This is a genomic window from Pseudomonas sp. N-1-13 (assembly GCF_057787095.1).
This window is the reverse complement of record NZ_JBYNRI010000001.1, coordinates 4,020,672-4,076,314: the sequence shown is the minus strand read 5'-3', so window position 1 is coordinate 4,076,314 and position 55,643 is coordinate 4,020,672. Positions and strand designations below refer to the sequence as shown.

Here is a 55,643-nt window from a genome sequence, read left to right as displayed (position 1 = left end):
TCAACTCCGGCATGTTCTCGAAGTTCATCCCATAGATTCCGGCTACCGCCGTGGGGAACGCCAGGATCGCCGCCCACGCCGCGAACTTGCGCTGCACCACGCTCTGGCGCGACGCTTCGAGCAGCACGCCGACTTCAATGGTCTGGCTGGCGATGTCCGCCAAAGTCGCCAGGTCTTCCATCTGCCGCGTGACATGAATCTGCACATCGCGGAAGTACGGGCTCATGTTTTTGTCGATGAAGGGAAAGTCCAGTCTTTGCAGTTCTTCGCTGATTTCCACCATCGGTGCTGCATAACGGCGCAGGCGTAATACGTCACGGCGCAAGCTGTGCAAGTTCTGAATATCCCGCTCGTTCAGGGAGCTGCACAGTACGTTGCGCTCCAGCTCATCGATCTCGGCGTGAATGGCTTCACCCACCGGCTGGTAATTTTCAATGACGAAATCCAGGATGGCATAGAGAACGAAATCTTCCCCGTGCTCCAGCAGAATAGGCCGCGCCTCACAGCGTTGTCGCACGTGGGCGTAGGACGCCGAGTGGCCATTGCGGGCGGTGATGATGTAGCCGTTGCCGGCGAAGATATGAGTCTCGATGAACTGCAGCTTGCCGTCCTTGCGCACCGGCGAATACGTGACGATAAACAGTGCATCGCCAAAGGTCTCCAACTTGGGGCGACTGTGCTTCTCCATCGCGTCTTCAATCGCCAATTCATGCAGGTTGAATTGACGTTGCAGGTTGGTCAGTTCCTGGGCACTGGGCTCTTCCAGTCCGATCCATACAAAGTGGCCCGGTTTGGCTGCCCAGGCGCTGCCTTCGTCGAGGGTGATGTTGGTGACTTTCTTACCGGCGCTGTAAACCGCAGCAGCAACGACTCTACCCATGATGGTGGTTCACTTCTTCTTGGAAAATGGCAGTGGCAGGCAATCTGTAGCTTAGTGTGCCCTGCTGCTTGAGAGTCAGCAAAATCCACCGAGTTCGCCGGTAGAGTCAAATGCCCTACAGGTGGAATCAGAATCGTGCGGGTTTTTGTGGTGAGGGGATAAACCCCCTCGCCACAGAGTTATGTGCCCGGCTGGCTATTGTTTAACAGGCTCGTTAAACAGCCTGCACCTGCCGGTCCATCACCGCGATGCACTCGCGCATTTGCTCACGGCACTGGGCGATGAGCTGGGGCATGTCATCCAGGCTCAACCCCGCCGTGGGAATGGCCGGTAGCGAGCGTATGAGGATGTCGCCGCCTCGCCAGCGATTGAGGCGCATGTGCTTGATGTAGCTGCTGACGCACACCGGAACAATCGGCACCCCGGCGGCGATCGCCATCTGGAACGCGCCTTTCTTGAAGGGCAGCAGATCCTCGCCAAGATTGCGCGTGCCTTCCGGGAATACCCAGATCGATGTGTCCTCGTGCTGCAACGTGTGAGTGGTGGTCAACATCGACTGGCGCGCCTTGATCGCGTTACCCCGGTCAATCAGCACATTGCCCGCCAGCCAGAACAATTGCCCGAACAACGGCACCCACTTCAGGCTCTTCTTACCGATGCACACGGTGCGGTAGGGCACCACGTTACCGAACACGAACAGGTCATAGTTGGACTGGTGGTTGGCAATGATCACGCAGCTCTGGGACTTGTTTACCAGGGTGTCGACCTCGGCCTTCACCCGCAGACGCAAAATGCACATGGCGGGCCACGCATACAATCTGGCGCATAAACGGCTGTTGTCTGGATTGAACGGCCGACACAACCCCAGGATCACCCCGAGCACACCCGCCAGCACAAAATGCACACCCATCAACAACATACGCAATAAAAACAGCATCTACAGGCCCCGTCGGGACAAAAGGTGGCGCAGTGTACGGATGTGCACTGTTTTCGGCAATTGCCGCTATAGAGGTAGGAGATGGGCGATGTTTGAGCGCATGTTTCCGATTAACGTGTCAGAAGCAGGCTAGAGCGGTTGTCGGTTTTTAAACGGAGCATGTAAGAAAAAGCCCGACACAGCGGTCGGGCTTTTCGTTTTGCGCTGAGGCAAGTTAACCCATGTGCTCCTGATCCAGCAGGATTGCACTGTCCAGCGTCTCCAGTAGGGCCTTGCGCACTTTCAGCTTGGTGTTCTTGTGGGCGGTCATGTTGATTTTCTTCAACTGACGCGCGGCCTCCAGCGCCGCACCCTGCAGCTCATCGGTCGACACCACCTTGTCGAGGAAGCCGGCGTCCACCGCGCTCTGCGGGTTGAACATCTCTCCATTGATCACCGAGCGATGAAACGCGGATTTGCGCAGGCGATCGCGGGCCAGCTCGATACCGGCGTGGTGCATGGTCATGCCGATCTGCACTTCGTTCAGGCCAATGCTGAACGGTCCATCGACACCGATGCGATAATCCGCCGACAGCAGCAGGAACGCTCCCTTGGCCACCGCATGCCCTGGGCACGCGACAACGACGGGGAAGGGGTGCGACAACAGGCGACGGGCCAGGGTCGAGCCGGCCGTGACCAGACTCACCGCTTCCTTGGGACCGGCGGTCATCACCTTCAAATCATAACCACCGGACAGAATCCCCGGTTGCCCGGTAATGATCACCACCGCCCGATCCGTCACAGCCTGATCCAGCGCAGTGTTGAACGCGGCAATCACATCCGGCGAGATGGCATTGACCTTGCCGTTGTTCAAGGTCAGGGTCGCGATACCGTCTTCGAGATGGTAGGCAATCAGGTCGCTCATGGCGCTATTCCTTGTAAGAGAAGTGACGCAGACGTTACCCACCGCCGCAGGCCAGGTAAAGCGCTGTGACTGACTCACCGGTCAGCCCCCAGCCCCGACAAACCGCCTGACCGCCCCATCGCCCGCGCCTTGCTCCATGGAACACTGCACACACAAACCCGAAGATTGGCCGGTTTGCCATGCCCGGACGCGTTTGAAATGCCCGACCACCTTAACCGCATGAAAATTCTGAAAAAAACCTTTGCCATCGGAAAAGCTTTCGACTACATTAGCGCGCCTCGACAGACTGAACAGTTTGCCGAGACACGGTGAAGTGTCCGAGTGGCTTAAGGAGCACGCCTGGAAAGTGTGTATACAGGAAACTGTATCGAGAGTTCGAATCTCTCCTTCACCGCCACATTCTGCAAACACAAACCCCTGATTTTCCTAGAGAAAGTCGGGGGTTTGTGGTTTTTGGCGTCTGGAAAAAGGCGATATGGGACCGGCGGGCGACTACCCGCGTGCTGGCGGCAACCCCGCATAGGAGCCAGGCTCAGGTGCCCACGCCGTTCCACCAAACAGCATCGGGCAATCTCACAGCAGTATCGAGCAAAAGCTTCCGAGCCCATGCCGTTAAGGTTCCTCTTGAAGAGGTTCCTATCAACGTATTGTTGTGAGAGAAAGATCATGACCCCATGGATGAGTTTGGCTGTGCGCCTTCAGGCTGTCGCGCTGTGTTTGGTGCTTTCAACGAACACGGTTTCAGCGTCGCAAGCCGCTGACCAAAACATCAATACCGACCTGGTGCGCCAAGCATTTACCCACTGGCAACAAGGCCAAGGCACGGTTTTCGATCTGCTGGCGCCCGACGCAACGTGGACCGTATCTGGATCAAGCCCGGTTTCTGGTGTGTATAACAGCAAGACGGATTTAATCGAACGAGCCGTACGACCGATCACCGCTCGGCTGGCAACGCCCATTTCCCCTACCGTGCAAAGCATTGTGGCTGAGGGCGATGTCGTAGTGGTTCTCTGGAAGGGAGAGGCCATGGCCCTTGACCGCAAGCCCTACAACAACACTTACCTGTGGCACATGACACTCAAGGATGGCCAGATCACAGAGGTAACAGCCTTTCTGGACACCTACGTGTTGAATGACCTTATGCGTCGGGTTGATCCTGTTCGGTAATAGCCCGCAAAAAGACGGCTCGTTGAATAAACGAGCCGTTTTTTTATGCCGGTGTTATCAAGGCAAGGGGCTGGCTATCAAAGATGATCCGCATCAATCACAGCCTTGGCAAACGCTTGCGGATCTTCCTGCGGCAAGTTGTGGCCGATGCCGCCGTTGATCAACCGGAATTCGTATTTGCCGGTGAAGCGCTTGGCGTAATCCTCGGGAGCTGGGTGCGGCGCGCCGTTGGCATCGCCTTCAAGGGTGATGGTCGGCACGCTGATGGGAGGCGCCGTCGCCAGTTTCTGTTCCAGGGCGTCGTATCGGGTCTCGCCCTGGACCAAACCGAGACGCCAACGGTAGTTGAATACGGTGATCTCGACGTGGTCGGGGTTTTCCAGCGCCTTGGCGCTGCGGTCGAAGGTGGCGTCATCGAATGCCCATTTGGGCGACGCCAGTTGCCAGATCAACTTGGCGAAGTCGTGGGTATTTTTCTCGTACCCGGCGCGGCCACGGTCGGTGGCGAAATAAAACTGATACCACCACTGCAACTCGGCCTTGGGTGGCAGCGGGTTCTGACCGGCGGCCTGGTTGCCGATCAGATAGCCGCTGACCGCGACCAGCGCCTTGACGCGCTCCGGCCACAGGGCCGCGACGATGTCCGCCGAACGTGCGCCCCAATCGTAGCCACCGAGCACGGCTTGCTTGATTTTCAGCGCATCCATGAAGTCGATCACGTCACTGGCCAGCGCGGCTGGTTGACCGTTGCGAAGCGTTTTTTCGGACAGGAAATGCGTATCGCCGTAGCCCCGGGCATACGGCATCAGCACGCGGTATCCCTTCGCTGCCAGCAAGGGCGCGACTTCGTCATAGCTATGAATGTCGTACGGCCAGCCGTGCAACAGAATCACCACCGGCCCATCGGCGGGGCCGGTTTCGGCATACGCCACGTCCAGCAGACCGGCCTTGATATGCTTCAGCGCACCGAACGGGGAGGGCGTTGTATGCGTGACGCCGGACTTGTTCGCGGTTGGCTGCGCGGCGCTGGTGGATTGCCCGTGGGCTACCCCGAGCGCGCCGAACAGACTGAGAGCGAGGATGGATGAGCCGAGCAGGCGGCGATGGGTTTTACCGGTTTTGCTGTGCTGCAGTGCCGTTTTCATGGTGATGCCTCCATTGCGAGCCATGGGTCAGGGGCTCTGGTTGATGCCCTTGAAACCTTGGGTGCATTTGAACGGGGCAACGTATCCGGGCTGTGTCGAATGGGAGGTAAAAGTGCAAGGTTATGTAGCGATGTATCCTCGGGATACACGAGGATACATCGCAGTAAGATTGTCGGTGGCTAACGATTTTGGCCAGCTGCAGGACCATTCTGTCGCAGATAATAATTGTCGAACTCGCCGCTTTCGATGAGTTGGAAACCGTGGCGGATGTAGAAGCGATTCGACGCGCTTTCTTTGAGAGCGCCCACTCGTAATGGCAGCGCAGCGGCATCCGCCTCTTTGAATATTTGGCTGAGAACAGCAGAGCCTATTCCTGATCCCTGCGCGTCCGGGCGCACGTACAAGTGGTCAAGCAAGAGTTCATTGCCGTGACGTTTGATGACTACGAACCCCACCCTCTGTCCTGTTACCACGATGTGGCGTGTGCAGTCTGGTTTAAAACCGCCTAGAAATCGCTCGCGTGCGCGCACGGGATCAAATCGCCCGACACGCTCAAGACTTTCGCGCATGGCTTCGATTCTGACGGCTACCAGATCGTCCAGATCGCTGTTTTGAGCGGGGACCAAGGTGACAAGCGAATGGGGTGTGAGGGGCATTATTTCGTGCTCTATCATTTTGCCGAAAGACGTTGATCAGTGTGAGATTGTTGCCTGCCGAGTGCGGCATCCTGGGCGCGCGAGGGGCCGGATAAAAACCGGGATCAGGCATATCCCGGTGGAAGCCGGGTCGCCACATGGTTCCAGCATCTGGCGATCTCCACGGCAATACTGCCGCTGGGTTTTCGGACCTCGAGTTGATCATTTATCGTGAGCTGCTCCAGCAGCCACTCATCCGTCCATCCCGCCCATTCGCCTGCGACGGACCTGAGGTTGGCTTCCAGGACCGGGAACACTTCATTCCATAGGATGCTGTGGATTACCTTAGGCGAATAGCCGGTTTCAAGGATCACGCGAGCGATGTAGTCGTAGGTTAATTCGTCGATCTCGGTGTCGAGAAACAGTGATGAAAGGGCTTGCCAGATTTTCAGGCGATTGGGGTCAGCGCCTTTCATGCTTTGACTCTTTTTGTTGATGGCAAGGCTGGGCGTGTTCGTTTGAGTAATCGGCAATAGCATCCGTGGTTCAGCCTTCGGCCTGGACGTCTTGAAACTATCTTTCTGTCGTGGTTTCTGTCCATTGTCATGCGTCTATGATCACTGATCACCCGGAGCGAGAACTTGAAATGGATGCCTACATTCGCCTCGCAACAGTCGAGGACGCGCAAGCAATAAGCAACGTTGTGATCAGCGCTCTGCGTCAGTCCAATACGAAAGATTATCCGGCCGATGTAATCGCCCGGGTAGAGCAGAACTTTTCTCCACTGGCGATTGAGCGATTGATGGCGCGGCGTCGGATGTATGTGGCATCTGTCGATCAGCGTGTCGTCGCGACTGCCAGCCTCGATGGAGATGTGATCAGAAGTGTTTTTGTAGCGCCGCGGTATCAAAGAGCAGGCCTTGGCAGACGGCTAATGTCGGTCATTTGTTCAGCCGCTCTCGACATGGGTCTGGTCACTTTGCATGTGCCATCCTCCATCACGGCAGAGAGCTTTTACACAGAGCTGGGATTTCAGAAGGTACGTGACGAATTTGACGGTGCTGAACGCACGATCATCATGCGTAAATCCATGATGGAAACCACCCCCACGATTCAGACCCGCCGTCTTATCCTCACGCCTTTACAACTGGCCGATGCACCGGCTATCCAACAGCTGTTTCCTCATTGGGAAGTGGTGCGTTATCTCGACAGTCGCGTGCCATGGCCCTATCCGGAAGACGGCGCGCTGACGTACGTTCGCGACCATGCGCTTCCCGCCATTGCGGCCGGGCGCGAGTGGCATTGGATGATCCGCACTTGCGAAGATCCGGCACATTGCATCGGCAGCATCAGCCTGTACGATCAACCGGGCAACAACCGAGGCTTTTGGCTGGCGCCTCAATGGCAGGGAAAGGGCTACATGCGCGAGGCCTGTGAGGTTATCAACGCCTATTGGTTTGAAATCCTGGGGCGTCCCGTCATGCAAGTTCCCAAGGCGGTGGGCAATCATGCTTCGCGTAAAGTTTCGGAACACGAAGGCATGCGCATGATTGCAACGCGGCAGGGTGATTTTGTCTGTGGGTCGTTGCTAAAGGAAGTTTGGGAAATGACGCGTGGAGATTGGCTTGAGAAAAAGGCTGCGCTGGCGTCGCGTTGAGCAGAACTCCAATGGGCCAGGTCGCCTTTGAACGTGAGTCACTTCATTCCTCAGGATCTATTTATGCCCTTGAACTTTCACAAAATGCACGCCAATGGCGATGATTTTGTTGTCGTGGACGCGCGAAACTCAGCCAACCCCATAACCAGTGCCCTGGCCCGGCGGATGGGTGATCGCAACCGAGGCATCGGTTTCAATCAACTCGCGGTGATGCTCGATTGTGAGGATGCAGGCGCACGCCTGATGTTCTGGAATGCAGATGGCTCCACGCTGGACGTTTGCGGCAGCGCGACGCGGGGCGCTGCGGATCGGCTGATGCGCGAATCGAATGTGACTTCGATAACGCTGCGCACGAACCGCGGTCTGCTCACGTGCGAACGAATTTCAACCGGTGCAATTTCCGTCAACATGGGGCAGCCGCTTTTCGGCTGGTCGGACATTCCCCTGGCTGGGGACCTGGACAGCGCTGTTCTGCCACTGGCGGATAGCCCGATAGCGTGCAGCATGGGCAACCCACACTGCACTTACTTTGTGGACGATCTGGCCGACGTTGATATCGCGACAGTCGGACCGGCAATTGAAACCAGCGCGCTGTTCCCGCTCAAGACCAACGTGCATTTCGTTCAGGTCATCAATCGAAAGCACATTCGTTTGCGCATATGGGAACGGGGCGGTGGCATCGCACTGGGCTCAGGTTCCTGCTCTTGCGGCGCCGCTGTGAACGGGATTCGTCGTGGCTTGCTGGATCATTGTGTTGAGGTTGAATGTGATGGTGGAAGCGTGACGGTTCAATGGGATGGCCGGGGACCGGTGTTTCTCATCGGACCGGTAGAGGCAACGTTTTCGGGAACTATCCCCGATAGTTTTCAGCAAATCTCCACCTGATAGCGAAAAGTGTCGGCTGCGCCGCGCGACAGTCGGTATTCCAGGGGTTGACGGTCGTAGCCCAGGGCCACCCGTTCAACTACCACCACTGGGCTGCCGGCGGTGACTCCCAGCGTGGCGGCCAGTGGCTCATCGGCCGAGGTGACGGTGAGGGTTTCCCGGGCTGATGCGACGCGCATGCCGCAGCGTTCTTCGTAGAAGGGGTAGAGCAGGGTGCCGAAGTCGTTCAGGTCGGTGTCGAGCAGGGCGCCGAATTGAGCGGCCGGTAGCCAGATCTGCTCGTGGAACAGCGGCCGGCCGTTGATGAGGCGCAGACGCTCCAGGCGGATGGTGGCGTCGTGCTCGGTCAGATTCAGCGCCTGGCGCACGTGGGCGTCCGGGGTTTCCTGGGTGCGACTCAGGATGCGGCTTTGCGGCACTTGCGATTGACCGCTGGCATCGACCTGTCGAAAGAAACGAAACAGTGAACCGTCGAAGTTGGGCCGGCGCACGAACGTGCCACGGCCCTGGACGCGCAGCAGTAACCCTTCCCCGACCAGCGTTTCCACCGCTTTGCGTACCGTGCCTACCGCAACGCCGTAGTGGCGGGTCAGTTCTGCTTCGGTGGGAATGGCTTCACCGGGCAGCCATTCGCCTGCGGCGATTTTCGCCAGCATCTCTTCACGCAGTCGTTGATAGAGCGGCAGTCGCTCGTCATGTCCAAGGTGTGTAAGGGCCATACCGTCAATCCAAATCCAAGCAATGCGCCACTTTACCTCACTGGGCGCGTTGACAGGGATGGTTGTTTATAGATATGGTCATCCAGTCATCTATATGAATTTCAGGTCTGTAATCACCTTACATGCCTGGCGGGCTCCCACAAAAAATCAACAAAGGCAGCTTCCTGATGTCCCTGTCGTTCGAAGGCATAGATACTCACGCCCACATATTCCGACATGACTTGCCCATGGCGAGTGATCGTCGCTACAGCCCTGATTACGACGCCTTGGCCGAGCACTATCTGGGGCATCTGGATCGCTGCAGCCTTGCCCAGGGCGTGCTCATCCAGCCGAGCTTCCTGGGAACCGACAACCGTTTCATGGTCGAGGCCCTGCAACGTTATCCGCAACGTTTGCGAGGCATCGCGGTGGTCGAACCGGACATCGAGGATGCACAGCTCCAAGCTTTGGCCAAGGCTGGCGTGGTAGGCATTCGCTTGAATCTGATCGGCAAGGCGCCGCAGGACTACATCGATGCACGCTGGCAGACGTTTTACCAGCGACTGGCCCGACTTGGCTGGCAGGTTGAAATCCAGTGCGGCTTCGACGCCTTGGTCCTGGTTGTACCGTTCGTTCTGGCGAGCGGCGTCACGGTGGTCGTGGATCACTTCGGTCTTCCGTCCAACGGTATCGACCCGAGTAACCTCGCCCATCAGGGCTTTCTGACCTTGCTCGGCGAGGACCGGCTGTGGGTCAAGTTGTCTGCCGCCTATCGCAGTCAGTCAGACCTGCCCCGCGCGGCTTGCGTGTTGGCGCAATTGCGCCAGGCATGTGGCGGTATCGATCGTTTTGTCTGGGGCAGCGATTGGCCCCATACCCAGTTCGAGTCGCGCACCGGCTATGACGCGCAATTGGCCTTTGTGCATGCCTTGTTTCCCGACCCGGTGGAGCGCCGGCAGGTGTTGGTGGATAACCCCACAACCCTGTTCGGCTTTGCTGCGTCGACGCGTTGAACTCCCCATAACAAAATAATACGGAACACACATCATGATGAGCCTGTACGTCGTCGCCGCGATCGTTCTTGCTGTCGCGCTGGGATACACCACCAAAATCAACATCGGCCTGTTCGCCATCGCCTTTGCCTATCTACTGGGCTGTTTCGGCATGGGCTTGAGTCCTTCCGAAATCATCGCCATGTGGCCGCTGAAGATTTTCTTCATCATCTTCTCGGTCTGCCTGTTCTACAGCTTCGCCATCGTCAACGGCACGCTGGAGAAACTGGCCGAACACTTGCTCTATCTCTGTCGTAACGTGCCGCACCTGTTGCCTTATGCGGTGTTCCTGACCGCTTGCCTGATTGCTGGGCTCGGCGCGGGTTACTACACGGTGCTGGCTTTCATGGCCCCGCTGACGCTGCTGCTGTGCCAGCGCACGGGCATGAGCCTGATACTCGGTGGCATGGCGGTGAACTACGGGGCCCTGGGCGGTGCCAATTTTGTGTCCAGCCAGAGCGGTATCATTTTCCGAGGTCTGATGACCGGCCTGGGTGTTCCCGAAAGTGAAGCTTTCATCAATGGCCTGGCCATCTTTGCCAGCACCATGGTCATTCCGCTGGTGGTCATCACCGCGTTCGTATTCTTCGCCGGCCACGGCCGTGCGCTGAAGAGCGCGGCGGTCGCGATCGAGACGCCGAGCCCGCTCAACCGTGAGCAGAAAATCACCTTGTGGCTGACCTTGCTGATGATGCTGATCGTGTTGGCCGGTCCCATCGCGCACATCCTGTTCCCAGGCAATGCGACGGTGACGTTCGTCAACTCGAAGGTGGACATCGGCCTGATCGCCAGCGTGTTCTCGGTGATTGCGCTGATGCTCAAGCTGGGCGACGAGCGCAAAGCCATCGCCTCGCTGCCCTGGGGCACGCTGATCATGATTTGTGGCGTGGGCATGCTGATCTCGGTGGCGATCAAGGCCGGCGCTATCGACGCTTTGGCATCGTGGATTGGCGGCAATATCCCACCGGTGCTGGTAGCCCTGGTGTTCGGTGTCGTCGCTGCGCTGATGTCGATTTTTGCCAGCACCTTGGGAGTGGTTACACCCGCGCTGTTCCCCATGGTGCCGCCGCTGGCCGCCGCCATGTCGATCGACCCCATGGTGCTGTTCATCAGCATCGTGGTTGGCGCCCAAGCCACCTCTATCTCGCCGTTCTCCTCCGGCGGCAGCCTGATCCTGAGCTCCTGCGCCGATGAGCAGAGCCGAACCCGGCTGTTTCCCCAATTGCTGCTGCGTGCCGCGCCCATCGGCTTCGTCGCGGCGATGCTGTTTAACCTTGCGCTGACTTTTATCTGAAGAGTTCGCTTTGGTAGGTCTGGGAAGTTGATCGTTCTCACGCTCTGCGTGGGAATGCATCCCGTGACGCTCTGCGTCATCTTCCAGAAGCGGAACGCGGAGCGTCCCTGGCGACATTCCCACGCAGGAGCGTGGGAACGATCGAGGTGCAATTCACTCAAGACCTGCCTGAACCACTGTGGCGAGGGAGCTTGCTCCCGCTGGCTGCGCAGCAGCCCCACTTTCACCGCCATTGCTGATGCGACTGGCGCTTAAGATCGAAGACTCAGCTCTCAGGGGTTATGACTGAATCCGGAGCGGGTTCGGCAGCCAGCTTCAATCGGTCAGCCTTGCTGATGTATTTGGATTTCTTCGGCGGGGCCAGTTTGGCACTCGCCTTTTTTGCGTGAGCTTTCAGTAACTGATTTATTTTTTTACGACGATTCATACTTTTCTACTCGGTTTGCAAAGTCTTGGATGATGGTGAAAGTTTGGGTGTGAAACCAAGCATTGATTTTGCGCTTCACAGCCGGCCTTACTGCCCAGAAACCTACCCCCAACCCTCAAGCCGCATGGTCGCACGTACCAGGCGTTGCTCTTCCTGTTCGATTTCCTTGAGGTTGTCGCGGATGCTGTGGATGTGTTCGCGCGCAGCGCGCTGAGCTTGTTCTGGCAGGCGCTCGATGACGGCGTGATAGAGCCGGGTGTGCTGGCGGTCGATCTGGCGTTTTTGCATCGGGCGATGGTAGAGGTTGTTGACCGAGGCGAACACCGTACTGAGCATCAAATCGGTCAACGACTGCAGGGTGTGCAGCAACACCGGGTTGTGCGAGGCCTCGCAGATCGCCAGGTGGAAGGCGTGGTCGAGGCGGGCATGTTCGCGCGGCTCGGCAGGTACGGGTTGGCTGTGGGCGGCGAGCATTTCTTCGTAGCGCCGGGTGAGCAGGACAAAGTCTGCATCGGTGCCGCGCAAGGCGGCCAGGCGTGCTGATTCGGCTTCCAGCAGTGCGCGCACTTCCAGAAGATCAAACAGGGTGCGCGGCTGCGAATTGAACAGGTGCATCAGTGGGCTGGCATCGCGGTTCCCATTCAGCGTGGCCACCCGTGAGTCACGGCCTTGGGCGGTCTCGATAATGCCGCGCCCGCGTAGCACTTTCAGCCCTTCACGCAGGGCCGAGCGGGATATTCCCAGTTTTTCGCACAGGCGGCGCTCCGAGGGCAGCGCCTGGCCCACCTTGAGCACGCCATCGACGATCAATCGTTCGATCCGCTCGGCGACCACATCACTGACCTGGCGGCGAACGGCGGATGTTTCTTCGAGCATGTCAGGGGCCTCGGCTAACTGGTAGTACCAGTTTTATATGGTCATTTACGCTGCGCCCAATATAGCCACTAACCCCTTTATACGTAAGGCCCTTGGCAAATACGGGTTAGAGGCGGGCTTGAATAAACTGGTCATACCAGTTCATCCGGTGATAGACGACCACCCTGCAAGGCTCTACATATAGCGCATAACAAGCAGCCCGGCTCGCTACCGGCGCGGCACAAAAGAACAATAAAGCGAGAAAGCCTGCCATGAGTATTTTGTACGACGAGCGCGTTGATGGGGCGCTGCCTGAAGTGGACAAGTCAGCGCTGCTGGCGGAACTGCGCCAGCAGCTTCCTGACCTGGAAGTGCTGCACACCCAGGAAGACCTCAAACCCTACGAGTGCGACGGGCTCTCTGCCTACACCACCACGCCGATGCTGGTGGTATTGCCTGAGCGCATCGAACAAGTCGAACGCCTTCTCAAACTATGTTATCAACGCCGTGTGCCCGTGGTGGCACGCGGGGCAGGGACGGGCTTGTCCGGTGGTGCGCTGCCATTGGTCCAGGGGATTTTGCTGGTGATGGCGCGCTTCAAGCACATCCTTGAAGTCAATCCAGAAGGGCGCTTCGCTCGCGTTCAGCCGGGCGTTCGCAACCTGGCCATCTCCCAGGCGGCCGCCCCTTACGACCTGTATTACGCACCGGACCCATCCTCGCAGATCGCCTGTTCGATTGGCGGTAACGTCGCCGAGAACGCCGGAGGCGTGCACTGCCTCAAATATGGCCTGACCGTGCACAACCTGCTCAAGGTGGAAATCCTCACGGTTGAAGGCGAGCGCATGACCTTGGGCAGCGAGGCCCTGGATTCGCCCGGCTTCGACCTGCTCGCCTTGTTCACCGGCTCCGAAGGCATGCTGGGGATCATCACTGAAGTCACGGTCAAGCTGCTGCCCAAGCCGCAGGTGGCCAAGGTGTTGCTGGCCAGCTTTGATTCGGTGGAGAAAGCCGGGCGCGCGGTGGGTGAAATCATTGCGGCCGGCATCATCCCCGGCGGCCTGGAGATGATGGACAACCTGGCCATTCGCGCCGCCGAGGACTTTATACACGCCGGTTATCCGGTGGACGCCGAGGCCATCCTGCTGTGCGAACTGGACGGTGTGGAGGCCGACGTGCACGACGACTGCGAGCGTGTCCGCGCGGTGCTGGGCGAGGCCGGCGCCACCGAAGTGCGCATGGCTCGCGATGAGGTTGAACGGGTCAAGTTTTGGGCCGGGCGCAAGAACGCCTTCCCGGCCGTCGGGCGTATCTCGCCGGACTATTACTGCATGGACGGCACCATTCCACGTCGCGAACTGCCCGGGGTGCTCAAGGGCATCAGTGAGCTGTCCGAGGCGTTCGGCCTGCGTGTGGCCAACGTGTTCCATGCCGGTGATGGCAATATGCACCCATTGATTCTGTTTGATGCCAACCAACCCGGCGAGCTGGAGCGGGCAGAGTCCCTGGGCGGCAAGATTCTCGAACTCTGCGTCAAGGTGGGCGGCAGCATTACCGGCGAACATGGTGTGGGGCGCGAGAAGATCAATCAGATGTGCGTTCAGTTCAACAGTGACGAACTGACCCTGTTTCACGCGGTGAAAGCAGCCTTCGACCCGCGCGGCCTGCTCAACCCCGGCAAGAACATTCCGACCCTGCACCGCTGCGCCGAATTCGGCGCCATGCACGTGCACCACGGCCAACTGCCCTTTCCTGAACTGGAGCGCTTCTGATGGTGATGCAGCACGACTGCGACGCCAGCGAGGCGTTGCTGGAACAAGTCAATCACGCCCTCAACAGTGCTACGGCGTTGCGCATTCAGGGGGGGAACAGCAAGGCGTTTCTCGGTCGCAAGGTCGACGGCGAAGTGCTCGATACCCGTGCCCACCGCGGCATCGTCAGCTACGACCCGACCGAGTTGGTGATCACCGCCCGCGCCGGCACGCCGCTGGTTGAGCTGGAGGCGGCGCTGGACGCGGCCGGGCAGATGCTCACCTGCGAGCCTGCGCAATTTGGCGGCGCAGCGACCCTCGGCGGGATGGTTGCGGCAGGTCTGTCGGGCCCGCGCCGGCCTTGGTCCGGCGCGGTTCGTGACCTGGTCCTGGGCACCCGCTTGATCACCGGAACGGGCAAGCACCTGCGCTTTGGCGGCGAGGTGATGAAGAACGTCGCCGGCTACGACCTGTCGCGGCTGCTGGCCGGGAGCTTTGGCTGCCTGGGAGTGATTACCGAGGTGTCGCTCAAAGTGCTGCCCAAGCCGCGCCAGTGCCTGAGTCTGCGGCTGGAGATGGACGCCGCGCTGGCCTTGCGCAAACTGGCCGAGTGGGGTCAGCAACCCATTTCGCTGAGCGCCGCCAGCCATGATGGTCAGGCTTTGCACCTGCGCCTGGAAGGTGGTGAAGGCTCGGTCGCAGCGGCCCGTGAACGTCTCGGCGGTGAGCTGCTTGAGAGCTCGTACTGGGTTGACCTGCGCGAGCAGCGCCTGGATTTCTTCGCGGACCCGCGCCCGCTCTGGCGATTGTCGGTGCCGACCAACACCGGCGTGTTGGCGCTGCCCGGTGAGCAACTGATCGACTGGGGAGGCGCCCAGCGCTGGCTCAAGTCCGATGCCGATGTCGCGCTGATCCGCCAGATCGCCGCCCAAGCCGGTGGCCACGCCACCTGTTTCACCGCCGGCCACTGCGACAGTCCATTCCATCCGCTGGCCACCCCGTTGCTGCGCTACCACCGACAGCTCAAAACCCAGCTTGACCCCCAGGGCATTTTCAACCCTGGCCGAATGTATCGCGAGGTGTAGTTGTGCAGACCCATCTGAGTGAACAGGCCAAGCACCTGCCGCGCGCCGAGGAAGCCGAACGCGTCCTGCGCAGCTGTGTGCATTGCGGCTTTTGCAACGCCACCTGCCCGACCTACCAGCTTATCGGTGATGAGCTGGACGGCCCGCGCGGGCGTATTTACCTGATCAAGCAAGTGCTGGAAGGCAACGAAGTCACGGCCAAGACCCAACTGCACCTGGATCGCTGTCTGAGCTGTCGCAACTGCGAGACCACCTGCCCGTCGGGCGTGCAGTACCACAATCTGCTGGATATCGGCCGCGCGGTAGTCGATGCCGCTGTGCCACGCCCGCTGGCTCAGCGCGTATTGCGTCAAAGCCTGCGTGCCGTGGTGCCTCATGCGCGGCTGTTCAAAGGGCTGATTGAGGTCGGCCAGGTTTTCCGTCCGCTGTTGCCGGCCAGCCTCAAGGCCAAATTGCCGCGTACTGCCAGTGCCGCCAAACCCCGTCCCGAGCCACGCCATGCACGCCGTGTGCTGATGCTTGAGGGCTGTGTGCAGCCTGGTCTGGCACCTAACACCAATGCCGCCACGGCGCGGGTGCTCGATCGCCTCGGCATCAGCGTCACGCCGATCAATGAAGCCGGTTGCTGCGGCGCAGTGGACTACCACCTCGACGCCCAAGAGCAAGGCTTGCAGCGTGCGCGGCGCAACATCGATGCCTGGTGGCCCGCCATCGAGAAGGGCGCCGAGGCCATTGTGCAGACCGCCAGCGGCTGCGGCGCCTTCGTCAAGGATTACGGCCATCTGTTGGCGCAGGATCCGGCCTACGCCGAGAAAGCCAGGCGCGTCAGTACGCTGGCCAAAGACCTGGTTGAAGTGCTCAGCGTCGAACCTCTGGAGCAACTGGGTGTGCATGCCGACAAGCGCGTGGCTTTCCACTGCCCCTGCACTCTGCAGCATGCGCAGAAGCTGGGGGGCGCCGTGGAAAGCGTGCTCGCTCGCCTCGGGTTCGGTTTGACGGCTGTGCCCGACAGTCACCTGTGTTGCGGCTCCGCCGGGACCTATTCGTTAACCCAGCCGCAGCTGTCCAGGCAGTTGCGCGACAACAAACTCAATGCCCTGGAAAGCGGTAAGCCGCAGGCGATTGTCACCGCCAACATCGGCTGCCAGACCCACCTCGACGGCGCCGGTCGCACCCCTGTGCGGCATTGGATCGAACTGGTCGAAGAAGCCCTGAATTAACCGGAGAACAGCATGCTTAGCAAAGCCGTATTGAGCCAGACCGAAGTCAGCAAAATCCTCGCCGCTGCCCGCAGTGAAGCGGAGAAAAACCACTGGGCCGTGAGCATCAGCGTGGTCGACGACGGCGGGCATCCGCTGGCCCTGGAGCGCCTGGATGGCTGCTCACCGATCGCCGCCTACATCGCCGCCGAGAAGGCCCGCAGCGCCGCCATCGGGCGTCGTGAAACCAAAGGTTATGAAGACATGGTCAATGGCGGGCGTAGCGCGTTCCTGTCCGCGCCGCTGCTGACTTCGCTGGAAGGTGGCGTGCCGGTGATTGTCGACGGCCAGGTGATTGGCGCGGTGGGCGTTTCCGGGGTCAAGGCCGATCAGGACGCCCAAGTGGCCAAAGCCGGTATCGCCGCACTGGGTTGATTACAAGGGCTAGGCGCTTGTTCAGTGAGCCGCGCTGACATCTGACGCCGGCCACCTACTGTTTTTTGGAGAGTGAAAATGACTGATCGCGTGAACTGCCAGCGCCTGCAAGTGGCCGTCAACCTGCAACGTTTCGTCGACGAGCAAGTGCTGCCCGGCACCGGGATTGAACGCGAGGCGTTCTGGGCCGGCTTCGACGTCCTGGTGCATGACCTGGCGCCGCACAATCGTGCGCTGCTGGCCGAGCGCGATGCGCTGCAGGCGAAGCTGGACAGCTGGCACCGCGCGCACCCAGGCCCGATCAGCGACATGCCGGCGTATCGCGATTTTCTCGAGTCCATCGGCTACCTGTTGCCGCAGCCTGACACGGTGCGGGTCAGCACCGCCAACGTTGACAGCGAGATCACCCACCAGGCCGGTCCACAGCTGGTGGTGCCGATGATGAATGCCCGCTACGCGTTGAACGCCGCCAATGCGCGCTGGGGTTCTTTGTACGATGCGTTGTACGGCACCGATGCCATCGCTGAAGACGGTGGTGCTCAAAAGGGCCCGGGCTACAACCAGGTGCGTGGTGACAAAGTCATCGCCTTCGCCCGCGCGTTTCTCGATCAGGCCGCGCCTTTACGCATGGGCTCGCATGCCTACTCGGTCAATTACCGAGTCAGTGAGGGGCAACTGCAGGTGACCCTGGCTGACGGCACCCAGACCGGTTTGGCCCAGGCCGACAAGTTCGTCGGTTATCAGGGCCAGGCCAGCGCGCCGACAGCGGTGCTGCTGAAAAACAACGGCCTGCACGTGGAAATCCAGATCGATGCCGGCAGCCCGATCGGCGCCAGCGATGGCGCAGGGGTCAAGGATCTGCTGGTGGAGTCCGCGCTGTCGACCATTCTCGACTGCGAAGACTCCGTCGCGGCGGTCGATGCGGCCGATAAAGTGCTGATCTACCGCAACTGGCTCGGCCTGATGAAAGGCGACCTCAGCGAAGCGCTGGAAAAGGGCGGCAAGTCTATCGTGCGCCGTCTCAACCCGGACCGCGAGTACACCGCTGCCGCTGGCGGTGCGTTGAAGCTGCACGGCCGTTCGTTGCTGTTTGTGCGCAACGTCGGGCACCTGATGAGCAACCCGGCGATCCTCGACGGCGAAGGCCACGAGATCCCCGAAGGCATCCTCGACGGCGTGATGACCAGCTTGATCGCCCTGCATGACCTCCAGCGCCACGGTAACTCGCGTACAGGCAGTATCTATATCGTCAAGCCGAAGATGCACGGCCCGGCTGAAGTGGCCTTTGCCGATCAGTTGTTCACGCGCATCGAAGACCTGCTGCACTTGCCCCGGCACACCCTGAAGATGGGGATCATGGACGAAGAGCGCCGCACCAGTATCAACCTCAAGGCGTGTATCGCCAGCGCGGCGGCGCGGGTGGCCTTCATCAACACCGGCTTCCTCGACCGCACCGGTGATGAGATGCACACCGCCATGGAGGCCGGCGCGATGCTGCGCAAGGGCGACATGAAGAGCAGCGCCTGGATCCAGGCCTACGAGCGCAACAACGTGCTGGTTGGCTTGAGCTGCGGTCTGCGTGGTCGGGCGCAGATTGGCAAGGGGATGTGGGCCATGCCGGATCTGATGGCCGCCATGCTCGAGCAGAAGATCGCCCATCCCCAGGCCGGCGCCAATACGGCCTGGGTCCCGTCGCCGACCGCCGCCACCTTGCATGCCTTGCACTACCACCAAGTGGATGTGCAGGCGGTGCAGCGCGAGCTGGAAGCCATCGACCTCAACAGTCAGCGCGACGACCTGCTCAATGGCCTGCTCAGCGTGCCGGTGGTGGCCGAGCCTGACTGGAACGCCAGCCAGATCCAGCAAGAGCTGGACAACAACTGCCAGGGCATCCTCGGTTATGTGGTGCGCTGGGTCGAGCAGGGCGTGGGTTGCTCCAAAGTGCCGGATATCCACAACGTCGGCCTGATGGAGGACCGCGCCACCCTGCGTATTTCCAGCCAACACATTGCTAACTGGCTGCACCACAACGTCGTTAGCCAAGCTCAGGTGCGCGCAAGCCTTGAGCGCATGGCCAAGGTGGTCGATCAGCAGAACGCTGGCGATCCGCTGTATCGCCCCATGGCCGATGACTATGCCGCCTCGATGGCGTTCCAGGCCGCCTGCGACCTGGTGTTCAAGGGCCGCGAGCAACCCAGTGGCTACACCGAACCGCTGCTGCACGCCTGGCGACTGCGGTTCAAGCAACAGGCCTGAGGGAGGCACGCTCTTCAATCGTCGAGGGTGCTGCGGTGTACATCGTGACCGCAACCCCGAAAGCCCCTGCTTTAGCGGGGGCGTAATACAACAGGCCCCGACAGCCCATGGCTGCCGGGGCCCTTGAGCATGAGCGCGGCGATGGGTGATCCCCTGTCGACGCGGTTCGCGGAGCACCTGTGCTCTGGATGCGTGGCGCCGGATACCCCCGGCAAACTGTGGTTCACAACAATAAAAAGGAACCAAAACCATGAGTCAAACACTGCTGTCCATCCTGGCCTTCGTGCCGCTGGTACTGGCGGGCGTGTTACTGATCGGCTTTCGCTGGCCAGCCAAATACGCCATGCCCGTGGTCTTCGTACTGACGGCGCTGATCGGCCTCGGGGCCTGGGACATGACGTTGAATCGGGTCCTGGCGTCCTCGCTGCAGGGCCTCGTCCTGACGGCGGCGATTCTGTGGATTGTTTTCGGTGCCATTCTGTTGCTCAACACCCTCAAGCATTCCGGCGGCATCAGCTCCATTCGCCGTGGCTTTGCCAATATCAGCCCGGACCGTCGGGTCCAGGCGCTGATCGTGGCCTGGCTGTTCGGCTGCTTCATCGAGGGCGCTTCGGGCTTTGGCACACCTGCGGCGGTAGTCGCGCCGTTGATGGTCGCGCTGGGCTTCCCGGCCATGGCCGCGGTGGTACTCGGCATGCTGGTGCAGTCCACGCCGGTGTCTTTTGGTGCCGTCGGCACGCCCATGGTGGTCGGGGTCACAGGCGGCCTTGACCAGACCGGTCTTGGCGCGCAACTGGCTGCTGTGGGCAGCAACTGGGACGTGTTCTTCCATTTGATCGTCTCGCGGGTGGCGATCATCCATGCCCTTTGCGGGATTCTCATGCCGCTGATCATGATCAGCATCATGACCCGCTTCTTCGGCAAGAACCAATCCTGGCGCGAAGGCCTGGTCATGGCGCCGTTTGCGATCTTCACTGGCCTCGCCTTCGTCATCCCTTACGCCGCCGCTGGGGTGTTCCTCGGTCCGGAATTCCCTTCGATGATTGGTGCCCTGGTGGGCCTGAGCATTGTGATCCCGGCTGCCAAAGCGCGCTTCCTGTTGCCCAAGACCACCTGGGATTTTGCCCCGGCCAGCGAGTGGCCAGCGGAGTGGATGGGCAGGATCGAGATGAAGCTCGACGACATGGCCGGCAAAAAAGCGATTTCCGTCCCCATGGCCTGGGCACCCTATGTGCTGCTGGCCGTGTTGTTGGTGCTGTCGCGCAACATTCCACCGCTCAAGGCCTGGCTGCTGTCCCTGAGCTTCGGGGCCAAAGACATTCTGGGTGAGACGGGCGTGTCCGCCAGCCTGGAATTGCTCTACCTGCCAGGTGGTTTGCTCTGCGTGGTGGCGCTGATGACATTCTTCTTGCACCGCATGCGCGCCAGCGAATTGGTAGCGGCCGTGAGCGAATCGAGCAAAACCTTGCTGGGCGCCGGTTTCGTGTTGATCTTCACCATCCCGATGGTGCGTATCCTGATCAACTCAGGGGTGAATGGATCGGACCTGGTGTCGATGCCGGTGGCAATGGCGCGTCTGGTCGCAGACAGTGTCGGCAGCGTGTACCCGTTCTTCGCCCCGGCGGTGGGCGCACTGGGCGCATTCATCGCCGGCTCCAACACCGTGTCCAACCTGATGCTGGCGCAGTTCCAGTTCAATACCGCGCAACTGTTGGGCATCTCTGGCGCGCTGATGGTGGCGTTGCAATCGGTAGGCGCGGCGGCCGGTAACATGATCGCCATCCACAACGTGGTGGCGGCGTCGGCGACAGTCGGCCTGCTGGGTCGCGAAGGCATCACCCTGCGCAAGACCATGCTGCCGACGCTGTACTACATCGTCCTGGCCGGTATCATCGGCATGATCGGCTTCTATCTGCTGGGTATCAGCGATCCGCTGACGAAGTCCTGAAACCTGCAGGCTGCCCGCCGATGGGGCGGGCAGCCTCGGTCAGGCGAGTCCACCGGAGCTAAACCAGCGCATCTGTTGACAGGTTGTAAATGAAAGCCCCTGATTCGTGATGAATCAGGGGCTTTGTAGTGTCTGGCGTTTTATAGAAGGGTACCCGCTGGCGCCGCATCCAACCGCCTTGCAATCACATCCATCACGTCGCAACGGTCACGCAGCGGAATGCAGTAAAGCTGTGCCTAACCCCATCGCCATTTTGGGCGACGCTCAGACTATAGGCGCCACCACAAAAAATACGCAAGGGATTGATAGCGCGGAGGTTTCCCAATGACATGTGGGATATTTCCGTAGCTCAATCAGCCAATTCCGCCATTCCACCCCCATTTACAGCCCTACACGTCCCACAATCCAATCGCGCATTCCCCTCCGGCGCGGGATAATACGGCCCGGCTTGGGGTCACAACCGCTTCCCCCTGATTGTATTGGCGGCTGAGAAGGATCGATCGCAATGACAGACTGGCTGCAAAGCTATGGAGAGATGGCTGAACGGGTGCGCGGCCACGATTGGGACGCCAGCCCGCTCGGGCCGCCGAAACAGTGGCCCGATGTGCTGAAGACCACCGTAGCGTTGAGCCTCGCCTCGCATTTCCCCCAGGCCATCGTGTGGGGGCCGGAACTGATCACGTTGTACAACGATGCCTTCGTGCCCATCCTCGGCAATAAACCCCAAGCGCTGGGTCGGCGGTTCGATGAGGTGTGGAAGGAAGTCTGGAGCGACATCGGCCCGATTGTGCGGGCGGCCTTCGAGGGGCAGGCGACTTATATCGAGAATTTTCCCCTGATCATCGAGCGTGGCGGCGGCCTGGAACAGGCGTATTTCACGTTCTGCTACAGCCCCATCCGTGATCAGTTCGGCAAGGTCGTGGGCATGCTGGACACCGTCACCGAGACCACTTCCACGGTGTTCATGACCCAGCGCCTGGCGGTGCTGGATGCCATTGGCAATGCCGTGGCGAATGCCACCGACCCACAGGCCATCATGGCCACCACCACGCGGATTCTGGCGGCGCACCTGAACCTATCCAATTGCGCCTATGCGGATATGGATGAGGACGAGGATGGCTTCACCATTCGCGGTGATTGGGCTCGGGCGGGGTCACCCAGTATTGTCGGGCATTACCGGCTGGCGGATTTCGGTCGGCTGGCGGTTGCCAACCTGCGGGCCGGCAAACCCCTGGTGGTCAACGATAACCTCAAGGAGCTGGCGCCCGAGGAAGCGGCGACGTTCCAGGCGATCGGTATCGCCGCGACCATTTGCGTGCCGCTGATCAAGAACGGACGTTTGACCGCATTGATGGCCATCCACGACAAAACGCCGCGGGTCTGGTCCAGCAACGATCTGGCGCTGCTGATGGAAGTGACCGAACGATCCTGGGCTCACATCGAGCGGACCCGCGCGGACGCCGCCGTGCGCGAGGGGCTCGCGGCCCTGGCGGAACTGAACGCGACGCTGGAGGAGCGGGTCGAGGAACGCACCACGCGCCTGAAACAGACCGAAGCGGCCCTGCGCCAGTCGCAGAAACTTGAAGCCATCGGCCAGCTCACCGGCGGGGTGGCCCACGACTTCAACAACCTGCTGACGATCATTCGTTCCTCCGTCGACTTTCTGCGCATGCCCAATCTGTCCGATGAGCGGCGCAACCGCTACATGACGGCGGTTTCCGAGACGGTGGAGCGTGCCGCCAAGCTGACCAGCCAGTTGCTCGCCTTCGCCCGGCGTCAGCCGTTGAAACCGCAAGTCATCGATGTGGGCAAGCAGGTGCAAAGCCTCGGCGACATGCTGCAGACCGTCACGGGGGCGCGGATTCAGGTCAAGGTCGAGCTGAGCGACCGGCCTTGTTACATCCGCGCTGACTTGAGCCAGTTTGAAACGGCGCTGATTAACATGGCCCTCAATGCCAGGGATGCCATGGATGGGCAAGGCACGTTGTCGCTGCGGCTCATTGGCGGTGCTGGCATGCCGCCGATCCGAGGTCACGCGGGAGCCGGGCAGTCTTTTGCCGCCATTGCCCTGGCGGACACCGGCACCGGCATTGCGGCAGAAGTCCTGGAGCATATTTTCGAGCCGTTCTTTACCACTAAGGAAGTGGGCAAGGGCACCGGGCTGGGGTTGTCCCAGGTGTTCGGTTTTGCCAAACAGTCTGGCGGCAACGTGGATGTTTCGACCGTGGTCGGGGAGGGGACGGTGTTTACCTTGTACCTGCCGGAAGTCGAGCCCGAAGAGATTGATGAGCCCAACCGGGAGGAAACCACGCCTCTGCTGCTGGAAAAGGGCAAGCGTCGGGTGTTGATCGTGGAGGACAACCTGGAGGTCGGGCGTTTTGCCAATCAGATCCTGCAGGATCTGGGCTACGAAACGGCCTGGGCGACCAACGCCGAGGAGGCTCTGGACATGGTTGGCCCGGATGCGATGGCGTTCGACGCGGTATTTTCCGACGTCGTCATGCCCGGCATCAGCGGCATTGCCCTGGCCAAGGCACTGCGCCGGCGCCGCCCGGATCTGCCGGTGGTCCTGACGTCGGGTTATAGCGAGGAGCTGGCCCACCGTGGCCATGAAGATTTCGAGTTTCTATCCAAGCCCTATTCGGCCGATCAGGTTTCCCGGATCTTGAGCCGCGCGATGGCGGGGCGGATTGAATAAAGCGGTCCGTGGGCAAGTCACGCAGCTCCATTCGTCGGCCAGACGCTTGTCTGAATAATCAGTCCTTTGATGACCGACTAGTCTGAAAGTCGTGAAGGCCTATATTTTTCAGGCAACGGGTTGTTGCCGGTGTGGGCCTCGACGAAAAGGGGAAAGGCGATGGGAGCACCGTACAGCGAGGATAACGGAGCCGCATATCCGATCAATGAAGGTTTGCAGTGTGGGCAATCGGCCTATAGGGCGGACTTTGGCGACGAGCCGATCAAATCCATCAGGACCAAGGTGTCCAAAGTGCCGCGAGGGGAAAAGGCCAAGTTCCTGCCCAGGGTCCCGGTCAGGAAGTAACGTTGCAACTCTACAATTCAGCCCTGTCATCGTGGCGAGGGAGCAAGCTCCCCGCCACGACACCATTCCAGCCTCTGGCATAAATATTCTTCATCTTTTTTTTCACGACGGTTTCTTTCACGTTTCTTTCACAAGCGGGCGCGTAATCTTGGCTCATCCGTTAGAAAGCAGTAACCGCAGTACCTGCCCGTTTCCCCAGCGGGCTTTTTTTTGCCTGTCATAAAACTACCCCTCCGTTTGTTGTCCAAGTGACATGGCCCGACGCTATCTGGCGTAGACTGACGCCCGCGCGTACCGGCCATCTTTCCCCGATGCGGCATTCTTGAGGTTTCTATCATGCGTTTGACTTTATCCACCTTGGTGCTTGGGTTTGTGGTTGCTCAAGGCGCGATGGCTGCCGGTGACGGTACTGCTGCGGTTGGCGGTGGTCTGGGCGGTGCGTTGGGTAACGTAGTCGGCCAACAGATGGGCGGCAGCACAGGCGCGGCCATTGGCGCCGGTGTCGGTGGTGCAGCCGGCAGTGCGGTGGGGGCGCGTAAGGGCAGCCGTACGGAAGCGGCCATTGGCGGTGGTTTGGGGTCGGCCGGCGGTTCGATTGTCGGTAACAGCCTGGGCGGCTCGACGGGCTCCACCATTGGCGCAGGTATTGGTGGCGCGGCGGGTGGTGCATTGGGTAGCAACCTGTCCAATGACAACGATGGTCATTCGGGTGGTAAGAAGCACAAGCACAAACATAAGAACAAACATCGCTAAGCGCATGTTTGGATGAGAAAGACCCGGCCTGTGAGCCGGGTTTTTTGTTCGCCATGGGTTTGCGGTTTATCTGCTCACAGGGTTGTCTGGCCACAGGGCTGTCCGGCGTTTTCTTTACCGGGTTATTTACCCGGAACGTTTCCCCTCTGCGCACCTCGAATTCATACATCCATCAGCAATTGCGAGGTGCGTCATGACGCCGGAAACCGAAGGTACGGAAGAAAAAGGCCCGTCGGGCGTTCCTTTCGTCAATGATCCGGGCAATGAAGACCCCGGCTCGCTGATGGACGACGCCCAGGTGCCCTTGATCGAGGGTGAAGAGGTGGAAGACGCTGAGATCGAGGACGAGTCCTACGATTGAAGTCGCTCAAGCTGACCGCCCGTGTTCTCAAAACTGCATGACGTGTTGTCCCGTCATCAGGAGGTTGCCATGACTGCCGATTCGCCTGTCCCTGACGACGATGAAACCCCGGAATACCCTCTGCCCTCGCCAACCGACTCGCTGAGCCGGGACCAGCGTCCGCCTGACGACGACGCCGGGGTAGAGCAGGTGCCGAGTGAGGATGAGGATATCGAGGCGAGCCCGGACGATCCGGACATTGCCGGTAACGACGCCTCCGGCGAACCGAGCTGATTACCGGCTCCGCCCGTCGATTTATCGGCACCATCGGCCAGTCACGATTGCCACACTTCAGGTAGGTAACCTTAAAAGGGAGACTCACCATGATGAAATCAAATGTGACCGCGCTGACCCTGGCCGGGATTCTGTCGGTCAGTTCCATGGCGGTTTTCGCCGAGTCTTCGGGCGGCAATCCCCCCGTAGACAAGGGCGGGATGCCACCTTCCACCGAGATGGAAGCCGGAACCCCGTCTGGCACGGGAGGCGCGTTGCCACCGGGTTCCGTGGAGGGCGGTAATGGCAGCGACGCCAGTGGTAGCAGCACCAGTCCCGGTACGGGCAGCGGCTCAATGAGCGGCGGCAGTTCCATGGGGGGCGATGCCTCCAGCAGTGGAACCGGGGCCGGAACCAGCGACAGCGGTGGTAGCTCCGATGACGGCGGTTCGAGTGGTTCCAGCCAATAACGCATTGCTCATCATCTGAACCTGATCCTTGTTGCGGCGAGGGGGCAAGTGCCCTCGCTGCAACAGTCGCCCACACAGATTTCCCGTTGCCTGTGCCAAGCCACTCTCGTTATCCTGCTGAATCCTTTAAGGTGAACACGTTGCTCTGGCCAAACCTGAGCCATCTCTGGAACCTTGTGATAACGGATCAGATGCGATGAAAGCACCGCTGCAAGAGCTTGGCCCGATCAAAGCTGTGATATTCGACATGGATGGGCTGTTGCTGGACACCGAGGGCATTTACACCGAGGTGACCTCCATCATCGCCGAGCGTTACGGGCGCACGTTTGATTGGAGCGTCAAGCAGAACATCATCGGACGTGGGGCCGGGGATCTGGCCCGCTATGTCGTTCAGGCGCTGGAGTTGCCGATCACCCCGGAAGAGTTCCTGATGATCCGCGAGCCCTTGATGCGCGAACGCTTTCCGCACGCCCTGGCGATGCCCGGTGCAGAAGAACTGGTGCGGCATTTGAAGGCCCATGACGTTCCGATTGCGGTGGGCACCAGTTCGTCGAGCCAGTCGTTTGCACTGAAAACCACGCTGCACCGGGACTGGTTTGCGTTGTTCGATTTCATCGTCACAGCGGATGACCCGGAGGTCGGCGCGGCGAAGCCGGCACCGGATATCTTCCTCACTGCCGCCCGACGCCTGGGCGTTGCACCCCGCGATTGCCTGGTATTCGAAGACTCACCGTTCGGGGTGACTGCGGCGAAAGCGGCGGGAATGACTGCCATTGCCATTCCGGATTCGGCCATGGCCGACGAAAAATACGCCCATGCCGACGCGATCATTCGTTCCCTGAAGATCTTCCAGCCAGGCCTGTGCGGTTTGCCAGAGCTGGAGTGGGCCTGACGACACATCGCGGCACAACAGAACGCCGTTCATGGTATTACCCATGAACGGCGTTTTTTATGGCCTGGATCAGGCGCCGAACCCCCCATCGATGGTCAGGCTGGCACCGGTGATGTAAGCCGCTTCCGGGCCTGCCAGGTAGGCGACGAAACTGGCGATTTCTTCGACGGTGCCGTAACGGCCGACCGCCATCAACGCCATCAGACTGGAGGCGAAGTCGCCGTCGGCCGGGTTCATGTCGGTGTCCACCGGGCCGGGCTGCACGTTGTTGACGGTAATGCCACGCGGGCCGAGGTCGCGGGCCAGGCCTTTGGTCAGACCCACCAGCGCGGACTTGCTCATGGCATAGGCAGCACCGCCGGCGAAGGGCATGCGGTCGGCGTTGGTGCTGCCGATGTTGATGACCCGTCCGCCTTCGCTCATGTGCCGAACCGCTGCCTGGGTGGCGATGAATACGCTGCGCACGTTGATGGCCAGGGTCTGGTCGAAATCTTCGAGCTTGAATTCTTCCAGCGGCGCCATCGCCAGCACACCGGCGTTGTTGACCAGGATGTCCAGCCGGCCAAAGGTCTCGACGGTAGCATTGACGGCGTTGCGGATGGCCTCTGCGTCGGCGCTGTCGGCCTTGATCGCCAGGGCCTTGCCGCCGGCTGCGATGATACTGTTTTGCAGTTCTTCGGACTTGGCCGCGGAGCTGACGTAGGTGAAGGCCACTGCGGCGCCTTCGGCTGCCAGCCGCTTGACGATGGCGGCGCCAATACCGCGGGAACCGCCCTGGATCAAGGCGACTTTACCGCTCAGTGTTTGAGTGCTCATGATGTTCTCCAAATCTGCCGGGGCGAGATGCCGCGGTTGATGGCGCGAGTATCGGGATTCGGTGTTGGGCTGTGTAGAGGCTTATAGATACAGTCTGTGTAAACCAAAAGTTTAGAGTGGTCCTTATGGAAACCTTCAGCAGTATCGAATGCTTTGTGCGCAGCGCCGAAGTCGGCAGTTTTGCCGAGGCTGCGCGTCGCTTGAGCGTGACCCCTGCGGCGGTAGGTAAAAGCGTGGCCAAGCTCGAAGCGCGGCTGGGGGTACGCCTGTTCCAGCGCAGCACCCGCAGCCTGACGCTGACCGAAGCCGGTCAGCTATTTCTCAGGGAAGTGGGCACCAGTTTCAATACGATCCAGAACGCCGTCGCCAACCTGGCCAGCGCCGGCGGGCAACCGGCTGGCACATTGAAAGTGAGCATGGGCACGGCGTTCGGTCGACTGTATGTGGTGCCGTTGCTGGGGGAGTTTTTGCAACGCTATCCGGCGATCAATCCGGACTGGCATTTCGATAACCGCCAGGTGGACCTGATCGGCCAGGGATTCGATGCGGCCATTGGTGGTGGCTTCGAACTGCCCCAGGGTGTGGTGGCGCGCAAACTGACCGTGGCTCATCGCGTGTTGGTTGCCTCGAAGGACTATGTGCAAAGCCATCTCCCGCTGATTGAACCGGAAGATCTGGCGCACCATCAGGGCATCCTGATCCGTTCACCCCAGACCGGACGTATCCGTTCATGGCAACTGACCAGCCGCACACGACAGCACAGCCCGCTCATGCTCAAAGCACGCATGACCATGAGCGACTCTGAAGCTGACTGCGCAGCCGCCGCCCAAGGGCTGGGCATCGGACTGGTGAGCATGCCGGTGGCCGTTCCTTATCTGCAATCGGGGGTACTGCAACGGGTGCTGCCGGACTGGTACGTCGATGATGGCAACATTTCCATCTACTACGCCGAGCACAAACTGCTGCCAGGCAAGACCCGTGCGTTTGTGGATTTCATCATCGAACAGTTTGCCGCGCAGGGCTTGGGGGAGCGGTTCAGTGCGGTTTGAGCTTGGCTCTGAACCGCGTGGGCCCCATCGCGAGCAGGCTCGCTCCCACAGGGATTTTTGGTGGACACAAAAGGTGCGGTCGCCACAAAACCAATGTGGGAGCGAGCCTGCTCGCGATGGGGGCGATGTGATTCAGAACTGTGAATTCACCGCCCAAACCGCCCCGGCCAGCCAATAATGGTCTTGGGCCGAGGCGTGGCATAGGTGCGCACTTTCGAGGTGGACAAGCCCAACCGCACCAGGGCTTCGGCAATGGTCACCGCCGCCGTTACGCCATCGACCACCGGCACCCCGGTGCGCTGGCGGATCTGCTCATCGAGCCCGGCCATGCCGCCGCAACCCAGGCAGATCACTTCGGCCTTGTCCTGACTGACTGCCAGTTCTGCCTGCTGCACGATGGCTTCCACCGCCCGTTGCGGGTCTTGCTCAAGCTCCAGCACTGCCAGGCCACTGGCACGTACCGAGGCGCAGCGATCGAACAGGCCGGAGAGCTTTAGGCGGTCCTCGATCAGCGGCACGGTGCGGTCCAGGGTGGTGACCACCGAATAGGCGTGGCCCAGGAACATCGCGGTGCTGGCGCCCGCGTCGGTGATGTCCACCACCGGTACATTGAGCAGTTCCTGCAAGCCTTCGCGCCCATGTTCGCCGTAACCGGCCTGGATCACCGCATCAAACGGCTGATCGTAGGCCATCACCCGATCCATCACCGCGATGGCGGCCAGGTAGCTTTCGAAATTGCCTTCGATGGAGTCGGCGCCGAAGTACGGCGTGAGCCCGACGATCTCGGTGCCCGGCGCGGCCACGGCCTGGGCTTGTTGGGCGATGGCCCGGGTGATGGATTCGGTGGTGTTGACGTTGACCACAAGAATTCGCATGAGCTGTCCTCCTTAACGCAGAGTAAATAAGCGGCCCGCACCGGGCGGGCCGTTTTGAATCATCAATGACTGACGTTATCCACGGCGATGGACTCACCGCTGACGTCTTCGTAAAAGGGCTGGCGCTTGGCGATGATCAGGTACAGCAGCCCTGCAATCGAAGCGCCAATCAGCCAGGAGAACGGGGAAACGCTGTCGAAACCGGGCACCAGCGCCAGGACAATCGCGATCAGCGCTGCGGGAATAAACGCCGCCACGGCACGCAGATTGACCCCGTTGCTGTAGTAATACGCACCATTAGGGTCTTCGCTGTACAACTGCGGCACGTTGATACAACCTTTTCGCAACAGCCAGTAGTCGACCATGATGACGCCGTACAAGGGCCCGAGCAGGGCGCCGAGGCCGGAAAGGAAATACACAATCACCAGCGGGCTGTTGTAGAGATTCCACGGCAGAATCAGCACGGCAATGGCGGCGCTGATCAACCCGGCGCGGCGGAAGGTCAGGTACTTGGGCGCCAGGTTGCTGAGCACAAAGGCTGGGGCGACGAAATTAGCCATGATGTTCACCGCCACCGTGACAATCAAAAATGCCAGGCAGCCAAGCACCAGGAAAAAGGTGTTGGGGATCGAGGCGATGACTTGGGTCGGGCTTTCGATGATTTGCCCGTTGATCTGGAACTGCGCACCGCAGAGCAGGATGGTAATCCCGGCAAACACCAGAATATTGACCGGCAGCCCCCAGAAATTGCCCACGACGATGGTCCGGCGACATGGCGAGGAGCGAGCGAAGTCGCAGAAGTTGAGCACCAGCGTGCCGTAGATCGCCAGCCACAACGCGCCGCCGGCAAAGATGTTGCGCCACATTTCGCCACCGGTCAGTGGCTCGCGAATCGACCAGGCGATGTTTGCACCAGCCTGGGTGTACATCCAGCCGGCCAGCGCTGCGACAGTGACCAGAATCACCGGTCCGGCAAAACCTTCGTAACGGCGCACCATTTCCATGCCGTAGGCCAGGATCATCAGTTGCACGAACCAGATCGCCACGAAACACACCCAGCCCAGGCTCGACAGGCCCAGGATCGCGTCGCGGTCGTAGTCGGCGAAGCCTGGGTGTATCGCGATCAGCAGCACGCGCAAAACCACGGACGCCAGATAGGTCTGAATGCCAAACCAGGCGATGGCGATGACGGCCCTGATCAATGCAGGAATCTGCGCGCCGTGAATACCGAAACTGATCCGGCTGATCACCGGGAACGGTACCCCGGTTTTCTGCCCCATGTAGCCGGACAGATTCATAAAGCCGTAGACCAACGCTGCGCCGATCCCCAGGGACAACAGAATCTGCCAGCCACCGAGGCCCAAGGCATACAGGCCAATGGCAAAGGAATAGTTGGCGATGTTGTGTACGTCGTTGGTCCACAGGGCAAAGATGCTGTAGCGACCCCAGCGCCGCCCCTCGGCCTTGGTCGGCGCCAGGTCCTTGTTGTGCAGTCTTGGACTCAAGGTCAGCGTGGCGGCGGGTGCGCCATCAACGGCAGTGGGTGAGGAGGGCAGATCCAGCGCAATGTTATTGGAGAGACTTGTACGCATTCCGGCAGGCTCCTGATTCTCGATGCCGCGATGACTGTGCATGAGCGAAGGGCTCGACAAATCTTCGTCGCGGCGAGGTGAGCATCATTGGTTACGGGGCATCTGCAGCCTGTACGGGATAGGGCGCTTCAGGCTTGCGGATCTAAAAGTGTGTGTATGTTTTATTTAGGTTGTATACAAAACACTTGTCGACTAAAGCCAGATTTATGCCAGTTTCTTAACTAATCCCTGGGCACCTAATTTCCTTTTGTTATGTTGATTTAGTAAGTGACTGAAAAATCGCCGTTATAAATTGACCGTTTGAACAGGTATTTATTTTTTAGGCTGGACGTTGAAAAGGAGGGGGATAGCAGGAGGGGGAACCAGCGTGTAACTTTTCAGGGCATTGGAAGAGTAACTGCACACAAAAATGGCACCTGAGGTGACATTTTTGTGTACAGGACAGGGGCGGCTCTACAGCGCCTTGGTTTTAGTGATGATATTGCCGGCGTGCAGCCCGCATTCTTTCTGCGTGGCTTCTTCCCACCACCAGCGGCCTTCGCGTTCGTGCTGGTTCGGCAGCACCGGGCGGGTGCAGGGTTCGCAGCCGATGCTGATGAAGCCGCGTTCATGCAGGCTGTTGTAGGGCAGTTCCAGCATGCGGATGTAGCCCCAGACTTCTTCGCTGGTCATCTGCGACAGCGGGTTGAATTTGTACAGGGTGCGTTCTGGAGTGGAAAACGCCGTGTCGATTTCCAGTGCGGCCACCTGGCTGCGGGTGCCGGGGCTCTGATCGCGACGCTGGCCGGTGGCCCAGGCGCGGACATCGGACAGCTTGCGCCGCAGCGGTTCGATCTTGCGAATGCCGCAGCACTCACCGTGACCGTCCTTGTAGAAGCTGAACAGGCCTTTTTCCTTCACGAAAGGCTCGAGTTTCGCCGGGTCCGGCGAGATCAGTTCGATATCGATCTTGTAGTGTTCGCGCACCTGTTCGATGAACCGATAGGTTTCCGGGTGCAGGCGACCGGTGTCGAGGCTGAACACCTTGACGTTCTTGTTCAGCTTCCAGGCCATGTCCACCAGCACCACGTCTTCGGCGCCGCTGAAAGATATCCACAGGTCATCGCCGAATTCGGCGAAGGCCAGTTTGAGGATGTCCTGTGGGGACTTGTTGGCATAGGTCGTGGCGAGTTCCACGACGTCAAACGATGGGCTCATCAGGGCGGCTTCCTACAGGTCGGTGGCGCTGGGCGCTCTATATGGGGCTGATGGTAACAAAAGCTGTCGGGGCTGGCGCGCTCCTGTGCGTTGCGCAGGCATCGGCGAATGGCTAGAGTCGGCAGTCCTTTCGTTCGCTCAACCGATAAACATCAAAAAATGGGAGTGTCTTGTGGAAATTGCCTGTCTCGACCTGGAAGGTGTACTGGTCCCGGAAATCTGGATCGCCTTCGCTGAAAAAACCGGTATTGAATCCCTCAGGGCGACCACGCGGGACATTCCCGACTACGACGTGTTGATGAAGCAACGGTTGCGCATCCTCGATGAGCATGGCCTCAAGCTCTCCGATATTCAGGAAGTCATCGCCACCCTCAAGCCGCTGGACGGCGCCATCGAGTTCGTCGACTGGCTGCGCGAGCGCTTCCAGGTGGTGATTCTTTCCGACACCTTCTACGAATTCTCCCAACCCCTGATGCGCCAGCTGGGTTTTCCGACGTTGCTCTGCCATCGTCTGATTACCGATGACAGCGGACGGGTAACCGGATACCAACTGCGTCAGAAAGATCCCAAGCGCCAGTCGGTATTGGCCTTCAAGAGCCTGTACTACCGGGTGATTGCGGCGGGGGATTCCTACAATGACACCACGATGCTGGGTGAAGCCGATGCCGGGATTCTGTTCCATGCGCCGGATAATGTGATTCAAGAGTTCCCGCAGTTCCCGGCAGTGCACAGTTTTGCTGAGTTGAAGCAGGAATTCATCAAGGCCTCGAATCGAAATCTAAGCTTGTAAACCCAATCCCCCTGTGGGAGCGAGCTTGCTCGCGATAGCGTTGGGTCAGCAGCATTTGAGCCAACTGGCACTCCGCTATCGCGAGCAAGCTCGCTCCCACAGGGTTCTGCGCCTGGTCAGGGGCTTGTTTGCGATGCTTTAAAGGTTCTGCAAAGTTTCGAGCAACACCCGAACCTTGGTAATCGACTCCTGATACTCCGCCTGCCAATCCGAATCCGCGACAATCCCGCCGCCGCCCCAGCAACACACCTGTCCATCCTTGACCAGCAAGCTGCGGATGGCGATGGAACTGTCCATCTCTCCGCGTACGTCCAGGTACAGCAACGAGCCGCAATACAGCCCGCGCCGGGTCGGTTCGAGTTCGTCGATGATCTGCATGGCGCGGATTTTCGGTGCGCCGGTGATCGAGCCGCCGGGGAAGCTGCCTGCGATCAAGTCCAGGGCGTCCTTGGCGTCGGCCAGCTCGCCGGTCACGCTGCTGACCAGATGGTGGACGTTGGGGTAGCTTTCCAGGCTGAACAACTCCGGCACGCGCACCGAGCCGATGCGGCAGGTACGGCCCAGGTCGTTGCGCAGCAGATCGACAATCATCAGGTTTTCCGCCCGGTCCTTGGGGCTGGTCAGCAACTCGGCGGCGTGTGCGGCGTCTTCGTCAGGGGTTGCGCCGCGTGGACGGGTGCCCTTGATCGGGCGGGTCTCCACATGACCTTCGCTGACCTTGACGAAACGCTCGGGTGACAGACTCAGCACCGCGCCGCCATCGGGCAAGCTCTGGAAGCCGGAAAACGGCGTCGGGCAAGCCGCCCGCAGCGCCTGATAGGCGGCCCAGGCATCGCCTTGGCACGGGGCGCGGAAGCGCTGGGCAAAGTTGACCTGGTAGCAGTCGCCGGCCTGGATATACGCTTGGATCCGTTCGAAGGCCAGTCGATAGGCATCGCTATTGAGGTCGGCCGCCATGGGCGCTTCGAGGCTGAAGGCGGTCACAGGCGCTGAGGTTGGCTGGCTGAAGAGCGCAATCAGGCGCTGGCGTTCGCTGTCGGCGCAGTGAGGGTGAAACACCAACTGGCTGGTCCCGGCCTGATGGTCGGTGACCAGCGCCCAGTCGTACACACCGAACCGCGCGTCGGGCAGGTGCAGATCGTCTTTGGCGTGGGACGGCAGGGTTTCGAGATGTCGGCCGAAGTCGTAGCTCAGGTAGCCGATCAGGCCGCCAGCGAAAGGCAATTGCACCGAGGCCGGCAGTACAGCACTCCCCAGTTGCGTCAGATGAATACGCAAGCGTTGCAGGAAATCGGCACCGGTCTCGTCTGACAGTACCGCCAGATGCTCCAGCGGCCAGGCACTGAGCAAATCATAGCGTCCGCGTTCGGCACTCGGCCGGCCGCTGTCGAGCAGCACACTGCCCGGGGCATGGCGGATCACCGCGAAATACTCGGCGGGGTTGGCGCGGTAAGGCAGCGGGTGTACAGAGCAGGTTGACATGGGCGGGGTGGGTCAGCCGTTCAGGCGGGGTGGCGATTGTAATCCCTCTGTAGGATTTGCTCCTAGAGGGATGTCGGAGATGAGTAAGTATGGGGCCATCGAAACATTTGGCTGTGAACACCTTGTGGCGAGGGGATTTATCCCCGCTGGGTTGCGCAGCAACCCTAAAACTTACCACCCCGGTGTATCAGGCTGACTGCATCTGCCTGTTTGGGGCTGCTTCGCAACCCAGCGGGGATAAATCCCCTCGCCACAGGGGTGTTTCAGCCCTCAACCCTCAACCGGCGGAATATGCCCAAACAACTCCTGGGCAAACGCCACGCGCTCCTCGACGGTTTCAACCACGCCACGGGCCTTGAGTTCTTCCAGGCGGGCTTCCACCGCGTGGGTGCGCAGAGTCAGGCCGCAGTCGTTGGCGATCTGGATGTTCAGACCCGGTCGGGCGTTGAGCTCCAGGATCAACGGACCTTTTTCCTGGTCCAGCACCATGTCCACGCCGATGTAGCCCAGCCCGCACAGTTCATAGCAACCGGCGGCCAGTTTCATGAAGCCGTCCCAGTAGGGCAGTTGCACGCCGTCCACCGCGTTGGTGGTGTCAGGGTGTTTGGTGATGATGTTGTTCAGCCAGGTACCGCGCAGGGTCAGGCCGGTGGCAAGGTCGACACCCACGCCGATGGCGCCCTGGTGCAGGTTGGCCTTGCCGCCGGACTGGCGGGTTGGCAAGCGCAGCATGGCCATCACCGGATAGCCCATCAGTACGATGATGCGAATGTCCGGCACGCCTTCATAGCTGATGCTCTTGAAGATCTGGTCCGGGGTCACGCGATATTCGATCAGCGCCCGGTCCCGGTGCCCACCCAAGGAGTAGAGACCGGTAAGGATGCTGGACACATGGTGTTCGATTTCTTCATGGCTGATGATCTTGCCGGACACCGTGCGATAGCGGCCCTCGAAGCGGTCGGCAATGACGATGATGCCGTCGCCACCCGCGCCCTGGGCCGGCTTGATCACGAAGTCGGTGCGCCCGCCGATGATCTCGTCGAGCTTGTCGATTTCCTTCTCGGTGGAGATCACCCCATACAGCTCCGGCACATGGATGCCGGCAGCGATGGCCCGTTCCTTGGTGATGATCTTGTCATCGACGATCGGGTACAGGCTGCGCTTGTTGTATTTGAGCACATAGTCGGCGTTACGCCGATTGATGCCCATGATGCCGCGGGCCTCCAGGGCCTTCCAGGTCTTCCACAGGCCGAACATTATGAGTCAGCCTTGACGAAGGCCTTGAACCGTACCAGCTCGGTCAGGCGGTAGCCGCGGTAGCGACCCATGGCCAGCATGAAACCTACCAGAATCAGCAGGATGGCCGGGAAGGTGAACACGAAGTACACCAGCTCCGGCACGCTCATGATCAGGTGCGCCAGGGCGGCGGCGAACAGGGTGCCGATGGCCACCTTCATGGCGTGGCTGGCGCCGCGTTCTTCCCAGGTAATGGACAGGCGTTCGATGGTCATGGTCAGAATCACCATCGGGAACAGCGCGACCGACAGCCCGCGTTCCAGGCCCAGCTTGTGGCTGAACAGGCTGATGGCGGCGATCAGCACCACCACGAACGTCAGCACCACCGAAAGCCTTGGCAGCATTTGCAGCTTGAGATGTTCCAGATAGGAGCGCAGGGACAGGCCCAGCGTCGTGATGACTGTAAACAGGATGATGCCGAAGCCCAGCTGGGTTTCGCGGAAGGCCAGGGCGATCAACACCGGTGTGAACGTGCCCAGGGTCTGCAGGCCGATCAGGTTGCGCAGCACCAGAATCACCAGCACGCCGATCGGGATCATCACCATGATCATGAACGTCTGCTGGGTTTGTAGCGGCAGGCCGTAGAGCGAGTATTCGAGGAAGTTGGCGTCGGTGTTTTCGTCCGTCAGCTTGGCCAGGCGAATGGCGTTCATTTCGCTGTTGTTCATGGTGAAGGTGACGGTGGCTTTTTTGCCGCCATCGACGGTGATCAGGTTTTCATCACCGGTCCACCACAGCAGACGGTCGCTGGGCAGGCCCCGCTCAGCGGTATCCGGGTTGAAATACAGCCAGTCGGTGCCGTTGAAACTGCGCAGCCACAGTTCAGGCGACTGCGGTTGGTCGGCAACCAGGCGGATGGTATGGACCTTCTCCACCGGCACGTGGGCGATAGACAGCACCAGTTCGACGACTCTGGCCTTGCTGGCTATGGACGGATCACCAGCCAGCAGCAACTTGACGTTGTCGTCGTTGGGGTTGTTGACCCGTTTGATCGCTTCACTGATGAAGGTCTCGACGTCGGCCGAGTGCTGGCGGATCGGCGCGAGCAGGGCTTCGGCGGCCAGCTTCTCGGGGCCCTCGACGGCGATGCTGTCGCGGAAGGTCGGGCCCTTGATCTTGGATTTTTCCGAGGTATAGCGCTTGGTCAGCACCAGGCGGTAATACAGGGTCTGGTTGCCCTTGGCCCGACGGGCCGACCACGTGACCTTGCGGTTACCGTCCACCCGGTTCACCGCCACACCGTAGTTATTGGAGATGAAGCTCTCGTTGAGGCTGACGTAGTCCATGCTCAGCGGCGGCACGAACATCTGGATCTTCACCGGATCCTTGGCATTGGGGACGAACTCGATCTTGGCGTCGATGTTCCACAAGTCGTCGGTGGCGTCTTCGGTCACCGGGATGCCGAGCACGAAAATCTGATAGGCCGTCACCGACAGGCCCAGCACCACCAGGATGGCGATCAGCATTTTCAAATGGAGGGTAAGAGAGCGCATTGGAATTACTCTGCGGTTTGAGCGGCATTGGCGCAGGCGGGTTTGCCGGCAGCGTATTTGAGACTGGGGTCGACCAGCGCGTCGAAGCGTTTGAGGGCTTCGGAGCCGATCAGTAGCGGGTATTGGAAAGCGCTGCGGTCGGTGAGGTTCACTTCGATGCTGCGCAGGGCCGAGCCCATGCAGATGTCCAGCTCGATGACCGGCCGAGCCGTGTAGTTCTTGCCTTCTTCGGGGTCATAGTCACCGGCGCGGCGTTTGATCTTGCTGACCCGGGCCAGGGGACGTTCGATAGGGTGCGAATGCGCCGCGTCGATGGCCAGGTAAAAACGCACCCAGGATTCGCCATCGCGTTTGAAGCGCTTGATGTCCCGGGCGCTGAGCGAAGCGGTTTTGGCCCCGGTGTCCAACTTGGCGGCAACCTCCAGGTCGATGCCCTGCAGGGCGGCGTATTCATTGAGGCCGTACACGGTTTTTTCACCCGCCAGGACAAGCCCCGGCAGGCACGTGAAACAAAGGACAGCAGTTAAGGGCTTGAGTGTCATAAATCCTGATGCACAGTGTTCCGTTCGTCGGTTCAGGCCCTGGCATTGCTGCACAAGCTCCCTGGGTTGCCTTCTCTTAATAGATGCAGAGCGGCAAATTGCGGCGGCATTCTAGCACGGTGGTTTTCTGACGCCACCGCCGCCCGGACGCAACCGCTTATCCGACGCACTTGGTTATGGAGGAGGCCCTTATTAGACGATTGTCGACAATGTCTAATTTTACTTTGACGAAAGTGCAGTGATTGGTTAGTTTTTGCCTTATAGATTTATAAGGTGTCGACAATATGCTCGATCAGCTCGAATCACCGGCCATTGCCCAAGAGGAATCGGAAACCCTTTCCGAGAACGTCTTCCGGCGTATCCAGGCCGCAATCGTGCGAGGCGATATCGCGCCTGGCAGCAAGATCTCCGAGCCCGAACTGGCACGCACCTACGGCATCAGCCGCGGCCCGCTGCGCGAGGCCATCCATCGCCTGGAAGGCCAGCGCCTGCTGGTGCGGGTGCCTCACGTGGGCGCCAGGGTGGTGTCCCTGAGCCACGCCGAGTTGCTGGAACTCTATGAAATCCGCGAGTCCCTGGAAGGCATGGCCTGCCGTCTGGCGGCCGAGCGCATGACCCTGGAAGAAATCGACGAGCTGCGCCGGGTCCTGGAAACCCATGAGCGCGACGCGGCGTTCCAGGCCGGTGTCGGCTATTACCAGCAGGAAGGCGACTTCGATTTCCATTACCGGATCATCCAGGGCAGCGGCAACCGCACCCTGACGCAAATGCTCTGCGGCGAGCTGTATCAGTTGGTGCGCATGTACCGCATCCAGTTTTCCACCACGCCCAATCGTCCGCGCCAGGCCTTTGCCGAGCACCACAGGATTCTCGATGCCATCGCCGACCGTGACGGTGAACTGGCTGAATTATTGATGCGCCGGCACATCGGCGCTTCCAAACGCAACATCGCGCGTCATTTCCAGGACAGCGCCGCCACTGAACGAGGTGAGTCATGAGCAACAGCACTCCAGGCCAGCGTTTTCGCGATGCGGTCGCCAACGAGCATCCGCTGCAAGTGGTGGGCACGATCAACGCCAACCACGCGCTGCTGGCCAAACGCGCCGGTTTCAAGGCGATCTACCTGTCGGGCGGCGGCGTGGCGGCCGGCTCCCTTGGCGTGCCGGACCTGGGCATCACCGGCCTGGATGACGTGCTGACCGATGTGCGCCGTATCACCGACGTCTGCGACCTGCCGTTGCTGGTGGACGTGGATACCGGGTTTGGCTCCTCGGCGTTCAATGTGGCCCGCACGGTCAAGTCGATGATCAAGTTCGGCGCGGCGGCCATTCATATTGAAGACCAGGTCGGCGCCAAGCGTTGCGGTCACCGTCCGAACAAAGAGATCGTCTCGCAACAGGAAATGGTCGACCGCATCAAAGCCGCCGTCGACGCGCGCACCGATGACAGCTTCGTGATCATGGCCCGTACCGACGCCCTGGCCGTGGAGGGCTTGGAATCGGCCCTGGACCGCGCCGCCGCGTGCATCGAGGCCGGTGCCGACATGATCTTTCCGGAAGCCATTACCGAACTTGAGATGTACAAGCTTTTCGCCAGCCGGGTGAAAGCCCCGATCCTGGCCAACATCACTGAATTCGGCGCGACACCGCTGTACACCACCGAACAATTGGCGGGCGCCGACGTGTCCCTGGTGCTGTACCCCCTGTCGGCCTTCCGCGCCATGAACAAAGCGGCCGAGAACGTCTATACCGCAATCCGCCGCGACGGTACGCAACAGAACGTCATCGACACCATGCAGACTCGCATGGAGCTTTACGATCGCATCGACTACCACACCTTCGAGCAAAAGCTCGATGCGTTGTTCGCGGCAAAAAAATGAACAGAGCGCAGCCTCTACAAATCTAAAAAATGGAGACAGCAAATGGCCGAAGCAAAAGTACTCAGTGGCGCCGGGCTCCGTGGCCAGGTGGCCGGGCAAACCGCATTGTCCACCGTAGGCCAGTCAGGTGCCGGCCTGACCTATCGCGGCTACGACGTCCGCGAGCTGGCGGCTGACGCGCAATTTGAAGAAGTGGCTTACCTGCTGCTGTATGGCGAGCTGCCGACCCAGGCGCAACTGGACGCCTACACAGGCAAACTGAGCCAATTGCGGGACTTGCCCCAAGCCTTGAAAGAGGTGTTGGAGCGCATTCCCGCCGACGCCCACCCAATGGACGTGATGCGCACCGGCTGCTCGTTCCTGGGCAACCTGGAACCGGAGCTGAATTTCTCCGAACAGCATGACAAGACCGACCGCCTGTTGGCCGCGTTCCCGGCGATCATGTGCTACTGGTATCGCTTCAGCCACGAAGGCCAGCGCATCGAGTGTGTGACCGACGAAACCTCCATCGGCGGCCATTTCCTGCACCTGTTGCATGGCAAGAAGCCGAGCGAGCTGCACGTCAAGGTGATGAACGTCTCGCTGATTCTGTATGCCGAGCACGAGTTCAACGCCTCGACCTTCACGGCGCGGGTGTGTGCCTCGACCCTGTCTGACCTGTTTTCCTGCATCACCGCCGCCATCGGTTCGCTGCGCGGCCCGTTGCATGGTGGGGCCAACGAAGCGGCGATGGAGATGATCCAGCGCTTCCAGTCGCCGGAGGAGGCGATCAAGGGCACCCTCGGGATGCTCGAGCGCAAGGACAAGATCATGGGCTTCGGCCACGCGATCTATAAGGACAACGACCCGCGCAATGAGGTGATCAAGGGTTGGTCGAAAAAACTTGCCGACGAGGTGGGTGACACGGTGCTGTTCCCGGTTTCCGAGGCCATCGACAAGACCATGTGGGAGCAGAAAAAACTGTTTCCCAACGCCGATTTCTACCATGCCTCGGCGTACCACTTCATGGGCATCCCGACCAAGCTGTTCACGCCGATCTTCGTTTGCTCGCGCCTGACCGGCTGGGCCGCCCACGTCTACGAACAACGTGCCAACAACCGCATCATCCGACCGAGCGCCGAATACACCGGCGTCGAACAGCGCAAGTTCGTGCCAATCGAACAACGCTGAACTGGAGGGCGCTGACGCTGCAACTGAAGGAACCAAAAACCATGGTGGGAGCGAGCCTGCTCGCGATAGCGGTGGGCCAGACGACATCGATGTCGGCTGCGACTCAGTCATCGCGAGCAGGCTCGCTCCCACAGGGGAACAGGTTCACTTCAGTAGCTGCGCCAACCCCTTCTGAAACCACCGTGACCCGAGTGCTGACGATGAACACAGAATTTCGCAAACCGCTGCCCGGCACTTCGCTGGATTATTTCGACGTTCGCGGGGCCGTGGATGCCATCCGGCCTGGCGCTTACGATGGCCTGCCGTATACCTCCAGGGTGCTGGCGGAAAACCTGGTGCGTCGCTGCGATCCGGCGACGCTGGGCGAGTCGCTGCTGCAACTGATCGAGCGCAAGCGCGATCTGGACTTCCCATGGTTTCCGGCCCGGGTAGTGTGCCATGACATCCTCGGCCAGACCGCCCTGGTAGACCTGGCCGGCCTGCGCGACGCCATTGCCCTGCAGGGCGGCGATCCGGCGCAGGTCAATCCGGTGGTGCCGACCCAGTTGATCGTCGACCACTCCCTGGCGGTGGAAAGCGGCGGGTCCGATCCCCAGGCGTTCGCCAAGAACCGCGCCATTGAAGACCGGCGCAACGAAGACCGCTTTCACTTCATCAACTGGACCAAGAAAGCCTTCAAGAACGTCGACGTGATCCCGCCGGGCAATGGGATCATGCACCAGATCAACCTGGAAAAAATGTCACCGGTGATCCAGCAGCGTGACGGCGTGGCGTTCCCTGATACCTGCGTGGGCACTGACAGCCACACCCCCCACGTCGATTCCTTGGGCGTGATCGCCATTGGCGTTGGCGGCCTGGAAGCCGAAAGCGTGATGTTGGGGCGTGCCTCGTGGATGCGCCTGCCGGAAATCATTGGCGTCGAGCTGACCGGCAAGTTACAACCGGGCATCACCGCCACCGACATGGTGCTGGCGCTGACCGAATTCCTGCGCAAACAAAAAGTCGTCGGTGCCTGGCTGGAGTTTTTCGGTGAAGGCGCCAGCGCCCTGACCTTGGGCGACCGCGCGACCATTTCCAACATGGCCCCGGAATACGGCGCCACGGCGGCGATGTTCTACATCGACCAACAGACTATCGATTACCTGAAGCTCACCGGCCGCGAAGACCAGCAGGTTCAACTGGTCGAGACCTACGCCAAGCAGGCAGGCCTGTGGGCCGACACGCTCAAGGGCGCGCAATACGAGCGCGGCTTGACCTTTGATCTGTCGTCGGTGGTGCGCAACATGGCTGGTCCCAGCAACCCCCACGCCCGCGTCGCGGTGTCGGATCTGGCCGCCAAAGGTATCTCCGGTCAGTGGGACGATGTGCCCGGGCAAATGCCCGACGGCGCGGTGATCATCGCCGCCATCACCAGTTGCACCAACACCAGCAACCCACGCAACGTGATCGCTGCCGGCCTGCTGGCGCGCAACGCCAACCGCCTGGGCCTGACCCGCAAGCCATGGGTCAAGTCGTCCCTGGCGCCGGGGTCGAAAACCGTGGCGCTGTACCTGGATGAAGCCGGTCTGACCAAAGAGCTGGAGCAATTGGGTTTTGGTGTCGTGGCCTTCGCCTGCACCACCTGCAATGGCATGTCCGGTGCGCTGGACCCGCTGATCCAGCAGGAAATCATCGACCGCGACTTGTACGCCACCGCTGTGTTATCGGGCAACCGCAACTTCGATGGGCGCATCCATCCGTACGCCAAACAGGCGTTCCTTGCCTCGCCGCCGCTGGTGGTGGCCTATGCCATCGCCGGGACCATCCGCTTCGACATCGAGAAGGATGTGCTGGGCGTGGTGGACGGTCGCGAGATCCGCCTCAAGGACATCTGGCCGAGCGACGAAGAAATCGATGCGGTGGTCAAGGCCTCGGTGAAGCCGGAGCAGTTCCGTCAGGTGTACATCCCGATGTTCGCCATCCAGGAGGACACCGGGCCAAAAGTGACGCCGTTGTATGACTGGCGCCCGCAAAGCACCTATATCCGTCGCCCGCCGTATTGGGAAGGAGCGCTGGCCGGTGCGCGGCCGCTCAAGGGCATGCGTCCGCTGGCGGTGCTGCCGGACAACATCACCACCGACCACCTGTCGCCGTCCAACGCCATCATGCTCGACAGTGCCGCTGGCGAATACCTGGCGAAAATGGGCCTGCCGGAAGAAGATTTCAACTCTTACGCAACCCATCGGGGCGACCATTTGACCGCCCAGCGTGCGACCTTCGCCAACCCGAAACTGTTCAACGAGATGGTCCAGGAAAACGGCAAGGTCAAGCAGGGTTCTCTGGCCCGGGTCGAGCCGGAAGGCCAGGTCATGCGCATGTGGGAAGCCATCGAAACCTACATGGAGCGCAAGCAGCCGCTGATCATCATCGCCGGTGCCGACTACGGCCAGGGTTCGTCCCGGGACTGGGCGGCCAAGGGCGTGCGCCTGGCCGGTGTCGAGGCGATTGCCGCTGAAGGTTTCGAGCGTATCCACCGCACCAATCTGGTGGGGATGGGGGTGTTGCCGCTGGAGTTCCAGCCGGGCACCGATCGCAAGACCCTGGGCATCGACGGCAGCGAGGTCTATGACGTGATCGGCGAGCGCACCCCGCGTGCGACGCTGACCCTGGTCATCACCCGCAAGAACGGCGAGCGCGTCGAAGTGCCGGTGACCTGCCGTCTCGATACCGCCGAAGAAGTGTCGATCTACGAAGCCGGCGGCGTATTGCAGCGCTTTGCCCAGGACTTCCTGGAATCGGCGGTTGCCGTCTAAATCACAGCTGCGGGCACCCTTGCGGGCCCGCTTGAGGAGCATCATGGCTCACGCACCGCAAATCAGAATCCCCGCCACTTACATGCGTGGTGGCACCAGCAAAGGCGTGTTCTTCAGCTTGCAGGACCTGCCCGAAGCGGCCCGCGTTCCCGGCTCGGTCCGGGATGCTTTGCTGCTGCGGGTGATCGGCAGCCCCGATCCATACGAGAAGCAGATCGATGGCATGGGCGGCGCGACGTCGAGCACCAGTAAGACTGTGATCCTGTCCAAGAGCACCCGAGCCGATCACGATGTCGATTACCTGTTCGGTCAGGTGTCCATCGACAAACCGTTCGTGGACTGGAGCGGCAACTGCGGCAACCTGTCGGCGGCGGTCGGTTCATTCGCCATCAGCAGTGGTTTGGTGGACGCCAGTCGCATCCCACAAAACGGCGTGGCCGTGGTGCGGATCTGGCAAGCCAATATCAGCAAGACCATCATCGCCCATGTGCCGATCACCGACGGCGCGGTGCAGGAAACCGGTGACTTCGAGCTCGACGGCGTGACCTTTCCGGCGGCTGAAGTGCAACTGGAATTCATGGACCCGGCGGCCGAGGAGGAGGGCGGTGGCGGCTCGATGTTTCCCACCGGCAACCTGGTGGACGACCTTGAGGTGCCTGGTGTTGGTACCTTCAAGGCGACCCTGATCAACGCCGGCATCCCGACGATCTTCATCAATGCCCGGGACGTTGGTTATACCGGCACCGAATTGCAGGGCGCCATCAATGGCGATCCCAAGGCCCTGGCTATGTTCGAAACCATCCGTGCCCACGGCGCCTTGCGCATGGGCCTGATTCAGCATCTGGACGAAGCCGCCCAGCGCCAGCACACGCCGAAGGTGGCGTTTGTCGCACCGCCGGCGGACTACATCTCCTCCAGCGGTAAAGCCGTGACGACGCGGGACGTCGACTTGCTGGTGCGAGCACTGTCCATGGGCAAACTGCACCATGCGATGATGGGCACCGCGGCGGTCGCCATCGGCACGGCGGCGGCGATCAGCGGCACGCTGGTGAACCTGGCGGCCGGCGGCATCGACCGCACCGCTGTGCGCTTCGGCCATCCCTCCGGCACCTTGCGCGTCGGCGCCGAGGCCAGCCAGGTCAATGGCGAATGGACCGTGAAAAAAGCCATCATGAGCCGCAGCGCGCGGGTATTGATGGAAGGGTTTGTGCGGGTGCCGGGGGATGTTCTGAACTGACACTTGACCCAGGCAAACCCGTGGTGAACGCGGCGTCTGCGAGCATCCGCGATCAAAACTGTGGGAGCGAGCCTGCTCGCGATAGCGATGGTACAGCCCGCAAAGAGGTTGGATGTGCCGGCCTCATCGCGAGCAGGCTCGCTCCCACAGTGGATTTGTGGTGAGCACAGAATCTGCGAACATCCGCGATTGAACCTGTGGGAGCGAGCCTGCTCGCGATGAGGCCGGCACAGTCAGCATTGATGTCGCCTGATACACCGCTATCGCGAGCAAGCCCGCTCCCACAGGGGCGCGCATTCCTGCAATCAGCCCCCTGTCAACGCGGTGACGACCAGGTCCACATTGCTCTCCAGCTCCGCCACCGGGTCGGCGGCGTCGGTGCTCAGGACCAGTAACTGACTGCCGCCCTCAGTGATGGCTGCTTTCACGGCATCCGCGGGCTGGCGATGATGCAGCACCCGCTTCACATCGTTGTCTTTCAACGTGGCGGTCAATTGCTTGAGGGCTTCGGGTGTCCATTCGGCGTCGGGCCGGGCATCGGTGCTGATCCCGTCCAGATTCAAGCCGCTTATCAAGTAGCCAAAATGCTCGCTCAGGCTGACCACGCTCAGGTTGTCGGCACTGGCCAGGCGTTTTTCACTCTCGGCGCTGAGCTTGAGCAGGCGTTGCTTGAGCGCCGCCAGGTTGGCGTCGATCTTCGGTTTGGCCGTCGGTGCCAGGCGCACCAGGTCGGCGGCGATGACATCGGCCATCCGTCCCAGGTTATGGCTGGCCATCCACGGTTGGCTCGCCAGGCCATCGACCGATCCCGGTTGCACGGCAATGCCGGGCAGGGCGCCGTCCACCGGGCGGGCGGCATCGACTTCGACGATGCGGATATTGCTGCGTCGGGCCATGGGGTACAGCGGATCATCCGGCCACAACGAGCGCAGCCCGATTACTGCGTCGGCATCGCTGGCCAGCTTGCTCAGAGCCGGCGCGCCACGGCCGCTGAAGTAGGCATTCTGGCGCGTCCCGGGCAGATTGGCCGGCGCGGCGCGCTCCAGGCTGACATCGGTGCCCTTGAGCAACGCTTCACCCAAGCCGTAGGTGACCGGCAACGAAGCAAGCAGGCGCACCGGTGTGCCTTCGGCGGCGAAAGAAGGGCTGTTTACCAGACCGCACAGGGCCACGGCCAATGCCAGTTGTCGCAATGAAAGAACCATTTATCCAAGATTCCCTTTGAGGCTGGGGACAACACCCCGGGCAATGGCGGCCAGGGCAAATGCGATGCCGGCCACCAGAATGATCGCGGCACCGGACGGGATCGGCAGGTCGAAGACAATCGGTGCGAGAATCCCGCACAGGGTGCTGACGGTTGCGATCAGCACGGAGCACCAGAAAAAACCTTTCAACGACTGGCTGAGCAGACGCGCCGCAGCCGCCGGAATCACCAGCAAGGCCCCCACCAGAATTGCGCCGATGACCTTTACCGCCGCCACGGTGATCAGCGTCACCAACACCACGAACAGGTAATCCAGCGTCTTGACCGCCACCCCGCGCACCGCCGCCAGTTGCGGATTGAAACTGGCGAGCATGATGCGGTTGTACAGCGGCAACGCCAAAGCCATCACCAGTGAACCGACCACCGCCAGCACCAGCAGGTCATTGCCATTGACCGTCAGCACCGAGCCGAACAGCACGTTTTCCAGAATGTGCACGTTGATCTTGCCCGCCAGGATCAGCAGCAGGCTGGCGCCCAGGGCCAGGGACACCGAGAGGAAAACGCCGATCAGCGTGTCCGGTGCCAGGCCGGTGCGGTTGCGCAGGTAATTGAGCAGGATGCCGAACAGCAGGCAATAGCCGAACAGGCTGCCGTAGGGCCCGGTGTAGGGTTCGCCGAGCAGGATGCCGACCGCCACGCCGGTCAGCGCCGCGTGGCCCACGGCTTCAGAGAAAAACGCGAAGCGCTTGACCACCACCAGGGTGCCGAGGCCACCCAGCACCGGGCCGATCAGCAGCCCGGCCAGCAACGCATTGACCACAAACCCGTAAGCCAGCGCTTCGGGCAGATAGCCGGACGACGCCCAACCCTGGACCATCAAACGAAAGGCTTCGTAACTCATCAGGCGGCGCTCCCGTTCGGGCGTGGATGGGTGGAAAACAGCGTCAGCAAGCGCTCCGGCGTCAGGGTCTGACGCGGCGGGCCATCGAACAGCACGCGGCGGTTCAGGCCGGTGACGCGGTCAGCCAGGCGCCCGACGGCTTCCAGGTCATGTTCGATCCACAGCACCGTGATGCCGGCCTGGCGCCAGTCTCGCAGCAGGTGTTCAAACACCTGGATGCCGGCCTCGTCCAGCGCCGACATCGGTTCATCCAGCACCAGCAGTTGCGGCGCAGGAATCAGCCCCTGGGCCAACAACACCCGCTGGCGTTCACCGCCGGACAGCGCGCCCATGCGACGCTTGCGTTTGTCCTGCATGCCGACCCGTTCCAGGGCCTGGCCGATAGCGCCGACGTAATGCTTGCTCAGGCCGAGAAAGGCCGGCCGGCGTTGGCACATCGCTGCCATGAAATCATCCACGGTCATAGGCAGGCCGCGGTCGAATTCCAAGGCTTGGGGCACATAGCCGATGACACCGGGCTCACCCGGCCATTGCAGGCTCAAGCGTCCCTGGTGGGGCATCTGCCCGAGCAAGGTCTTGATCAGCGAACTCTTGCCTCCGCCGTTCGGACCCACCAGCGCATGAATGCTGCCCGGCTGCACCTGGAAGGCCACGGCGTCGAGAATCGTGGTGCGGCCCAGGTTCAGGCTGACATCGTCGAACTCGATCAAGGGGCCGACGTGTTGCAAGGTGAGCGTTTCCTGGACAGTCATGCGCCGGACTCCTGAATGGCCCGGACCACGGTGTCGAGGTTGCCGGTCATTTCCTTTTCGTACTTCTCAGCGCTGTAGTCGCCGTAGGAAATGTGCGAGAGCGGGTACAGTTTCACCCCCGACTCACGCTGGATGGTGTCGACGTAGGTGGACGGAAAGTCCATCTCCGAGAAGATCACTTTCACGTCCAGTTCGCGCAGTTGGTCGATGGTCTTCTTCAACTGGCTCGGGCTTGGCTCGATGCCATGGGCCGGCTCGACCACGGCGGTGACCTCCAGGCCGAATTCGCGCAGCAGGTAATCGTAGGCGGCGTGGACCGTGGCGACCCGCAACTCGGCATTGGGGGCCTGGGTCAACTTTGCCAGGGCCGCGGCACGCATTTGTCGCAGACGCTTGCCATAGGCGCGGGCGTTCTGGGTGTATGCCTTGGCGTTGTCCGGATCAAGCTTGCCCAGCTCCCGGGCGATGTTATTGACCTGGGCAATGGAGGCGCTGATGGACAGGAAGGTATGCGGGTTCACGACCTTGCCGGCGCCCCGGGCGGCGATCCCGGTGGCAGCCAGCAGCGGTACGTTTTCATTGGCTTCGATCACGTTCACGTTCGGGGTTTCGCTGGCGGCGATCATCCGGTCGGCGAAATCGTCATGACCCACACCGTTGAGCACGATCACATCGAGCCCACTGATGCGCTTGATGTCCTCGGCACGAGGTTCGTAGGCGTGGGGGTTGAAGCCGGCCGGGATCAGCGGCACCACTTCGGCCTTGTCGCCGACGATGTTGGCCACGTAGCTGTAATAAGGATGCAGGGTGATGCCAATACGCAGGCGCTTGGCCGCTTCGGCGCTGGCCAGTGGTGTGAACAGACAGGCGAGCAGGCCGATCAGCAGGCCCAGCAAAGGGCGGCGTTGGAATGCAATAGACATGGGCAAACGGTCTTCTCTCGAATGAGGACGTGGGGTCAGTGCCGGTGCTGGCGGGTTACGCCGGCGTCGAACTGCGCGACGATCTGCTTCCAGCCGGCGGCGGACAAAGCGGTGTCGTCCAGATCGCTGGAGACGGCGACGCTGTTGCCGCGATTGAGCCAGATGTCCGGGACGGCGTCGGATGCTTCGCCGATGCGCATCAGAAATGAACCGGCGACGGATGGATTTGCACTGGCGCCGAAGTAGGCCCGGTTCTCCACCTGCCGCCAGACATGTCCGCCTCGGCTGACGGAACTGGCGTCCTGAGCGAACGGGGCAAAGCCCTCTTCGGCCAGGATTTGCGGGGTGGGCAGGGACTGTTGCTCTTCGCGTAGCAGACGGATCTCATCCAGGGTCACCCGCAGGTCGGCATAGATGCCTTGCTCGGCAGCGCTGAGATCGCGGCGGGCGTCAACTTGATGGGCAGGCACCTCGCTGACGTCATGGGTTTCGCCGTGCCAGGCCACCACCGATCCGGCCACCAGAATGATGATCAGGCACAGCAGCAACACATACAGGGTTTCATGGCCGGCGCCGGCGGGACGGATCACTTGGGTGGTGGGATTGCTCATGGGGCCTCGATATCGGCTTGGTCGATTTCCACCACGTGGCCGGGGCCGGCGTCGAAGAGTACGTAGAACTCGGCGTTGGGCTTCTTGAATGTCAGCGTCGAATCGGCGCCGAGCTTGCCCGGCACCAGGATGGTTTCGTCGTAGCCGATCACATCCAGGGTCACGCCGGGCGCGCCACTGCCGTCGGAAAAACCGCCGGTGCACTGGATCTGCTCAGCGTCGATGGCCTTGCATTCACACATCGGGTTATGGGCCAGGGCGTTGCTGCTGGCACCTGCGCAGAGCAGCAGCACCAGGCTGTTGAGATAGCCGCGGGCAGTCATGGTTGGGCTCCTTGGGTTTTCAGCCAGGCGATGGTGGCCGGCGAGGCCTGGCTCAGGGGTATGGAAGCCTGGTGCATCGAGCCGTCCCAGCCTTCAAGGGTGATCCACAGTTCGGCGTCGAGCCGGGTCTTTTGCGGCACCGGCAACAAGGCGCCCATGCGATAGGGCGAGCCGAAGAAAATCACCCCGGCGGCCCGCAGGCTGCGAGGTTTGCCGATACGCAGATAAGTAGCCTTGACCTGGCTGATGCAGCTTTGGCACAGCGCGGCGTTGAAGTGCTTCATATGGCCTGCCGGTCCATCGAGACGTGGCGCTTCGTCGCGAAACTCTGCAAGGCGCAGGCTCCAGGGGCCGACCTGGACTTCACCGACCTCCCGCTCACCCAGCCCGGCATCGCCGCGGAACAACGCGGCTTCGGAGAAGTACTTGGGCATGAAACCCAGTGGGATCAGCAATAGCAGCACGTTGAGGTGAAAGCGCCATTTTTGCCAGAACACACTTAGACGTGATGGCGGCGCGGTGGTGGTGGACGGGGTCACAGGTTGCCCTCCGGCGATTCACGGTGAATGGACGGCTGCAACAACGGCGCAGTTCGAGCTTCCCGGGAAGGTTTTTGGCTGCGCTTGAAGGCATTCGCGGTAGCCAGGGCGGTGCGTTTGGTCCAGATCAGCAGTCCGCTGAGGACCATCATGCTCATGATCAAACCGAAGAAGAACCAGATGAGCTTGATCCAGAGGCCGCCGAAGTCCCCGGTGTGCAACGGACGCATGGATTCGGTGACGAATTCCAGCGCTGTGCGGTCCGACAGCAGTCGCGAGGCGGCGACCTCACCGTTATAAGGATTGATGGTGGCGGTCTGGAACATCAGCGGATACCAACCGCGTCCACCGATTTCCAAGTGGCTGTAAGCGTTGCCGGGCAGGCTGACGAAGCTGGTTTCCAGGCCAGGGATTTGTTGGCGGGCGATTTCAATCGCGCGGTCCAGGTTCAGTTGTGATGGCGCGGTACCGTCGGCTGACAGCGGGACACTTTCACGTGATACCACCGGAATGACCGGTGCGCTGGAAATGGAAATCTGGTTGTCCGACAGCAACGCCTCGATCAGGAACCAGGTGCCGGTAATGGAAATGACCGCGATGAACCAGATCGACCAGATGCCGCTGAGCCTGTGGAAATCGCCCCAGAAAATGCGTGCGCCGTGGCGGATCCGCAGGGTCGGACGGAAAAAACCCTTCCAGAAACGCTTGTAGACCACCAGCCCGGTCACCAGGGATGCCAGCAGCGGCAGGCCGAGGAGTGACACCAGGTACCATCCCCAGCTGTAACCATTGGTGAACGGTACCAGCCACCAGCCATGCAGGGCACGGGTAAAACCTCTGAAATTGAACGTCGGCGCCGAGCCCTGGACGATGCCGCTGTATGGGTTGACGTAGATCTTGTCGGGGCGCCCGTCGGGGTAGGTCACGCCGACCTCCAGGGCAAAATGCGACTCATCCGGGCGTACGATGCTCTGCACCTGGGTTTGCGGCTGGGCTTGCTTGATGGCGGCGACGACCTGGTCGTAGCTGAGCAGCGCTGCGTCGTCCGAGGGTTTGCTGGCGCGCATCTCGGGATTGACCAGCCAGACGATCTCCTGGCTGACCACCGCCAGCGTGCCGGTGACGCAAACGATGAGGACGAAAAACCAGATGGGCAGTGCCAGCCAGCTATGAACCAGAAACCAGAGTTTGGAGCGGGATTTCTTCGACATGGTTTGAACGTCTTGATTCGATGAAAGGCTCGGTATTACGGGCTTCGTAATCCCCTGAACCCTGAAAAGCCGGTCGTGGCTTTTGCCGACGCGACCTGCTGCATCTAATTAAGACGAACGAGCAATGGAAATCCTGAAGCGAAAGATGAAAGAAAATGTTTCGCGTTTGCGAACCGGATGTATTTCCCATCCTGGCTCCAGCAAATCGGCTGGGCGGAAATGTAAAAAAACTGCGGCAAGGGGATGGGGCCCCTCGCCACAAGAGCAGGTTGGCCGTCAGCCCTGCTGTTGAAACATCTCCCTGGCCCGCTGTTCAATCTGTTCCTGAGTCAGATCCTCCTTGTGCGTAGCCAGAAACCACACATGCCCAAAGGGGTCTTTCAAGGTGCCGCTGCGATCACCATAGAACTGATCCTTGACCTCGGAAATCACCGTGCCACCAGCGGCAATCGCTTGGGCGAATGCTTTGTCCACATCTTCGACATAGAGATGCAGGCCTACCGGCACCGATTGTTCGGGGTTACGCAACGGCCCTTGATCACAAGGCGTGCCGAGCATGATCGGGCAATCGCCAATCCGCAGCTCGGCATGACCGACGCCCCCGTCCGGCATGTCCAGGCGCATGACCTCGGTGGCATTGAAGGCTTTTTTGTAGAACTCGATGGCTTCAGCGGCTTTTTGAATGCCCAGGTAGGGCGTGATGCTATGGAAACCTTCAGGAATGGCTTTGACACCCATGACGTTTCTCCTTGTTGTTATGGGGAGGCGAAGAGGGCCTCGCCGATTTGCGCCCATCCACTATAGGACAGCGACTTGGGGGCGGCGCATGACCCGACGAACGTTTCACGGCGTGTCCAGCAGATGCGCTCCCGGCCCGCGCTTGCCCAACACATCGCCCTGGTTACGCAGCGGGCAACCTTCCATCGACAGGCAGCCGCAACCGATGCAGCCGTTGAGTCGATCGCGCAGCGCCATCAAGTGGTTGATGCGCTGATCCAGCTCGCGGCTCCACTGGGCTGAGAGGATCTTCCAGTCGTTCGCCGTTGGGGCGCGGTCGTCGGGCAAGGTTTTCAAGGCGCTGCCGATTTCGGCCAACGGAATGCCAAGGCCTTGGGCGACCTTGATCAGCGCCACACGTCGCAACACTTCCCGTGGATAGCGGCGTTGGTTGCCCTGGTTACGATTACTTTTGATCAGCCCCTTGGATTCATAGAAGTGCAGGGCGGTGACGGCCACGCCACTGCGGGTGGCCACTTGGCCGACGGTGAGTTCCTTGTGGACGTTTATCTGTGTCATCGCCTGCATTCTCTGCTTGACCTTGAGTTAACTAGAGGTTTTACCCTGCACGCCATCGGACCGCAAGATCCGCCCTACGTACAGCGAGGACCTTTCATGCAATCACCAAGGAACAATCAGAGTTTTACCCAGTTGATGGAGTTCGACATCGAACCTCAATGGCAACAGGCGCTGGTGACGGCCCTGTCAGAGCAGACCGAGCGGCTGGCCCGGGGGCATGCAGGATTTCTGAGTGCCAGTATCCAGGTCAGCGAGGACGGACGACGGGTTCTCAACTATTTGCATTGGCAAAACCGCGAGGCGGGCGAAGCCGCGTTTCAGAGTTTCGAGCGTGGTGAGCAGGATTTCTGGCGGCTGATCCAGGCCCACAGGGCCAAGGCCGTGACATTCGGCTCGTTCCAGGTGTTGCGCAACATCGAACGCAGTGCCGACAACGCCCTGCATTGCCAGTTGGTCGGTTAAGCGCAGCGGACGATCCGAGCCAGCAATACCCACTATCAAACGGGTTGATTTCTGCCGCGTGAAGGCGGCGGGTAGCCTTTGTTCATCGCCCCACTTCAGAACATTGGATACTTGCCATGAATCGGACTTTTGCTGTTTTGCTGCTGTTAACGGCCACTGTGTTGAGCGGCTGCGCCTCTTCGTCGCCGGAGTTGCGCCCCTACACCGCCGAAGAAACCCGTGAACTGGCCCTTGAAGCCTTGAATCGCCGGGGCCTGTCGTTTGAGGAATATCACGCGAAAAAAGCCGAGTTGCTCGGTCCTTCGCAGAAAAACGTGGGTTTCGACGACCAGGGGCAAATGAGCGCCGAGCGAGCCATGAAGCGGTCTGGGCGGCCGAGCTGAGGACTGTACTGCTCGAAGTTTTGCCTAACTGTCCATGGGTTTGGCTCAGGACGTGGGGTAGGGTCATGACTTGACTGACCGTCCCATTGGATATGCCTGCCATGACCCTTTCGCTTGACCTGTTGCTGGGCTTCGCCCTGTTTGCCCTGGTGACCTCGATCACCCCCGGTCCCAACAACACCATGTTGCTGGCCTCGGGCGTCAATTTCGGTTTCAACCGCACGATTCCTCACATGCTGGGCATCACCTGCGGCTTCTTTTCCCTGGTGCTGGCGGTGGGGCTTGGCCTGGGCGCGGTGTTCCAGACCTACCCTCTGCTCTACACCGTACTGCGCTATGTAGGTGCGACCTACCTGTTGTACCTGGCGTGGAAAATCGCCCACTCCGGGCCGGTCTCTGAAAACCGGCCAGGGGACAGCACGCCCATCAGCTATTGGGGCGCGGCGGCGTTTCAGTGGGTCAATCCCAAGGCCTGGATCATGGCCATCGGCGCCATCAGCACCTACACGCCGCTTCAAGGTTATTTCTTCAATGTGCTGGTTATCGCTGCGGTGTTTGCCCTGATCAACCTGCCGAGCGTGAGCCTGTGGGTGGTGTGCGGCAGCCTGTTACGCAATCTTTTGCGTGATCGTCGCTGGCTGCGCCTGTTCAACTGGGGGATGGCGCTGTTACTGGTCGCCTCGTTGTATCCGTTGCTGCTCGAAAGCATCGGCTAAGGGCTGAGCTTGGGGCGGATGCCTGTTAAGCTCGCTGATCAGTCGCTGTGGTTGATATCCAGAGCCCTTGGTGCAAGCGAACAACACTATTTTACGAGCAGGAGAAACGATGAGTACCGAGCCTTTGACCCATGGACTGGTTCCCCAGCGCCTGGCCCGAATCCGCCAATTGATGAATCGCGAAGGCATTCACGCATTGCTGGTGCCATCGGCCGACCCGCATCTGTCGGAATACCTGCCGGGCTATTGGCAAGGACGGCAATGGCTGTCGGGGTTTCATGGCTCGGTTGGGACTCTGATCGTCACGGCGGACTTCGCGGGCGTCTGGGCGGACAGCCGTTATTGGGAGCAGGCCACCAAGGAGCTTGAAGGCAGCGGTATTGAACTGGTCAAGCTCATTCCCGGTCAGGCTGGCCCGCTGGATTGGCTGGCCGAACAGACGCCTGAAGGCGCAGCGGTGGCGGTTGATGGCGCGGTCATGGCTGTGGCCTCGGCCCGGACCCTGAGCGACAAGCTTCAGGCACGCGGGGCGCGGTTGCGCACCGACATGGATCTGCTCAAGGAGGCCTGGAGCGACCGCCCAAGCCTGCCGAGCCAACCGGTTTATGCCCATCTGCCGCCGCAGGCGACCGTCAGCCGGGTCGAGAAACTCGCCAAGCTGCGGGAAACCCTCAAGGAGCGCGGTGCCCAGTGGCATTTCATCGCCACGCTGGATGACATCGCCTGGCTGTTCAACTTGCGCGGTGCGGATGTGTCGTTCAACCCGGTATTCGTTTCCTTTGCCTTGATCAGCCAGCAACAGGCAACGCTGTTCGTGGCCCTGGATAAGGTCGATGCGTCGCTGCGTGCCGTTCTTGAACAGGACGGCGTGACCCTGCGTGATTACAGCGAAGCGGCGGCCGCATTACGGGAAGTGCCCAGTGGCGCGAGCCTGCAGATCGATCCGGCGCGGGTCACGGTCGGTTTGCTGGATAATCTGGACAGTGGCGTGAAGCTGGTCGAGGGACTCAACCCTACGACGCTGGCCAAGTCTCGCAAAAGCCTGGCCGACGCCGAGCACATTCGTCGGGCCATGGAGCAGGACGGTGCGGCGCTTTGCGAGTTCTTTGCCTGGCTGGAAAGCGCCTGGGG

At 60.7% G+C, this 55,643-nt stretch carries 55 protein-coding genes, 1 tRNA gene and 1 pseudogene (2 of these 57 cut by a window edge); 30 read left to right on the top strand and 27 right to left on the bottom strand.

The window, feature by feature from the left end; all coding sequences use genetic code 11:
- From AC3I65_RS18205 to AC3I65_RS18195, 3 genes are all read right to left on the bottom strand, one after another.
- Window positions 1-880, bottom strand: partial view of a magnesium and cobalt transport protein CorA gene (locus tag AC3I65_RS18205; protein ID WP_047228239.1) — the 5' portion only. It extends 92 nt beyond the left edge of the window; the window shows 880 of its 972 coding nt (coding positions 1-880); its start codon is at window positions 878-880; the stop codon falls past the left edge of the window.
- A 214-nt stretch (window positions 881-1,094) separates the two neighbouring features.
- Complete coding sequence (locus AC3I65_RS18200; RefSeq protein ID WP_076383849.1) at window positions 1,095-1,817, bottom strand: lysophospholipid acyltransferase family protein; 723 nt, start codon at window positions 1,815-1,817, stop codon at window positions 1,095-1,097.
- Between the two features lie 214 nt (window positions 1,818-2,031).
- Window positions 2,032-2,721 (bottom strand): crotonase/enoyl-CoA hydratase family protein, encoded by a 690-nt coding sequence (locus tag AC3I65_RS18195; RefSeq protein ID WP_047228241.1) that lies wholly within the window; start codon window positions 2,719-2,721, stop codon window positions 2,032-2,034.
- Window positions 2,722-3,028: 307 nt separating this feature from the next.
- On the opposite strand from AC3I65_RS18195, the gene AC3I65_RS18190 reads away from it, so the two are divergent.
- Together AC3I65_RS18190 and AC3I65_RS18185 are read left to right on the top strand one after the other, a co-directional pair.
- Window positions 3,029-3,118, top strand: a tRNA-Ser gene (locus tag AC3I65_RS18190).
- A gap of 269 nt (window positions 3,119-3,387) precedes the next feature.
- Window positions 3,388-3,888 (top strand): nuclear transport factor 2 family protein, encoded by a 501-nt coding sequence (locus tag AC3I65_RS18185; RefSeq protein ID WP_274090953.1) that lies wholly within the window; start codon window positions 3,388-3,390, stop codon window positions 3,886-3,888.
- Between the two features lie 77 nt (window positions 3,889-3,965).
- Here AC3I65_RS18185 and AC3I65_RS18180 read toward each other — a convergent pair whose 3' ends face one another.
- From AC3I65_RS18180 to AC3I65_RS18170, 3 genes are all read right to left on the bottom strand, one after another.
- Entirely contained in the window at window positions 3,966-5,033 is a 1,068-nt protein-coding gene (locus AC3I65_RS18180) for an alpha/beta fold hydrolase (protein ID WP_274090952.1), read from the bottom strand.
- A gap of 179 nt (window positions 5,034-5,212) precedes the next feature.
- Window positions 5,213-5,689 carry a GNAT family N-acetyltransferase gene (locus AC3I65_RS18175; RefSeq protein WP_305466452.1) on the bottom strand — a complete coding sequence of 159 codons (477 nt, stop codon included), beginning with the start codon at window positions 5,687-5,689 and terminating at the stop codon, window positions 5,213-5,215.
- Window positions 5,690-5,793: 104 nt separating this feature from the next.
- Window positions 5,794-6,144, bottom strand: a complete 351-nt coding sequence (locus AC3I65_RS18170) for a DUF7079 family protein (protein WP_488524052.1) — start codon at window positions 6,142-6,144, stop codon at window positions 5,794-5,796.
- 137 nt (window positions 6,145-6,281) lie between these two features.
- Here AC3I65_RS18170 and AC3I65_RS18165 point away from each other — a divergent pair.
- The 3 genes and pseudogenes from AC3I65_RS18165 to dapF form a co-directional block, all read left to right on the top strand.
- Window positions 6,282-6,713: pseudogene (locus AC3I65_RS18165) on the top strand (GNAT family N-acetyltransferase); the annotation flags it as partial.
- 48 nt (window positions 6,714-6,761) lie between these two features.
- Window positions 6,762-7,325: a GNAT family N-acetyltransferase gene (locus tag AC3I65_RS18160; protein ID WP_488524322.1), complete on the top strand. Its 564-nt coding sequence runs from the start codon at window positions 6,762-6,764 to the stop codon at window positions 7,323-7,325.
- A 63-nt stretch (window positions 7,326-7,388) separates the two neighbouring features.
- A complete protein-coding gene (dapF, locus tag AC3I65_RS18155) occupies window positions 7,389-8,210 on the top strand; it encodes a diaminopimelate epimerase (RefSeq protein WP_488524051.1) in 822 nt (273 codons plus the stop codon).
- Here the strand turns inward: dapF and AC3I65_RS18150 are convergent.
- Window positions 8,192-8,929, bottom strand: a complete 738-nt coding sequence (locus tag AC3I65_RS18150) for a GntR family transcriptional regulator (protein ID WP_173406715.1) — start codon at window positions 8,927-8,929, stop codon at window positions 8,192-8,194. The two genes, dapF and AC3I65_RS18150, sit on opposite strands and share 19 nt — an antisense overlap.
- A gap of 167 nt (window positions 8,930-9,096) precedes the next feature.
- Here AC3I65_RS18150 and AC3I65_RS18145 point away from each other — a divergent pair, with 167 nt between their 5' ends.
- Complete coding sequence (locus AC3I65_RS18145; RefSeq protein ID WP_488524050.1) at window positions 9,097-9,921, top strand: amidohydrolase family protein; 825 nt, start codon at window positions 9,097-9,099, stop codon at window positions 9,919-9,921.
- Between the two features lie 34 nt (window positions 9,922-9,955).
- A complete protein-coding gene (locus AC3I65_RS18140) occupies window positions 9,956-11,254 on the top strand; it encodes an SLC13 family permease (protein ID WP_076383853.1) in 1,299 nt (432 codons plus the stop codon).
- Window positions 11,255-11,519: 265 nt separating this feature from the next.
- On the opposite strand, the gene AC3I65_RS18135 is transcribed toward AC3I65_RS18140, so the two are convergent.
- Both AC3I65_RS18135 and glcC read right to left on the bottom strand, forming a co-directional pair.
- A complete protein-coding gene (locus AC3I65_RS18135; RefSeq protein ID WP_139049487.1) occupies window positions 11,520-11,681 on the bottom strand; it encodes a DUF2986 domain-containing protein in 162 nt (53 codons plus the stop codon).
- A gap of 102 nt (window positions 11,682-11,783) precedes the next feature.
- Complete coding sequence (gene glcC, locus AC3I65_RS18130) at window positions 11,784-12,557, bottom strand: transcriptional regulator GlcC (RefSeq protein WP_047228250.1); 774 nt, start codon at window positions 12,555-12,557, stop codon at window positions 11,784-11,786.
- Window positions 12,558-12,808: 251 nt separating this feature from the next.
- Here glcC and glcD point away from each other — a divergent pair, with 251 nt between their 5' ends.
- The 12 genes from glcD (at window position 12,809) to AC3I65_RS18070 (ending at window position 26,981) form a co-directional block, all read left to right on the top strand.
- Window positions 12,809-14,308 carry a glycolate oxidase subunit GlcD gene (glcD, locus tag AC3I65_RS18125; RefSeq protein ID WP_047228251.1) on the top strand — a complete coding sequence of 500 codons (1,500 nt, stop codon included), beginning with the start codon at window positions 12,809-12,811 and terminating at the stop codon, window positions 14,306-14,308.
- 5 nt (window positions 14,309-14,313) lie between these two features.
- A complete protein-coding gene (glcE, locus tag AC3I65_RS18120; RefSeq protein ID WP_177513939.1) occupies window positions 14,314-15,372 on the top strand; it encodes a glycolate oxidase subunit GlcE in 1,059 nt (352 codons plus the stop codon).
- A gap of 2 nt (window positions 15,373-15,374) precedes the next feature.
- Complete coding sequence (gene glcF, locus AC3I65_RS18115; RefSeq protein ID WP_107322043.1) at window positions 15,375-16,592, top strand: glycolate oxidase subunit GlcF; 1,218 nt, start codon at window positions 15,375-15,377, stop codon at window positions 16,590-16,592.
- 12 nt (window positions 16,593-16,604) lie between these two features.
- The gene (locus AC3I65_RS18110) at window positions 16,605-17,006 is read left to right on the top strand and encodes a heme-binding protein (RefSeq protein WP_047228253.1); all 402 of its coding nucleotides are present in this window, start codon (window positions 16,605-16,607) and stop codon (window positions 17,004-17,006) included.
- 78 nt (window positions 17,007-17,084) lie between these two features.
- Window positions 17,085-19,262 carry a malate synthase G gene (locus AC3I65_RS18105; protein WP_305466443.1) on the top strand — a complete coding sequence of 726 codons (2,178 nt, stop codon included), beginning with the start codon at window positions 17,085-17,087 and terminating at the stop codon, window positions 19,260-19,262.
- 250 nt (window positions 19,263-19,512) lie between these two features.
- Entirely contained in the window at window positions 19,513-21,210 is a 1,698-nt protein-coding gene (locus AC3I65_RS18100; RefSeq protein ID WP_047228255.1) for an L-lactate permease, read from the top strand.
- Between the two features lie 505 nt (window positions 21,211-21,715).
- Window positions 21,716-23,908, top strand: coding sequence for a response regulator (locus tag AC3I65_RS18095; protein ID WP_274090945.1), 2,193 nt, complete (start codon window positions 21,716-21,718; stop codon window positions 23,906-23,908).
- 681 nt (window positions 23,909-24,589) lie between these two features.
- A complete protein-coding gene (locus AC3I65_RS18090) occupies window positions 24,590-25,006 on the top strand; it encodes a glycine zipper domain-containing protein (RefSeq protein WP_488524049.1) in 417 nt (138 codons plus the stop codon).
- Window positions 25,007-25,199: 193 nt separating this feature from the next.
- Window positions 25,200-25,367, top strand: coding sequence for a hypothetical protein (locus tag AC3I65_RS18085; RefSeq protein ID WP_171061338.1), 168 nt, complete (start codon window positions 25,200-25,202; stop codon window positions 25,365-25,367).
- A gap of 69 nt (window positions 25,368-25,436) precedes the next feature.
- Entirely contained in the window at window positions 25,437-25,640 is a 204-nt protein-coding gene (locus tag AC3I65_RS18080) for a hypothetical protein (protein WP_076383858.1), read from the top strand.
- Between the two features lie 89 nt (window positions 25,641-25,729).
- Entirely contained in the window at window positions 25,730-26,089 is a 360-nt protein-coding gene (locus tag AC3I65_RS18075; RefSeq protein WP_305466437.1) for a hypothetical protein, read from the top strand.
- 196 nt (window positions 26,090-26,285) lie between these two features.
- Window positions 26,286-26,981, top strand: coding sequence for an HAD-IA family hydrolase (locus AC3I65_RS18070; RefSeq protein ID WP_316912026.1), 696 nt, complete (start codon window positions 26,286-26,288; stop codon window positions 26,979-26,981).
- Between the two features lie 69 nt (window positions 26,982-27,050).
- Here AC3I65_RS18070 and AC3I65_RS18065 read toward each other — a convergent pair whose 3' ends face one another.
- On the bottom strand, window positions 27,051-27,797 hold the full coding sequence (locus AC3I65_RS18065; RefSeq protein ID WP_047228268.1) for a 3-oxoacyl-ACP reductase family protein: 747 nt from the start codon (window positions 27,795-27,797) through the stop codon (window positions 27,051-27,053).
- A gap of 125 nt (window positions 27,798-27,922) precedes the next feature.
- Here AC3I65_RS18065 and AC3I65_RS18060 point away from each other — a divergent pair, with 125 nt between their 5' ends.
- On the top strand, window positions 27,923-28,846 hold the full coding sequence (locus tag AC3I65_RS18060; protein WP_419417498.1) for a LysR substrate-binding domain-containing protein: 924 nt from the start codon (window positions 27,923-27,925) through the stop codon (window positions 28,844-28,846).
- Window positions 28,847-28,992: 146 nt separating this feature from the next.
- On the opposite strand, the gene AC3I65_RS18055 is transcribed toward AC3I65_RS18060, so the two are convergent.
- The 3 genes from AC3I65_RS18055 to AC3I65_RS18045 all read right to left on the bottom strand — a co-directional run bounded on the left by AC3I65_RS18055 (window position 28,993) and on the right by AC3I65_RS18045 (window position 32,510).
- On the bottom strand, window positions 28,993-29,721 hold the full coding sequence (locus AC3I65_RS18055; protein WP_076383859.1) for an aspartate/glutamate racemase family protein: 729 nt from the start codon (window positions 29,719-29,721) through the stop codon (window positions 28,993-28,995).
- A 62-nt stretch (window positions 29,722-29,783) separates the two neighbouring features.
- Window positions 29,784-31,313, bottom strand: coding sequence for an NCS1 family nucleobase:cation symporter-1 (locus tag AC3I65_RS18050; protein WP_139049497.1), 1,530 nt, complete (start codon window positions 31,311-31,313; stop codon window positions 29,784-29,786).
- Between the two features lie 453 nt (window positions 31,314-31,766).
- A complete protein-coding gene (locus AC3I65_RS18045; RefSeq protein WP_139049498.1) occupies window positions 31,767-32,510 on the bottom strand; it encodes a phosphoadenylyl-sulfate reductase in 744 nt (247 codons plus the stop codon).
- Between the two features lie 172 nt (window positions 32,511-32,682).
- Here AC3I65_RS18045 and thrH point away from each other — a divergent pair, with 172 nt between their 5' ends.
- The gene (thrH, locus tag AC3I65_RS18040) at window positions 32,683-33,300 is read left to right on the top strand and encodes a bifunctional phosphoserine phosphatase/homoserine phosphotransferase ThrH (RefSeq protein ID WP_047228272.1); all 618 of its coding nucleotides are present in this window, start codon (window positions 32,683-32,685) and stop codon (window positions 33,298-33,300) included.
- Window positions 33,301-33,438: 138 nt separating this feature from the next.
- Here the strand turns inward: thrH and pabB are convergent, their stop codons facing one another.
- The 4 genes from pabB to rloA all read right to left on the bottom strand — a co-directional run bounded on the left by pabB (window position 33,439) and on the right by rloA (window position 38,113).
- On the bottom strand, window positions 33,439-34,782 hold the full coding sequence (gene pabB / locus AC3I65_RS18035) for an aminodeoxychorismate synthase component I (protein WP_488524048.1): 1,344 nt from the start codon (window positions 34,780-34,782) through the stop codon (window positions 33,439-33,441).
- A 270-nt stretch (window positions 34,783-35,052) separates the two neighbouring features.
- A complete protein-coding gene (locus tag AC3I65_RS18030) occupies window positions 35,053-36,039 on the bottom strand; it encodes an alpha-L-glutamate ligase-like protein (RefSeq protein ID WP_047228274.1) in 987 nt (328 codons plus the stop codon).
- Complete coding sequence (gene rloB, locus AC3I65_RS18025) at window positions 36,039-37,571, bottom strand: osmotic stress tolerance membrane protein RloB (protein ID WP_047228275.1); 1,533 nt, start codon at window positions 37,569-37,571, stop codon at window positions 36,039-36,041. The genes AC3I65_RS18030 and rloB overlap by 1 nt, the downstream gene beginning before the upstream one ends.
- A gap of 5 nt (window positions 37,572-37,576) precedes the next feature.
- Window positions 37,577-38,113 (bottom strand): retropepsin-like aspartic peptidase RloA, encoded by a 537-nt coding sequence (rloA, locus tag AC3I65_RS18020; protein ID WP_047228276.1) that lies wholly within the window; start codon window positions 38,111-38,113, stop codon window positions 37,577-37,579.
- Window positions 38,114-38,397: 284 nt separating this feature from the next.
- On the opposite strand from rloA, the gene AC3I65_RS18015 reads away from it, so the two are divergent.
- From AC3I65_RS18015 to prpF, 5 genes are all read left to right on the top strand, one after another.
- Entirely contained in the window at window positions 38,398-39,111 is a 714-nt protein-coding gene (locus AC3I65_RS18015; RefSeq protein ID WP_288912119.1) for a GntR family transcriptional regulator, read from the top strand.
- Window positions 39,108-39,992, top strand: coding sequence for a methylisocitrate lyase (gene prpB, locus AC3I65_RS18010; protein ID WP_047228278.1), 885 nt, complete (start codon window positions 39,108-39,110; stop codon window positions 39,990-39,992). The genes AC3I65_RS18015 and prpB overlap by 4 nt, the downstream gene beginning before the upstream one ends.
- Window positions 39,993-40,034: 42 nt before the next feature.
- Window positions 40,035-41,162, top strand: coding sequence for a bifunctional 2-methylcitrate synthase/citrate synthase (gene prpC / locus AC3I65_RS18005; protein WP_047228279.1), 1,128 nt, complete (start codon window positions 40,035-40,037; stop codon window positions 41,160-41,162).
- 200 nt (window positions 41,163-41,362) lie between these two features.
- On the top strand, window positions 41,363-43,954 hold the full coding sequence (acnD, locus tag AC3I65_RS18000) for a Fe/S-dependent 2-methylisocitrate dehydratase AcnD (RefSeq protein ID WP_488524047.1): 2,592 nt from the start codon (window positions 41,363-41,365) through the stop codon (window positions 43,952-43,954).
- A gap of 43 nt (window positions 43,955-43,997) precedes the next feature.
- The gene (prpF, locus tag AC3I65_RS17995) at window positions 43,998-45,191 is read left to right on the top strand and encodes a 2-methylaconitate cis-trans isomerase PrpF (protein WP_160893033.1); all 1,194 of its coding nucleotides are present in this window, start codon (window positions 43,998-44,000) and stop codon (window positions 45,189-45,191) included.
- A 305-nt stretch (window positions 45,192-45,496) separates the two neighbouring features.
- Here prpF and AC3I65_RS17990 read toward each other — a convergent pair whose 3' ends face one another.
- The 10 genes from AC3I65_RS17990 to soxR all read right to left on the bottom strand — a co-directional run bounded on the left by AC3I65_RS17990 (window position 45,497) and on the right by soxR (window position 52,951).
- On the bottom strand, window positions 45,497-46,396 hold the full coding sequence (locus AC3I65_RS17990; protein WP_160893031.1) for a metal ABC transporter solute-binding protein, Zn/Mn family: 900 nt from the start codon (window positions 46,394-46,396) through the stop codon (window positions 45,497-45,499).
- A complete protein-coding gene (locus tag AC3I65_RS17985) occupies window positions 46,397-47,296 on the bottom strand; it encodes a metal ABC transporter permease (protein WP_047228283.1) in 900 nt (299 codons plus the stop codon).
- Window positions 47,296-48,048: a metal ABC transporter ATP-binding protein gene (locus AC3I65_RS17980; protein ID WP_047228284.1), complete on the bottom strand. Its 753-nt coding sequence runs from the start codon at window positions 48,046-48,048 to the stop codon at window positions 47,296-47,298. The genes AC3I65_RS17985 and AC3I65_RS17980 overlap by 1 nt, the downstream gene beginning before the upstream one ends.
- Entirely contained in the window at window positions 48,045-48,971 is a 927-nt protein-coding gene (locus AC3I65_RS17975; RefSeq protein WP_047228285.1) for a metal ABC transporter substrate-binding protein, read from the bottom strand. The genes AC3I65_RS17980 and AC3I65_RS17975 overlap by 4 nt, the downstream gene beginning before the upstream one ends.
- Window positions 48,972-49,006: 35 nt before the next feature.
- Window positions 49,007-49,582 (bottom strand): DUF6162 family protein, encoded by a 576-nt coding sequence (locus tag AC3I65_RS17970; protein ID WP_047228286.1) that lies wholly within the window; start codon window positions 49,580-49,582, stop codon window positions 49,007-49,009.
- Window positions 49,579-49,905 carry a hypothetical protein gene (locus AC3I65_RS17965; RefSeq protein ID WP_076383865.1) on the bottom strand — a complete coding sequence of 109 codons (327 nt, stop codon included), beginning with the start codon at window positions 49,903-49,905 and terminating at the stop codon, window positions 49,579-49,581. Before AC3I65_RS17965 ends, AC3I65_RS17970 begins: the two co-directional genes overlap by 4 nt.
- Window positions 49,902-50,444 (bottom strand): thiamine pyrophosphate-binding protein, encoded by a 543-nt coding sequence (locus AC3I65_RS17960; RefSeq protein WP_076383866.1) that lies wholly within the window; start codon window positions 50,442-50,444, stop codon window positions 49,902-49,904. Before AC3I65_RS17960 ends, AC3I65_RS17965 begins: the two co-directional genes overlap by 4 nt.
- Window positions 50,441-51,655 (bottom strand): PepSY-associated TM helix domain-containing protein, encoded by a 1,215-nt coding sequence (locus tag AC3I65_RS17955; protein ID WP_076383867.1) that lies wholly within the window; start codon window positions 51,653-51,655, stop codon window positions 50,441-50,443. Before AC3I65_RS17955 ends, AC3I65_RS17960 begins: the two co-directional genes overlap by 4 nt.
- Window positions 51,656-51,931: 276 nt before the next feature.
- Window positions 51,932-52,393, bottom strand: a complete 462-nt coding sequence (locus AC3I65_RS17950) for a VOC family protein (RefSeq protein WP_047228290.1) — start codon at window positions 52,391-52,393, stop codon at window positions 51,932-51,934.
- Window positions 52,394-52,498: 105 nt separating this feature from the next.
- Entirely contained in the window at window positions 52,499-52,951 is a 453-nt protein-coding gene (gene soxR / locus AC3I65_RS17945; protein WP_488524046.1) for a redox-sensitive transcriptional activator SoxR, read from the bottom strand.
- A gap of 96 nt (window positions 52,952-53,047) precedes the next feature.
- Here soxR and AC3I65_RS17940 point away from each other — a divergent pair, with 96 nt between their 5' ends.
- The 4 genes from AC3I65_RS17940 to AC3I65_RS17925 all read left to right on the top strand — a co-directional run.
- A complete protein-coding gene (locus AC3I65_RS17940) occupies window positions 53,048-53,413 on the top strand; it encodes an antibiotic biosynthesis monooxygenase (protein WP_047228291.1) in 366 nt (121 codons plus the stop codon).
- A 116-nt stretch (window positions 53,414-53,529) separates the two neighbouring features.
- Window positions 53,530-53,796 (top strand): hypothetical protein, encoded by a 267-nt coding sequence (locus AC3I65_RS17935; RefSeq protein WP_047228292.1) that lies wholly within the window; start codon window positions 53,530-53,532, stop codon window positions 53,794-53,796.
- Window positions 53,797-53,897: 101 nt separating this feature from the next.
- Window positions 53,898-54,512, top strand: a complete 615-nt coding sequence (locus AC3I65_RS17930; RefSeq protein WP_076383868.1) for a LysE family translocator — start codon at window positions 53,898-53,900, stop codon at window positions 54,510-54,512.
- Window positions 54,513-54,621: 109 nt separating this feature from the next.
- A protein-coding gene (locus tag AC3I65_RS17925; protein ID WP_047228294.1) for an aminopeptidase P family protein crosses the window boundary here: on the top strand, window positions 54,622-55,643 show its 5' portion. 787 nt of this gene lie beyond the right edge of the window; the window shows 1,022 of its 1,809 coding nt (coding positions 1-1,022); its start codon is at window positions 54,622-54,624; its stop codon lies off the right edge, out of view.

Coding starts and splice junctions, on each gene's coding strand:
- AC3I65_RS18200 (WP_076383849.1), bottom strand. CDS start 1,817: ATGCTGTTTTTATTGCGTATGTTGTTGATGGGTGTGCATTTTGTGCTG.
- AC3I65_RS18195 (WP_047228241.1), bottom strand. CDS start 2,721: ATGAGCGACCTGATTGCCTACCATCTCGAAGACGGTATCGCGACCCTG.
- AC3I65_RS18185 (WP_274090953.1), top strand. CDS start 3,388: ATGACCCCATGGATGAGTTTGGCTGTGCGCCTTCAGGCTGTCGCGCTG.
- AC3I65_RS18180 (WP_274090952.1), bottom strand. CDS start 5,033: ATGAAAACGGCACTGCAGCACAGCAAAACCGGTAAAACCCATCGCCGC.
- AC3I65_RS18175 (WP_305466452.1), bottom strand. CDS start 5,689: ATGCCCCTCACACCCCATTCGCTTGTCACCTTGGTCCCCGCTCAAAAC.
- AC3I65_RS18170 (WP_488524052.1), bottom strand. CDS start 6,144: ATGAAAGGCGCTGACCCCAATCGCCTGAAAATCTGGCAAGCCCTTTCA.
- AC3I65_RS18160 (WP_488524322.1), top strand. CDS start 6,762: ATGGAAACCACCCCCACGATTCAGACCCGCCGTCTTATCCTCACGCCT.
- dapF (WP_488524051.1), top strand. CDS start 7,389: ATGCCCTTGAACTTTCACAAAATGCACGCCAATGGCGATGATTTTGTT.
- AC3I65_RS18150 (WP_173406715.1), bottom strand. CDS start 8,929: ATGGCCCTTACACACCTTGGACATGACGAGCGACTGCCGCTCTATCAA.
- AC3I65_RS18145 (WP_488524050.1), top strand. CDS start 9,097: ATGTCCCTGTCGTTCGAAGGCATAGATACTCACGCCCACATATTCCGA.
- AC3I65_RS18140 (WP_076383853.1), top strand. CDS start 9,956: ATGATGAGCCTGTACGTCGTCGCCGCGATCGTTCTTGCTGTCGCGCTG.
- AC3I65_RS18135 (WP_139049487.1), bottom strand. CDS start 11,681: ATGAATCGTCGTAAAAAAATAAATCAGTTACTGAAAGCTCACGCAAAA.
- glcC (WP_047228250.1), bottom strand. CDS start 12,557: ATGCTCGAAGAAACATCCGCCGTTCGCCGCCAGGTCAGTGATGTGGTC.
- glcD (WP_047228251.1), top strand. CDS start 12,809: ATGAGTATTTTGTACGACGAGCGCGTTGATGGGGCGCTGCCTGAAGTG.
- glcE (WP_177513939.1), top strand. CDS start 14,314: ATGCAGCACGACTGCGACGCCAGCGAGGCGTTGCTGGAACAAGTCAAT.
- AC3I65_RS18110 (WP_047228253.1), top strand. CDS start 16,605: ATGCTTAGCAAAGCCGTATTGAGCCAGACCGAAGTCAGCAAAATCCTC.
- AC3I65_RS18105 (WP_305466443.1), top strand. CDS start 17,085: ATGACTGATCGCGTGAACTGCCAGCGCCTGCAAGTGGCCGTCAACCTG.
- AC3I65_RS18100 (WP_047228255.1), top strand. CDS start 19,513: ATGAGTCAAACACTGCTGTCCATCCTGGCCTTCGTGCCGCTGGTACTG.
- AC3I65_RS18095 (WP_274090945.1), top strand. CDS start 21,716: ATGACAGACTGGCTGCAAAGCTATGGAGAGATGGCTGAACGGGTGCGC.
- AC3I65_RS18090 (WP_488524049.1), top strand. CDS start 24,590: ATGCGTTTGACTTTATCCACCTTGGTGCTTGGGTTTGTGGTTGCTCAA.
- AC3I65_RS18085 (WP_171061338.1), top strand. CDS start 25,200: ATGACGCCGGAAACCGAAGGTACGGAAGAAAAAGGCCCGTCGGGCGTT.
- AC3I65_RS18080 (WP_076383858.1), top strand. CDS start 25,437: ATGACTGCCGATTCGCCTGTCCCTGACGACGATGAAACCCCGGAATAC.
- AC3I65_RS18075 (WP_305466437.1), top strand. CDS start 25,730: ATGATGAAATCAAATGTGACCGCGCTGACCCTGGCCGGGATTCTGTCG.
- AC3I65_RS18070 (WP_316912026.1), top strand. CDS start 26,286: ATGAAAGCACCGCTGCAAGAGCTTGGCCCGATCAAAGCTGTGATATTC.
- AC3I65_RS18065 (WP_047228268.1), bottom strand. CDS start 27,797: ATGAGCACTCAAACACTGAGCGGTAAAGTCGCCTTGATCCAGGGCGGT.
- AC3I65_RS18060 (WP_419417498.1), top strand. CDS start 27,923: ATGGAAACCTTCAGCAGTATCGAATGCTTTGTGCGCAGCGCCGAAGTC.
- AC3I65_RS18055 (WP_076383859.1), bottom strand. CDS start 29,721: ATGCGAATTCTTGTGGTCAACGTCAACACCACCGAATCCATCACCCGG.
- AC3I65_RS18050 (WP_139049497.1), bottom strand. CDS start 31,313: ATGCGTACAAGTCTCTCCAATAACATTGCGCTGGATCTGCCCTCCTCA.
- AC3I65_RS18045 (WP_139049498.1), bottom strand. CDS start 32,510: ATGAGCCCATCGTTTGACGTCGTGGAACTCGCCACGACCTATGCCAAC.
- pabB (WP_488524048.1), bottom strand. CDS start 34,782: ATGTCAACCTGCTCTGTACACCCGCTGCCTTACCGCGCCAACCCCGCC.
- AC3I65_RS18030 (WP_047228274.1), bottom strand. CDS start 36,039: ATGTTCGGCCTGTGGAAGACCTGGAAGGCCCTGGAGGCCCGCGGCATC.
- rloB (WP_047228275.1), bottom strand. CDS start 37,571: ATGCGCTCTCTTACCCTCCATTTGAAAATGCTGATCGCCATCCTGGTG.
- rloA (WP_047228276.1), bottom strand. CDS start 38,113: ATGACACTCAAGCCCTTAACTGCTGTCCTTTGTTTCACGTGCCTGCCG.
- AC3I65_RS18015 (WP_288912119.1), top strand. CDS start 38,398: ATGCTCGATCAGCTCGAATCACCGGCCATTGCCCAAGAGGAATCGGAA.
- prpB (WP_047228278.1), top strand. CDS start 39,108: ATGAGCAACAGCACTCCAGGCCAGCGTTTTCGCGATGCGGTCGCCAAC.
- prpC (WP_047228279.1), top strand. CDS start 40,035: ATGGCCGAAGCAAAAGTACTCAGTGGCGCCGGGCTCCGTGGCCAGGTG.
- acnD (WP_488524047.1), top strand. CDS start 41,363: ATGAACACAGAATTTCGCAAACCGCTGCCCGGCACTTCGCTGGATTAT.
- prpF (WP_160893033.1), top strand. CDS start 43,998: ATGGCTCACGCACCGCAAATCAGAATCCCCGCCACTTACATGCGTGGT.
- AC3I65_RS17990 (WP_160893031.1), bottom strand. CDS start 46,396: ATGGTTCTTTCATTGCGACAACTGGCATTGGCCGTGGCCCTGTGCGGT.
- AC3I65_RS17985 (WP_047228283.1), bottom strand. CDS start 47,296: ATGAGTTACGAAGCCTTTCGTTTGATGGTCCAGGGTTGGGCGTCGTCC.
- AC3I65_RS17980 (WP_047228284.1), bottom strand. CDS start 48,048: ATGACTGTCCAGGAAACGCTCACCTTGCAACACGTCGGCCCCTTGATC.
- AC3I65_RS17975 (WP_047228285.1), bottom strand. CDS start 48,971: ATGTCTATTGCATTCCAACGCCGCCCTTTGCTGGGCCTGCTGATCGGC.
- AC3I65_RS17970 (WP_047228286.1), bottom strand. CDS start 49,582: ATGAGCAATCCCACCACCCAAGTGATCCGTCCCGCCGGCGCCGGCCAT.
- AC3I65_RS17965 (WP_076383865.1), bottom strand. CDS start 49,905: ATGACTGCCCGCGGCTATCTCAACAGCCTGGTGCTGCTGCTCTGCGCA.
- AC3I65_RS17955 (WP_076383867.1), bottom strand. CDS start 51,655: ATGTCGAAGAAATCCCGCTCCAAACTCTGGTTTCTGGTTCATAGCTGG.
- AC3I65_RS17950 (WP_047228290.1), bottom strand. CDS start 52,393: ATGGGTGTCAAAGCCATTCCTGAAGGTTTCCATAGCATCACGCCCTAC.
- soxR (WP_488524046.1), bottom strand. CDS start 52,951: ATGACACAGATAAACGTCCACAAGGAACTCACCGTCGGCCAAGTGGCC.
- AC3I65_RS17940 (WP_047228291.1), top strand. CDS start 53,048: ATGCAATCACCAAGGAACAATCAGAGTTTTACCCAGTTGATGGAGTTC.
- AC3I65_RS17935 (WP_047228292.1), top strand. CDS start 53,530: ATGAATCGGACTTTTGCTGTTTTGCTGCTGTTAACGGCCACTGTGTTG.
- AC3I65_RS17930 (WP_076383868.1), top strand. CDS start 53,898: ATGACCCTTTCGCTTGACCTGTTGCTGGGCTTCGCCCTGTTTGCCCTG.